We start from the raw sequence: 57,671 nt of genomic DNA on the forward strand, positions 1-57,671 counted from the left end.
TTCTGGGTCTACAAACAGATTTCAGCGTCTGGGTGCGACTGATGTTTGTTGCGGGGTGTCTCATTTCAATCGGTATCGGCGTTTGGGTTTCCAAGCCGGTTATGCAAGATACCGGCTCGGACAAAACGTGATAGGAATTCGAGGCAACGATTATGGCTAAGAGACTTGGTTGGGGTTTGATGATTCCAGGGCTGCTCGTAGTCCTATGGGTCCAGTTCGTCTCAAACCACTCGATCCCATGGTGGGCATGTATATCTATGGTCACCCTGGCAGCCTTTGGCGCTTCAGTGGGCTTGCTTACGAAACGTGAGCCAGGCAACCATTCAAACTGATTGGAATTCGCATGAGCAACGTGATTAGTGAGTTGAGAAGAGTTATCCGAGAGGATGGTGCTGCGATTATAGATGGGAAGATGTTTGACGATATTCAACAACAATGGATTCTCAGAGCCATGGGTGAAGATGTTTTGGCTCAGATCAAGGAAGACCTTGAGTTGGCAGACGCTAGAGCTGGAAGAGCCGAACGGCTACTTGAGTCAGAACGGAAAAGTTCGAGGGCAAGGGCGGACTGGCTCAGATCGGCCAAGTTGGACGCTGGTTACGACCCCAGCGTTTCCTTCGATGTGGTCTGGAGTGATGCCCTGCTGGCCCTAAAAGAAAAGCGAACGAAAACCTGAAACGTATGGGAAAACGGGTGAACATCATGACAACGACCTCACAAATGACGCTATGGCGCATGGGAGCTGTATGCGTGGGCGCGGCGATCAGCATCTACGCACTGGAAACGATAGACACACGGGCTGTACCCATTGCTCAGCTCACCATTATTGAATTCGTGCTTTTTTCGCTGTTTATGGTTGGGCAACTAGCAATGATGTGGGGGATGTTCTTTTCATCTGGCCCAAAGTCTCAGGTGATCGCAAACAGGCTGATGGATGCTGCACCTGCGCTACTAGGCAGTGTGATAGGTGGATCATACATCATATCGATAACCGGAACATTTGAGTATTTCCTGCTTCCCTTGGGGATCGTCGCCTTTGCTGTGATCAAGGTGTCGGTACGACATGCATGGCAAGCATTGCGCACCAGGGCCACCAATTAATTTATGGGAATTCGGAGTTTCTATGCGCAAGCAACGTAATTTATGGTTACTGGCGTTAAGATTTAACCTATTCGCCATGCTCTTTACTGTTGTAGGGTTCATTGGCTATGGGGAGCTGCAAGGAAATCACGCACAACCAGAAATGTTCCATGGGGCGCTCGGCTTTTTTCTGGCGATGACATTGCTTTGTGCCTCAACGATTGATGCGGTTCAGAGAAGTCAGCAGCGCTCTTGAGGGCCCAATGCTTAGATGGCAAAACGACCTATGAGTGACGACAAGAAGGTTCCGCATTTTTCGGATGAGTTGATGACCGAGGGCTCCCCTGGGTTAACCAGAGTTCTGAATATGGCCCGAGGCGGCCAACAATCGGAGTCGGACACCATGAAAGATGAAGATCTCAACGACCTGGTGCGAAGTGGGCGCAAGTACGGCGTGACTGCCACCTCCAGAGGTTGCAGCCTACCCGGTAACCGTCTGGAAGATTGAATGTCCCAAGTGTGGTGATGAGTTAACCGCCGAAGAGGATGAATGTAAATCGGGTGCCTCGTTCACGGCGGAATGCAGCTCCTGTGGCCACACATTCCCGGCGCGAGCCGTCTAAACGAACATTGGAAACCGCCCTGCTTGCAGTTTGCCGGGCCGCTAGCCCCACACTCTTTACTTTGCGTCCTTTGTAAATCGGTGATAAGCTTTACTTGTACTCCATAGTAAAGAGGTCTCGTATGCCAGTTGTCAGCCAAAAAAGACAGGTGACTCTTCCTGCTGAACAGTGCTCCATTGCAGGCATTCAGCCTGGCGATGAGTATGAGAGCTTTGTCAGTCGAAAGGGTGTTATTTCCATAGTTATTAAGCACAAAGGAGCTGCCAGTGGTCTGCTTAAAGGGATTCCAGTCAATGACCAGGTAAGCGATGAAGAATCTCTTGAGAGTGCTGTTAGCTGATGATTGCCGTTGATACAAATGTGGTACTCCGCTATCTGCTGCAAGATGAGGCGAAGCAGTCGGCACAGGCAAGCAGCCTGTTCCTGGGGTCAGAGAAAATCCTAATCACCGATGTGGTCTTAGTTGAGACTATCTGGACGCTTCGAGGCAAGCGGTATGCGCTCTCCAGAGAGGCGCTGGCGGAAGTGGTGCACAGCCTAACCGAAGAGCCGAATGTCGTGTGGGAAGATGGCCATGCAGTCTGGTGCGCCCTAGATGATTTTGTTAATGCCAAGCCCATAAAGGTGAATGGGAAAACCAAACGAGCCGATTTTTCCGATGCACTGATTCTGAACAAATCCCAGAGATACGGGATCAATAAAACGCTGTCAGTGTACCCACTGTATACCTTTGATAAAGCGGCACTGAAGATTGATGGGACTAAAGAGCCTAAATAGTAGCTATATAGGAATTCGATATGAGTAACGAAGTTGCGGTTGTTCGCTTCGATAATGGTGATGTTTTCTATACCGCCTACCATGGCACAAGCAGCGCCATCAACTACGTCCTAGTCTCTTCAGAAAAAGAAGTAATTGACGATCCCTTTCCCGATCCGGAATGGGATGCATGGGAATCCAAACCAGAGCCAAAAGAAAGTCTGGACGAATTCTATCGAAGACTCAACGAGGCTACGTACTCTGATGAAGAGTCAGTCGAAGTGTATACGCCTTATGCCGGTGGCATTCACTGGATAGCGAAAGCGTCAAGAGCGGCGATGAGAATAACAGGCGGATTCTCGGATGAGAGTAGTCAAGACGGCTGTCCAGATTGGGCAATCGGTCTGATTGAATCCAATGGATTGAGATTGTGAACTTCAAGTGATGGGAAACCAAACCGGTCCATGAGTTCAAAATTGCAGGAAGTGGTGTCCGGCGTCATTGCTGGGCGCGAACCAGCATACGCAGACAGTGACATCCTCTCCGTAGAGATGGCAAGGCTGATTGATTATGCGTTCGAAAACCGAGATGCACGGCCTGTCCATCCGGAGGAAGCCAAAGTTGGCCAGCTCGTAGCTGAAGCAGTTCGCATTCTTGGTTACGAGGCTGACGCAAACGTTGGTCGGGATCTCTGGGAGTTGGTTTCCGAAGACTCGCAAGCTCAATGGCTGGTGCCGCCTGAATCAATCGAAGGCGTGCATATCAGTTTGGTAAATGTCGCGAACAATATGGCCAAAGGCCAGTGCTACATTGAATTTACGTGATGGGAATCCGGGAGCTGAGCATGACAGGTGAAAAGAAAGTGATGGATGACGAAAACCAAGGCCAGAAACTGAACCCTGCGTTCCAGAAACACAACCTGCCTACGACAGATGAAGTGAAGGCATTGGACGGCAAGATATTCGCAATGCTCACCGAACGCGAAGCTCATGTGCTCGATTTCTTTCGAATGTATGGCCGAAAGCATGGCGTTGCCGTCCAAGTAAAAAATGAGGCAGATCCGGATGCACTGGCCCGAGCAACGAGCAAGTCTCAAGCCGATGAAATTCTGAAGAGCGCCAACAATCGCGTTCATGTGACCGTTCAGTAGATGGGAAATCGGCATGAGCACACTGACTAAGGTTTTTGTTATTGGCAGCATGTCGTCAGTCGGCCTGATTGTTGGAGGCATAATCGGCCTCGTGCAAGGTATCAATCCTGAATTGAATGCATGGCTACAAATATTAATTGGCGCATTTGCGTTAACCGGTATTTTGGCAATTATCGGCGGATCTGCTCTGCACAAGAAACGCATGACCGTCAAAAGTCGCGATGACACATAACATGGGAATTCGATTTTCTGCAATGACGACTGACTTATCGGCTTCCAGTTTTCATCTAAAAGCGGTGGATGAGGCGGGTTACCCAAACATGGACTTCGAAGAGTGGTATCGAAAAGGCATGGCATGTTTCCGGGTAAGGTTACCGCGAGAATTGGTACTTCAAGCCTTTCGCCATCTCGCCAAGGAATGGGAACGGCGAAACAAAATTGTAGCGATGTGGCACATCCGAGCTTTCGTGTATGGCCTCAGCGGCAGAGACGATCGCGGGCAACGCGGACGGCTGGTTCCTGAAGATTTCTCGTGGCCAATACGCCCTGATAGCTCCTGGCAGTGGATCGTCTGCGCTTATCCTGACGGCATGTGTGACGTCGACATGGTTCACTCAGTTAGTCGCCGTTTCTGGTCGGAGGACAATGGTTTTATCGATCTTCCAAGATTTGACTGTTCGTGGTTCAAAAACATGGGCTTCACGATCATGAGAATGAGTCCAACGATCAAGGTGTGCGAAGGCAAGACCGTCAGTCATCTATCATTGGTGAAGTAACGAAGGCAAGGAAAGCCGATCAAAAGCTACGCTCCCCCACTTTTCCTATCCACCATCCGTGGTAACCGTTGAGCCATGCTTTGTGGACACTCTGACGGGCGAATAAGCGACGAAACCAGCGTGGGAGTACGAACTGCTGGTATCCAAGTGGAAGACAAAATCCAAAGGGCTCTGAGCTGTTTTGACGGCAAGTTTCAGGTGATCAGCTGTTGTCATCTTATTAAACCCTCTTCGGGCAGGGCTCTTACCAACAAGCGCTTCAATCCCCATTTCCTCAGCTCCCTTCAGATGCTGAATCATCTGCTGAAACCACCTGCTCTTCGAGAGACGCGCCGGCAGCCTTGAGGCCGCTCACCAGTCTCTGGTCACCAAGGCGATTCGCCATGGAGAGAACCGTGTACCCTCCATCGTCTGGCTTATTTAGCTCAGAGTGGGTGCTGGCTGAAGCTATGGTCAAGACAAGATCTACATTGCTGTGCTGACCGTCAACAAGGCCGCTGATGGCTGTGTGTAAGGCTGTGCCGTCACTGAACTCCGGATGCGAGCCCGTTGGCGCGTTGGCCTGGAGGAGCAGCTCAGTGGCGTACTCCTTTCCATAGTAGCCGGCCACATGGAGGGCCCGACTTAGGTCCGCGCCAGCGTCGATCAACATCTGAGCGGCAACAAGATTGTTATTGAGGATTGCATGCTCAATGGGCGTCAAATCCTTGATTCGGGCATCCACATCCATGCCTGCAGCAATGATCATCTGTAGCAACGCTTTGTCATTGACGCGGTTGCCAAATTGGGAATTGCCGACCAGGTACTCAAGAACGTTGGATTCTTCATCAATGGTCAGTTTCGGATCCGCACCGCGGTCCAATAGCATTTCCGTGACGTTGACCAGGCCATAGAAAACCGCAACGTCCAACGCTCTTCTATCGTCCTTGCCAATTGCATTCGGGTCACCCCCATTCTCAAGCAGCACATCGAGGTATTCGGTGCGGTTGCCGACCACAAGGCAGTGGGCTAACGGTACGTAGTTGTCCATCGTCATGTAGCTGCCACGGACGTCGAGAACCACGCCTTCCCATGGGTTGTTCAGCTTGTCTTCAAACTCTTCAACGGTGATTGATCGATTTCGTACCTTGCCACACAAGTCACTGGCCCAGCGTTCACTCTTGCGCACGATTTCCCGAGCAAATGCCGGAAGGCTGGCCTCGGCAGCCCGGTCGGTCCTGGTACTCTCAAAGGCATGGTCATAGACAATCGAAAACGCGGTCTGCCCATTCTCGTTGGGCTCAAGCGGATCCATGCCGGCCTCAACCATTTTGACGACCGCATCGATATCGTTCCTGCTGGCAGCATCCGTGAGACTCTGCTGAGTGGCGCAGCCAGACATTAAAAAGGCGACCAAAAAGGCCGCCGTGGAAGAAAAGGCTTTATTCATGGATTACATCCTGGGTTTCGGACTGCTCGACAAATCAGGGGTGCTTTGGCGTACGGCCGGCGCCTGTTCCATGGCCGGGTCGCCTTTGGCATAGCCAGCATTAAGGGCAACGCTCTGATGGCGGCTCAATGCTTGCCCGGCCAGATCTTCCAGACTTGGCCCGAACGCCGGCTCAAAATCCACTGTGGTATCGTGCTCGATCGAGTCGCGCCACAGTGGCTCGCTGTGAATAATGGAGCTGAACTTGGCCAGAAAGTCATCCGGCGTCATGGATGACTGGTAGTGCGGCTTATCAATACATGCCAGTTCGCCAGATTCGTAAGCTTCCAGAAGTGCACGCTCATTCATGGGCTCAATGTCAGGAAGTAGGGTTTGAATCGGCTTCCCCTGCTTCATCTGCTGTGCATTACCCATGGCCCGGGAGAATGAAAGCTCCTGGGGCGCACTGACAAAGACGGTAAAGGTATTGATGCCTTCGCGCTCAGCCCAGTCCTGAAGGTTTGCTGTAGAAGACGGGTCATAAGTGGCCAGAACCGCAGCCTGGCCACGGGACATCGCATTCTCGATATCGAATCCCGAGTACCCAATTGCTTTCTCACTACCAACAGGGCGAATAGCCTGATAGTCAGACTTTGACTGGATATGATCGACCATCGGCTGAACCGGGGCGCCGGAGTGTCCGGTAACAATAATCAGGGATCGGGAATACTTCACAAGTGCCTCCTATAGCCTCCCATTACGATAAAACTTATTTTACAAATAATCAAGATCAGGAAGGCTTCTGAGCGGTTAAATTCTCCAGTGTTTCGATGATCCTGAAACCGAACTGAAGGCCCCGCTCCGGACCAATAATGCCGTTGATCATGTCGTCGGGATCATCGCAATCAAAGGCGCTGGCGATGGTGTCCGCCTCTTTGCGCGAGTAGATGCTATCAACCGATACGCCATACCGGTCAGCCAACTCAGCGCGAAGATTAAGCAGTGCCTGAACCAGATCGGGCTCCGGCTCGGCCGGCGTTTCTTTTGCCTGATTGGAATCGTGGAGGGATTGATAATTTTCCCGGAGCATCCGGTACCCGAGATCGGACAAGGCCAGCACTTTGTACTGAGGTTCCACGGTCATCCGCAGAAGTTTCTTGGTCAGCAGATCCTGAATCAGCGAACTGGCTTTCGTGGCACTGCCTTTACACACCCCAAACCCGGGATACAGGTGCAGCTTGGAGGCAAGTACTTTCGGATCCCTGACCCCATCAAGGGTGAGGGTTATCTTTGATCGACCAAAGCGTTGTTTCGTGGCATGGACCAAATGCAGGGCTGCCAGTTCAAGAGAGGAAATGCCATCGACCGGTTTTTGAGCTGTCAGGCAGTTATCGCAAACCCCGCATGCGGAAACATCGGTGTCTTCGTCGAAATACCGCACCAGGTTCACAGCCCGACACTCAACTGCTTCCAGATAGTCCTTCATCTTGCGAAGGCGCATGTCGGCCTTGGAATGCCGGGCCGAGACCATCCCGTAATCAAACTGGGCCTGTGGGTTGTAGTTCGCAATGCCGATCAGGCCCGGTCGAGGTCCCCGCTTCAGGCTCAGGATGTTCTGCTGCTCGAGGAAACGCAGGGATTGTTCTATCAGCGCTGCAGATGACCGGTACGGTGCCTTCTGAGAGTAATCGGCAGGATTGATAGGCATGGTCTTCTTGTCGTCTGGCCGGTTATGCAGTCGTGCCAGTACCCATGACATCAGCTCTTGGGAGGGGAAACGGCTCTCAAGCAAGATGCTCTGAACCATGGCGTCTTGCTTGGACCATAGCACAACGCAGTCGGAGTCCTTACCGTCACGCCCCGCCCTGCCCGCTTCCTGCATGTAGTCTTCGGGGGATGACGGGTAACCATAGTGAAGCACCATCCGGACATCGCGCTTGTTGATCCCCATCCCAAAGGCGTTGGTAGCGACAATGATCCGGGACTCGCCGTTCATCCAGCTTTCCTGATTGGCCTCCCGCTCACTGGCTTTCAGGCGCCCATGGTATTTGGTGACAGAGTATCCTTCGTCGACAAGCTTGCCCCAGATACGGTCTACGTCTTTCACGCTGATGCAGTAGACGATGCCGGCCCCTTCCTCCAGGCGTTTGAGGAATCGCGTGAGATGATGCCACCGGCCTGCAGGTGATGCGCAGTAGATGGCGCGGTACCGTAGGTTTGAGCGATGAAATCCTCCAAGGAATACCTGGGGGTGAAAGAGGTTCAGCCGATTGCGGATATCGGCCTGGATCTCCTCCGTAACCGAGGCAGACAATGCCATCCGCTGAATCTTGCGCTTCTTGATGCTGGCCAAGCGGTCGAGGGAGTGGCCTATCTGAGCGTAGGAGAATCGAAAATCAGACCCCCATTGGCTGATACAGTGCGCCTCATCGACAACCACCATGGCAATCTCGATCTTGCGCATCCAGAACAGGAACTTCTCCTGCGTCAGTCGCTCAGGGGCCAGGTACACCAGTTTGTACTGGCCAGCCTCAATTTCCTTCAGACGCTGGCTGTACTCACCCCCAGATAGCTGCGAATTCAGGAAGGTTGCAGAGACCGCGGTACCCTCAAGCTCATCCACCTGATCCTGCATCAGAGAGATAAGCGGGCTGACGACAAACGTAACGCCCTTTTTGAGCATGGCCGGGAGCTGGAAGCAAACGGTTTTACCCGACCCGGTAGGCCGGATAGCAAGGATATCCCGACCTTCTAGCGCGGCCTCGACGATTTCGCCCTGGCCGTCCCGAAAGTCGGGGTACCCAAAGTAATGCTGTAACGCATCCCGGGGAGTCATTCAGGGTTCCCGGGATTAAAACCCCGGGCTCCTGCGTTGTGGTTCGCTTACCTTCAGGTCCATTTCCGGCTCTTCAACCTCCGGTGCCTGGGTACTCTCGACGGTAACGCCTTTCGGGAACTCCATGCGCTGGCCACCAAGATCGATCGCACCGACCACTGAGTTTTTCTGGCTGTCGTAGACCACCACCCCGTCATGACCCATCTCGCGCATCATACCCACATCAACATCAAATTCGTTCATGAAGCTGTTTTCGACATGGACAACTGCCGGGTTGTCGAACTTGATATAGCCTGCGGTAAGATCTTTCGGGATGTCACTGCCCATGGTGATATCCGAGAGATACGCAATGGGCTTATCTGTTGGCTGCGCGTTATGAAGCCGGGCGCTAGAGAAAGCATTCCCCTCGTTCCGCTGGGCAAACAGGAAGCTGGCAGGTTGGTTCGGCCTCGGCGCCTGATTGGTGTCCCCGGCAATGGATACCTCTGCCTGCCACTTGCCATCAATGCTCATGGTAAGCGGGAACTCACTGACGGCCGGGTTCAACATCAGCGGAGAAGCAGCAGCCACATCTGCCAGATCCCTGAGGCTTCGTTCCAGGTAACGACCATGCTCCCCCATCAGAATTCCGGCATCCATCAAGTTGTCTGAATGCGTCAAGCTATCTCGAACCCAGTTGTGGATACGGTTAACCGACATCACCTGATTCTGGTACTTCGTCAGCGCCTCAGGCGACACTTGTTCCGGGCTGAGATTGGTCAGTGCAGAGCGCAGCTTATCCAGCTCAACAAGCATGTTCTGCCGGTTACTTTCAGGCACCTTCAGCAATGTCCGCGACATATTCACCATGTCCTGAACATTCACTTCAGGGTCATGCTGCGGGTTAACCTTAAGCATCGCTGCTACTCGCTCATGCCCGGATGCCTCAAGGGCCACCGCATCTGACAGCGCTCTGGTGACGCCCGGGATCATCTGGAGCGTGCCAATAGAGACTTCTGGCTTTGCCAATTGCCCATGGGGCTGACTCAAACCATCTACAGCAAGCTCCGCGAACTGATACCCGTAACGGTCCTTCAGGCCATTGATGGTTGCCAGGCGGTGAACATAGTCACGGGCTGCAGCCATTTCCGGTTGCTCCAACCGGTCACTTGGACTGAGCATGTCAGAATCCAGTTTCTTCAGCGATGCACCGCTCATAATCAGGCGCCGCATAATGACCTCGTATGCTTCGGCGTCCCGGCTGTAGTTTTCAATTGCTGAGCGGATGGGTGAGCGATCAGCCGCCGGGTGGCCATTGGGATCGGCACCTTTCATGATGGCGTCCCACAGAAGTTCCGGATCCCCATGGTCGACCGCAAACCCGACAACGGACGCATCACTGAACGTGGCAGGCGCCAGCCAACGCTTATCAATCCCAAAGCCGACCAGACGCTTCACAGTTATGTACGAAACATCCGGGCGGGCCGTATTGTTCATTGCCTCATTCAGAGGGTTCTTGGCATAACCATCTACGCCATAGTTGATATCAAGGCCTTGCTCTATCGATCGAACAATGCCATCGATCCAGCCGTGCTTGGCCATGATGCTCAACGGGGTTTGCCCGTTAGACGCCTGGCAATGGAGCTTAGAACCTCCAACCTCGTTGATGATCTCCATCATTAGCTGCTCTGCTTCAGGAGAACTGTTGTCGGCTAGCTGTAAAGCCGGAACGGTATTCTCGGGTAACGAGAAATGGCGGTCGCTCAGTGGCCGCTCCGCATCACCACCAAGAATTGCGGCAACATCGTACTCAGCCGGCGCCAGCTCTGCCTTTAGCATCCGATGAACTTCTAACGCTACTTGTGGGTCTCTCGATACGATGCGATTGAAGAAGGTCTCGCCATTGCGGCCGCGTGCCTCGAGCAGCGACTTCAGTTCCTCGCCCTGCATGTCGCTGGCGGTCATATCAAGATACTGCTTGAAGTCCCGGGCATTGAGGTCATTCCGGGAGGCAATTCCATGCAGAACTGTTTCCCCAAAACGATCTGCCCTGTCTCGATAAAGCTTGCTGGCGGTGACACCACGGTCCTCCATCCTATCCGCAAAGCTCTCAAGCGCCCTCACCATCGACATTGGAGCAGTCTTAATCGCCTGACGATAAATAGACTCTGCACCTGTCATTCGTGAAACCGGGGAATCAATAAATATCGGGGTGTCTGAATCAACCAGCTCCCGAATAGTCTCCCACTTCCCTTTGCTGGCGAGCTGCTCGCCGAACGTCTGACCATATACGTCTGTAACATTGATGTTTGCTTCGGGGTCGGCCGTGCATGCATGCAAAATCAAGTCAGCACGATCCGGGGCGACCCGGGCAAGCTCATGCAGAAACGCAAGATTCTCCCTCGAATCAGGGGAAGGCATATCAATGCGAGCGCCTGAGGTGATGGCCAACTGCAACTCCCGGGCAAAGTCCTGCAAAGACAATGCGGGGTTGTCCATCAGCTCGTCGAGTAATTTGCGCAAACTCTCGTTCATAACCTGCTCCTTTGCCTATCGGCTCATGCCCATGCCTTGGGATGGACCATTTCCCGGCTTCATTGTCTGCTTTACACCGTTTTCCTGTTCTGCCAGACGCTTGTTGAACTCCTGTGTAGCAGCAAGCGTGTAATTCCGGATCTTCGGTGCCATGTCCTTTGCGGAATCCTGCCCAACGAAAGACTCAATGGTCTTGGTCAGATTGTCTGCCAGGTAGCGTGCGTTTACCGCGCCCCGGCTGGCGGTCAGTTCTGCTTTCACAGCCTTTCGGGTAAAGCCTTCCACATCTCCGGTTGAGCGGAGAGTGTTGATCTCTTTTTCGTGTCTGGCCTGGAATTGCTGAAAGCGTGGCGCCGACCCAACTTTTGGGGTGAGCATGCCTGGAATTAAGCCACCACCAGTAAAGTGACTACCCGGCTTGCTGGCAGGGTTCGCGCTGGCAGTTGGGGCCGGAGTCTTCGAAGCGTTTTGCTGAACAGGCTCCGGATTAGGGCGCCCTTTTGTCGGATGACTTGGTGTAACCGTGGCCTGGGGGTGCTGTTTAAGCATTGCATCAACAAGCCGTTGCTCAGGCAGGTCGATCGCCTGAGCCGTTGCTTTGAGCATAACCTCCCGATAGATCCCGTGAGGCATTTTCGAGATGACGTTTGCCGCCTCGGAAGCAATTGAGGCTTTGGCCTCAGGAGTATCGTTTCCGTACCGGTTCGTCAGCTCAGTAATGACAAATCTCGACAGAGGCATGGCGTCCTCAAGTCGAGCCTGGTATGCATCCACCCCTTCAGCCCTGAGCAATGTGTCAGGATCCTGTCCCTCGGGGAAAAAGAGGAATTGCATGCGGATGCCATCGTTCAAATGCGGCAGGGACATCATCATTGCTTTCCATGCCGCCTGTCTGCCGGCCCTGTCACCGTCAAAACACATTACCGGATCGCTTGTTACTGTCAGCACCTTCGAAAGCTGGCCATCAGTGAAGGCCGTGCCAAGAGGTGCCACTGTGTTGTGAATTCCAAATTGAGCGTGAGCAATTACGTCTGTATAGCCCTCGACGATGTAAAGCTTCCCTGCTCTACGAGCAGCATTTTGAGCCTTATCGAAGTTATAGAGCTCATTGGACTTTCGGAAGACCAATGTCTCCGGGGAGTTGATGTATTTCGGTGCTGAGCTTTCATCATTAAGGCGCCGACCGCCAAAGCCTATTACTCGTCCTCTCTGATCATTAATCGGAAATATGATCCGATCATGGAACATGTCATGCTTGCGCCCGTTCTTCTCGCTAACCAGCCCGGCATCCTTCAGGACATCCGTACCATGCTTCTGGCTAAGGCGCTTCATGGTTATAGCCCACTCATTAGGAGCCACCCCAATACCGAACTCTTTGGCTACCTCGCCAGTAAAACCTCGTGTCTTCAAGTATTCCACTGCCCGGTCCCGATACTTCGGGTCTCGGAGAAATCCCTGGTAAAGATCTTTTGCGTCAGATAGCGCAGCGAAAATCTTTTGCTTGCGCTCCGCCTTCGGATCGAGATTTTCCTCATTGTCAAAGGGCGGCTCCATGCCAACTTCTTCGCACAATCTTTTGATGGCTTCAGGAAAGCTTACTTGATCAAAGGCTTTAACAAAGTTAATTGCATTAGAACCTTTGCCTCCGAAGCAGCCGCCAAAGCAGGTAAATATTTGCTTCTTGTCTGACACCACAAAGGATGGCGTATCTTCATCATGAAAAGGACACTGACATTTGTAGTTGGCGCCATCTTTCTTGAGCTTTCCGCCGAGCCGCGAATCGATGACTTTCACAATGTCAACGCGGTCAAGCAATTCAGAGATGAATGCGTCAGAAACAAGCTTTCCTTTTTTCGCCATGTCCGCCTCAAAGCATTTCGATATTTTATAAAACTTATTTTATAGTGTTGCCGGTCGGGTGGCAACTGCCAACTCCAAAATGTGAGTAAAAAATGATCGGAGATGTCTCGTATCAACAACTTGATTGATGTATCATATTGAAATATCTTTTTAGAAGGCTTTTGGCTAGAGGGTAAATTCATGAGTGCTGAGGTGTTAAAATTTGGCGTAACTGAGGAGCCAAATAAGGCGGTTCAACTCGACTGGTATAGCGAGGTCGAGCAAACGGCAAAGCAGGCAGGTGTCCCTCTTTTTGAGCACGTCATCTGCAGGCCAACCACAACCGTCAGGAGCCGTGACAAAAACGGCAGCATCAAGGTTGTCGGTTCTGACAGCACCTACACCACCCTGAAAGAATTTGTAGCAAGCATCTCTCTGCCGGGGCGGCAAGGCTTTGAGTGGACTGAGTGGGAATTCAAGGCCCGGGCCGCGGCAATCGCGAAGCAGTACAATATTTCGTCAGAGTTTCACCCGCAAGAAGTTATCGAGTTCTACGATGATGTTAAGAAGCAGCTCGATCGCGACCCAGCCGACGCCCAAGAGCTTTGGCATGTCCTCACCGCTACCAACAAAAATCGCAGCGACGCTCGCCTTGCTGATCTCAAAAAACAACTGGACGCACTTTCTGTAGAAAAGAGCGAGAAAGAAGCCAAGGCGTATGATCTAGGCCTGGAACTTGATCATCTTACTTGTCTTCTGGGTAGCATCCCTGACGACTTTAGTGAGCGGTTTGGCAATGCAGCCAACCTTGTATCCCTTTATGAAGAAGAAAGGGCCAAGGCTGAATCGCTCCAGACAGAGCTTAAGCAGACCTTTCTGGAGCTGAAGGCTAACGCTGACCTCATCAAGGATCTAAGGCGGGAAATCGCTTCAATCGAGCCATCGGACGTAAGTCACGATTATCGCGCTGAGCTTAACGCCGCTTTGGAAGAAGCTGAGCAGGCCCGAAAATTCCTGAAGAAAATACAAGATCGCAAGAACGATTCCCGGGTAACAATCGAGCAGAAAGAAAGGACGATAACGTTCCTTCGTGAGCTTAACAGGAAGCTCACAGTTGTTATCCGTGAAAAAAGCGCTGAGATCGACAACCTGAATCAATCGGTTGAGTCTGGCAAAAAACTGAACCGGAAACTTACCGGTAAGATTCGTCAAAATAAGGCAGAGCTAGTAACTGCAACGGGAACTGCTGCTGAAGAACGCGCAGCGAGGATCCGTCTGATGACCCAGTTGCAGCAGGCCCGTCGTGGCAAAATGTTCGCTTTAATCGGCTTGGCCTTGGTTGGCTCTTTCACCGCCTCAATGATTGCTTTCTTCTTAGCGTGGCAATAAACAGTGCTAGATATCTTCAAGCTCAGCCTTAAAGGCGCGAAACGGCTATTTGCTACTGCACTTGTTTTAGGTGTGATTGCCACCTATACGGCATACAAAGGTGAGAGCAAGGTTAAGAGTGTGGCTGCTCAGTCACTGCAAGAAGTTTTGGCGGACATGGAAGTCCAGGGGGCAACACCAGCAGGCCAAGAAATAATCGTGGCATATAACGCGGCCATTGAGGCGCCAACAGCAGAAAGCTTCGAAAGGCTTCATAGATTAATCCGAGCTGAGGCTGAATCGGGTAGTCAAACTGTCCGATTCCCGGGTAACTCTACGTTTGACAATCCAGAAGTCCAAACCATGTTTGCATATAACGCAAACCAACTCTCTTATGTGGAAAGTCCCATTGCCTCAGGTGCCGGGATATTTCTGCTGTGCCTGCTCATAACTTACCCACTGGTCGTGGCTTTCAAGGCGCTCGGAAAAGCATTTGTCTGGGGATTTCGAAGAATTAGTTCGGAAAACGCTTAGAATGTAAGTGGCTCCGCCTTCAACGTCGAATATTCTTGGGTTTTCGCTTTTTCTTTCGGAACAAGCTTCTCGAATCCATTATCTATCTTGAGCTCAAAATCAGAGCCTTCTGGGCAATACTTATGTACCGCAGCTTGCAAGCCAGTGATCCTGTGCTCCCTGTGGGAATCGTTAACGGCCGCCTCAAGCGTGTTCTCGTCGGTGAGCGTGAAAACATGCCCCTTTCCCCGGGTAACACCTGTGTAGTAAAGCTGGCGGGTCCACTTGTGTTTCTCAGACATGGGCAGAATCACGCAGGGGTACTCAGAACCCTGTGATTTATGGACAGTCAGGCAGTAGGCCAGCTTGGTCCTCTGGCTTAACGTGCGGCGATCGAGCTTCACATCCACGCCGTTAAATCTAACCGTTGCCTCTTTCTTTCGCACATCAATCATCTGGATGTAACCCGTGTCCCCATTGACTAAGTTCTTCTCAGGGGAGTTGGTCAGATAAATAATCTTATCTCCCGTGCGATACTCACCGCTCGAGCCAATCTTCATCGAGACTTTACCTGGTCCCATGGGATTAATGACTTCCTGGAGCATGACGTTTAACGATTCGGTTCCAAGCTCGCCTTTGTGCTGTGGGGCCAAGACCTGTATGTCGCTGTGTTTGTAACCGCAATTCTGAATAAGGTCATTGCGGATCAGCTGCCTCAGGGCTGTCTTCTTTTCAGCATCACTCTTCATTTGCCAGACATTCCACTGTTCCTTTTCATCAACGACATGTCGTTGTGAAATAGCAGGCATATCACCGTCGTTTATCTTGTGAGCATTTGTAGCTATGTCACCTGCGTTACGGAAAACTTGCCTAAGTCTGGTGCTGGGAATTAATCGGTTTTCAGAGTTGATTAAATCTTCGAGAACGTTGCCGGCTCCAACTGCAGGTAGCTGATCAGGGTCACCTACCAAAAGCAGTTTTGAGCCCGATGGAACAGCTTGCAATGCCTTGAGGAATATCTCGGCCTCCAGCATAGAACCTTCGTCAATGACGAACATATCAGCATTTACAGGGTTTTCTCTCCCTCTTTTAGGCTCCCCCGTGTGGGTCATCTGAAGTGTTTTATGAAGCGTTTTTGCAGGGAGCTTTGTCTGTTGCGTCATCCGAAGTGCTGCAAGACCTGAAGGTGCAGACAATGAAAAGCGGACTGGTGAGCCGTCACTCTTTCCGGCTTCTTTTACCATGGTAAGTATTTTATCGACTGTAGTGGTTTTACCGGTGCCAGGGCCGCCAGTAAGTATGCTGACGTTGGATTTAACCGCCATAAGTATCCCCTTCTCCTGATCTACGGCCTTTTCTTGGCCAGGCTTAGGGGGCGGTAGTTTCCAATCTTTTTGCGGGAGCACAGATTCGGCCGTTGCGATGCGGTGAAGCTCTTTGGCGATTTGTTCTTCAACCAGCGACCACTTTTTCTGCTGGACTACGTGATGGTCGCCAATCTGAATATGCGTGTAGTTGTCCGACACCTTAAGCGCTTCGAGAATGCTGTTCGCGTCCTGAAAAGCACCAATCTTGTTGGTAAGAGTGTCCTTTAGTTCCTTGAACGGGATGGCAGTAGAGCCACGATCAATTTTTTCTCTAAATGCGGAGTAGAGAGCGGCGTCAATGCGATCTCCTTTCTGAGATTCGAGAACTCCAAAATCCCTTGCGACTTGATCGCAAATACTGAACTCAAGGTTGAATAACTTGCCAGCCTTATATGGGTATCTGCGAATGTATTCCTCGGGGTCACAGGGGATTTTTCTCTCAAGAGAAATCGCCTCTTCACGCTTGATGCCCATATTGCGGACAAGCCAATTAATGGTCGTTATCCTCTGCCCTTCAGTGTTAATGGCATCACTCATCTGTTTGATGATTGCTTGCGGAAATCCCGAGATCGAAATCGCCTCAGGGTTACTAGCGAGCAGTCGGATAGCCGAGCAACGCCCTGATGGCATCTTCCCACCGTTCCCAGCCTTAATGAAGGCCATGGCCGTTCTTACGCTCGACAGATAAGGAATGCCACCGTCTAAAAGAAACTGAAGGGTGTCGTAAGCTGTGTTCGGGAATATGGCCTCAAAGGCCCTCACCCTCAACTCCAGTTGGTTTTGGCGGTTTTCGCGTGCGCTTCCTTTACCAAGAATTTTCATCCCTGGTTTCAAATCGCCGAAGGTGCCAGAGCAAACGAGTGACTCCGGGAGACTGCTATCGATTGTGCTGACATTCTTGAGTTTAATAAGAGCATGATTGCTCTTGTTGTCCTTCCATAGGAAAGACTCGATAACACCCGTAAAAGCAGTCTCGTTCTTGGCCATAATTACTCGTGGTATACAGGGCGACGCTCAAACCGGACATCATCGAACCCGCGATCATGAAAGGTATCAATAATGATTGGGTAGGTCATGTCCATAACTTGTTGCTTGTAGAGGCGAGGCACATCTTCCAGATGCCAGATGATTTCTCGAGACGGAGGTAGCCTTACAGTCTTGGTATCGGTGTCAATCTCTGGGATAGTAAGCATCGCAACCGAGTAACGATAGCGGCGCTCATCCCAGTTCCAAGTTTGCCCTTTCACCCTTACCCAAATGCCACCTGTCTCCTCAGAGAACTCTACTTCCGGGTCATACAAAGTTGTTTTGGTTTGCTGCCAATCAGAGAGTGGGAAAAGCTCTTTTACTTTAGAATCCAAGCTCTCAAGGAATACCACGGGTTGCCCCAAGGTCTCCACGCTATAGTCTTTCGAGGCGCAACCCGAAAAAAAAAGAAGGGTTGCGATAAATGGAATAAACAAAAATTTATGCGGCATGATCTGGCACCAAGACAACGTGGAAAAAGTAACTCGTCAAGCCAAATGATAAAATAAATATCAACCATTGAAAAGCAGTTATCCGAATAGCTTGATTGGTACAAACGAGTCATTGCCGAACCCATAGAATGCATCGGACTTGGCTCTCAGTCGGGACATCTGTTCCTCTGGGATATTCCAGAGGCGCTTCACGTCCGCAATTTTTTCTTTAGCAACTGGCAAAAGCATAATTGTCCCGATACTGGATCGCATTTCGTTTGTAAGTTGTTTGGGGTGCTGCAGGCCGCACAGGCTTCCCAGTCCGTACTTTCTCCCTTCAGTAAAGAAACGGTTAATAGGATCGAGCGGCGAATCTGCTAGAGCGGTAAAGAGCTTCACTTCGTCGAACCCAAACATCATGTCGGGGATTTTGGGATTTAGGTTTTTGCAGGTTCTAACTGCACTGTGAAAGGTTTTCTCCAGAAGCAAATAGAAAATCGGCTGCTGATCAGCCTGGTTCAATGAAGTCAGATCAAGAACGTTGATCGCTCCTCGTTTTGCTGAAATATTTTCGCCATCAAAAAGCCCGGAGATAATCGCCCCCTCGATCATATCGTGAATTGCCTCTAGTCTATTCAGACTGCCGCTGAGCGATGGTAGCTTCTCCCCTGTTTGCAGCTCTGCATCCAACATTTTTTCAAAGGCTTCCATAACTGAGGCCTTGTGGCCTTCAATTTCCTTCTCAAGCGCTTGTTGATCCTCAGTACTGCCAGCCTCATTCTTGATACGGAACGCGGCCCTTTGAGCTTTTTTTCGTGCCTCTTCAATTTCGTCAAAGATGTCTGTTCCGGACCTGGATTTTACGGCTTTGATCTCGTCATCAATCGTAATGAGAAGATCCCTCATGCTCGGAGGCTCAAGTCTCCAGGAGCGAGGATCCTCCATGACAATGCCCTTTCGTTCGTAGGTTCTAGTGATTAAGCGGCGCAGCTGGGTTTTCTGCCGCGAACCGATCGAAGGATTGAATAGCCTCAGCGTCTCGAGAACACCTATCACGGCATGGTGAAATCCGCCGTACTGGTCGTCTGAGTGAATCGCAAAAGGGTTAATGCCTGCTGTGCCAGGGCCATAGCCAAACTTTATTTCGTTGACCCTCACGCCTTTCATGTCGTGGTTAGAGGAGAACTCCGCGAAACTGTAGTCACCCTGAGTGTCAAGAATAAACTGGGTTACACCCTGTGAGGCGAACTCAATTGCCATTTTTCGAATTGTGAAAGTCTTGCCAACACCAGAGGTTCCTATCAGCGCGTGATGGAAATTCGACGCTTTCATCATCGAGTGCGTCAGTGGAGCTTGTGCACCGTCAAGCCGCCGGCCGATTTGAAAGGCAATATCACTGGGATCTTCCGGGCGCAGTGGCGTTACTGTTGAAGCGTTAGGTGTTGTCATCGTTAACCACATTATAAAACAAGTTTTACATATAGTACCTTGCGAATTTGCCTTTAGCAACAGGATTGATGACCGCGCCCTTTCTCAGACGTGAATTCCGCTTCACTTTTTGCAAAATTTGATGTCGTTGTCGTACCAATTTGCTATATTAAAAAGCGTGGTGAGACTAGGAAATTTTGGAATCTGACACAGCGTGATTTCAGTTTCTGTAGGAGTCTGAAGTGAAATGTTTTTTTGACCAGTCACCACTCAGGGTTAAGGTTCTGTCCCGGAGGGCACGATATGAAGACTGCAAGAAAACTTGAAATCGCGGAGCCAGTGCTCGGTGAAAAGCGTGAAAAGAGAGGCCCTACCGCCCTTTCTGAGCTTCATTTTAATCAGAGAAGCGAATTGGGTGCGGCCCGAGTAACCACTAAAGCCAGAAAAACTTTCAAGAAACGAAAAGACATTAATGATCTTGATAGTGCTCTTGCGTACATTGACGATCTCGAGCAGCAGTTATCTCTGGCTAAAGAGCAAGCCAAAGCCAGTGACGAAGCTAATAGAGAAATGGCTCAAAAACAAAAGCGCCTGCTTCGCACGATTGAAAGCATCTATGTTCGCTCGGCCGACGCTATTGAGAATATTGAGTGAGACTTGCCAACAGAACAAAAGAAGGGGCGCCTCGAGGCGCCCCTTCTTTTATTGTCCCTTTATTTAGCGCGGGCCAGCGTGCATTGTGTTCGAGGGTCCATCGGCAGTCGGAGCAGAGAAGACCTTTTTAATAGCTTCCACAACAGCTTTAACGGCCTGCATTGCCGATTCGATAGAAGCAGCAATGTTCTCCATCACCTTTTTCTCGCCTTTTCCTGGCTCCATGCCTTTAAAAACACTTTCCATCTTGTTTGATAGTGACTCAAGGCTCTTAGACATATCCGCCTTTTTTGCCAATTTTTGGCCTTGCTTTGAGCTGAGTGTGTCCGCAAAACCTGCTGCGGTCTTTTCAAAAACCTGAAGTTTCTTCTGCATTCTGTCAGCGTACTGCTTCTTCTCAAAGGCGCCTTTAGCAGACTTCATAGCTGATCGATCGGCCTGAATTGCGTCTAGTTGAGAACTTAGCCCGCTAACATTGCTCTTTAGGTCGGAGGTCATTTTCATCTGATTTTGCTTGTGTGTGTCATAGAAGCCTTTCAGATTCTTAACCCCGCCTACAAGCCCCTGGCCAAGAGCTTTTGATACGCCGTACCCCAACCCTGATCCAGCTTTAAATGCATTCACTGCACCACCGACCATGGCCGCCCCTACATTTGATTCAACGGGCGCTTGCTGGGGTTGCTCTTTACCTTTATTTCCAGGGCCATCCTTTTCGTTTTCTCTTTTCTTTTCTGCTTCCTTGGTCGGATCCTGAGTATCCTGAGGCTGTGAAGTAGGCTCATTTACCGGCGGATTTTCCTTGGCAAATTTAAGCATGACCGAAGGGCTAAATTTCGAGTAACCCTTAGCGTGCTCCTCCTCCAGTTTTTTGAGAAGAGGCTCGTCGTCTGCTACCTCATTTTTTAAGTAATTCTTGATAACTTCGTAATCAAGCTCGCTAACCCCGGATACTTGGGCTAATTCGTCCAAGTCTTTGAGCATCTTGAATACTGGGCGGTCACCGGCAATTTCATCAACTATCAACTGCTCTTCCGTTTTGGTTCCACCGAGATCGCTTGGCTCCCCAGGCGCCTTGTTTGTCGACTCTGCATCTTGTTCAGCCATAGGAGCCTCCTGACTTCCTGCTAGCGGTTCTGGAGATTCCTCCAAATCAGGCCCTTTGCGTGCCACTTCTTTGTACTTTTTTTGGATGTCCACCGACTCACCATATTCAGGTTTATCAGTGAGATACGATAGATCACTACCTTCGAAATCGTCCTCAAAAGCAGCTTTACGATCGTTCGAAGGTTCCGGAATGGGGCCCTCCTCATACATTTCTGGAGGTGGCCCTTCGATTGGAGGGGGCGCATCATTGACAGGTGGCTCAAACCCAAACATGGCGGGATCTATCCCGTCATCAGGTGCTGCCTGCTGCATCAAATCGTCATATTGAGCAAGCTCCGGATCGACTGGAGGAGCATTTGGAGCTTCAAAAGCCTGTTTGACGTTCGCATTTAGCTCAAGAGGGATGTCACTTATATCAACATCGATGTCCGGCATGTCCGCAATCTGCTGAACCCGAGCAACATCAAGCTCTCGCTGCTCTGCAAGCATCCGGTTAAGATCATCACTCAAAGTGACCGACAGTTGTGAGGCCAGATCCTTTATCTGATTAACCGGAATCGATTGAGCTCCCGGGAAATTCTGGTTAATAAAATTGATGTCAGACAGAGTAACGGCCATAGCTTCCACAACCTTTATAAAACTTGTTTTACAGTTTAAAGGTAATTCTTGTGATGGTCAAAGATCATTCAAGCGCTTTATCCCTGGCCAAGGCTGCAAGTTGCAGTAACTCGACTTGTCCCCGCCGGTATTCTTGGAGCAAGGCAGCTAGCCTGGCAGCTTTGTTTAAAGCCCAGCGCTGGAGCATGACCCTATCAACCATCATTTTTGGGTTATTAGTCATCTCCACACCGAAACGTTCTTCGTTTTCAGGAGATGCAGCTGCATCAAGAGCAGCCTCGATAGGCAACACTCCATCGCCAATAACCGCCGTTTGATCGTTATTAAACATAGAGCCTGCCAGGTTGGCGCTGCGTTTCGTTTGGTAGATACCCTCTTCTACCATCTGCTCTTGCCTGACATTAGTATTTCTAGGGCTGATTGCGCCATGCAAATACGATCGGCTAACACCGTTACCGATGAGCATCATCCTAAGGAAATCTACGCGCTCTTTTTTCGCCATGTCTTGCACTGCCGGCTCGTAGACTGCGGTTAGCCCTTCTTGGCTTTGGGACACATTAATGATTGCATCGTCGAGGACCGCCATACGCTGGCGTTCATAAGCACGAAGATCATTAACTATTCTCTGCCTTTCCAGTCCGAAGTCAGCACCGCTGTAATTTGCAAAGCTTAATATTTCCTCAAGAAATCGAGGGTTGCGGTCTGCCCTGGTGAAGGCCGACACTCGATTTGGGAGTTCACGCTGAATATCGCTGTTATTGGTTGTAGCAGATGCCGTTCTGGCGATTGAAACGTTAGAGCAGGCATCCAAGTATGGGGCGACTTTCGCGTCTGATTTCTTATTGTGAATGGCGCTAACAGCATCAGTTATTCTGGCTGAAGTGTTCGCCGCAATATTTTTGTCGCTGTTCTCTTGATTTTCCCTGAGATCGATACCTGTTTTTTGTTCGAGTCGACTTAAAACCTCTTGTCGTGCATCGTTGATCCGGGTCTTGATCTCATTCTGAATCATCTGCTGCACCTTCGCAGCGTCAATAATGGGTATGCCTGCGGCAAAGCCTACCGATGGCAGGACAAGAGCAATCGCGAAAAATAAAATGAAACTCTTCATGTTCAATGTCCTTACATGGACCAGGGCACCACTTCAGAGATCATGGCATCCGCAGCCTGGGCGGTAAGTGCAAATTCCTGGCTTACCAACTCATCAAGAGAATCAAGATCAATGTCTGCGTCATTTGTAAACGCCGGCAATTCTGCATGAAGGTTTCTTATGGCAGCTAACAAGGCATCAACATCTATTGGCTTTTCGATTTCAGAAAGCCACTTCTTGGCTTTCTCAGGCTCCGCAAGCATCTCATCAACATCAGAGATAAGGTTGTTTATGCAAAGACGCCATGCTCTCTGCGCTATGCCAATGAGTTGGTCCGCTATTCCGAGCTTTACTCCGTTAATGTCAGATTTTGAAAGGTGCTCGAACCGGCTCACTTCACTTTCAGCCACTTCAGCAATAAAATCCGCAGTTTGATTCACTAATTCTGCAACGGCTGACCCAAGCCCCATATCGTAGGCTTCAACATAGGCCCTGAATTCTGAAAGTGCTCCACGCACGTAGGATCGATCAAACACTATATTGGTTGGGTTGTAATATGTGCTACCCAATCTACTCCACGCATCGAGCGCAATATCTGTAACAACCGGCATAGTTCTTACAAATATTTCAAAACCGTCTGCCACCGTCAGGTTGTGTGAGCGTTCGGTGGAGTACGATTTGGCTCGGTCAGAGACCAGCGTCAAGACATAGCTGACAGCGATTTCTGCGTCCTGGCCGAGTGGCATCTGATCAACGGCTTTCCTGATTTTTAAAGCGGCTTTTAAAATTTCTGACTCAGCTGAGTGGATAAGCTGTTCAAGACTTTTTTCTTGATTAGCAGGGCGGACATCTTCAAATGTGTTGTCCGCTTCTTCAGCTGTTCGTGCAAGAACGTTCTTGGCTTGATCTAAGGAGATGCTGCCGCAAACAACGTCACTTGCGTAGCCTGCAAGAACAATCGCCAAGTCATGTCTTTGGCTGTTTTGTACCGCAGTTTTTTCTGCAATAACTGACCATAGATCATGGTAAACCTGATAGGCCTCTCCAAACTGGGCTTCAATGCTGTCACTTTCGGGGTCTACGCCGTGCAACAGGTTTCGCGAAACCCCCAGAGCAGTTGTTAGATCGAGACGTTTACTCATTGATTAACACCTATGGTCCAGTTGGTGTGCGCTCTGGCTGAGCATCCAGGGAAAGGTCTTGCCCCAAAGACAAAACAAGCTCGCGATTAGCGACCATCATCTGCCGAAAGCCAAAGGCTATGATCTCTGAGGGTGCTTCAAAGGCGACCTCTTCACGTTGATCGTTTTCAAAGTCAGCCCCAAAAAAATATCCTGGCACACCCTTCAGCCGAGCCACGTTCTCATTTACTGGCTCGCAGAGTTGCTTTACAGCCTCCCTGGCAATCAATAGCGCAAGACCGACCTCTGAACGAGCGTCGATAGACTCTATGGCCCGGTAACTGGAAGCTGCCTCGGCATCAGAGAACTCTTCAACAGGTTTCAATTGAAGACCATCTCCAGAAGTATTTGATTTGGCGTACCCACAATCCCAAAGCCTTGCACCATATTGCGTTACAGCTATACGATCACTAGCAAGCATGAGTGAAGATAAACCACCCTGCTCACCAACCACTGCATCGACAAAATCTAAAGTGTTATCACCATCAAGCTGAAGCTCGTAACTGGTTAAGCCCTCCAGCTCCATGGCCCTCCTGAAAATGCTAGCTGCTAACTGCGTTGTCTTGTCTTTCATATCGACCTTTGCCGAAACATGCGATAAAATAACTGAAGCGCCAAATCAAGGAGCATGACTGAATGATAAATCATTTTGTGGCAACCGGGCAAGATGAACTGCGAGAGGAGCTCTCCCTTCTCGTCCAGCTTTATCGGTCTTTCCTGAATTTTTCTCCGCGCCATGGAAGAGGAATAATGGGGAGGTACAAAAAGACATTCTTCCTCGATCGAGCCTTTTGCAATCAGCTTGGTTTTATGGCCGGAGAAGAGGAATTTATTATTGGTCTCCCGTCTCAGAAATATGACGTCGACGTTTACGAGTCTTTCAGCAAAGTACAGGCTTGCTCCGGATTTCTGGTGCACCCCCTTGAATACTTGTTTCTCGTCATGCACGCAGGGAACGAGGACACCAGGCACTCGAATACCATTGCTGTCGCACTCCCCTTCCCTCGGTCTTTGCACGACAAGTTGGCTCATATCGGTCGCGTAACCTTTGTCAAAATGAACGAGCAGAATGAATACCTTGGAAGTAGAGCAGAGACCGGCGATTCATTTGAAATAGAGGTACGCAAGGATAAGTCAATGTTTTGGGAGCGCCGATAAAGCGCTCCATCCCATCAACCCATTCCTCCCGGTCCACCCCGGCTGGGGCCCTTAGCCGAGGGGTCCGCGACCCCCTCATAATTTATCTCCTCAGGGTTGTGGTGAGTAACGTCATACCCATCAAGTCGAGGCCTGGCTTCATCGTTCATTAGGGCCGGCATTCTCTCCACCATGGTCAACACTGCCTGAGGATCTGCGGAAGATCGCGTTAAAACCATGCAGTTGTTGTGCGTGGCACTGAAGTCCATATCAGCGAACTTACCCTCTTTCATCAGCATTACATCGCCCTTCTGTACAAGCGTTGCAAGCAAGCCATCGGATGGCCCAAAGACTTTTATGTTTGTAAGCCCACCCGGCGAGAGATCCACTTCGACTTTGGTTTCAATGCCAGCTCTACCAGCATTTGAACTGATAGAAATAGATTTGCTTTCTTCATTCACAGAAACACGGTAGGGGATTTCCTCGCTGACCACTTCATCCATGTCTCCGTCCGTGAACCAGTTTTTATCCTCGTAACGAAGACTTCCCTCGAGCCGAGCATCTTGCGCCTGACGCACCGGTGAAACATCAAGATCATCAAGGTTTACTTCCATGCCTAACTGATCACGCAACTGGTCGACTACAGCATGCTTAACCATATCCTGAAGCTTGGCATCATCAATGCCTTTTAAACCCAGCTGGTTACGAATTTTGCCGAAATTAATGCTGATGTCTGCAGGTTGGTATTTGCTCATGATGGATGCTCCAGGCAATAATCAAAAAGGGTTGCGCGTCTCGTTATCGCTGCGCTTCGTGCTGATCTTTAAAATCTCAGGACGCTCTGCCGGTTCATTGCCGAGGTCATCTAACTCCAATGTTTTGCGAAGCTCAACAAGTGATTTCGACCTCCGCTCAATCATTCTAATGATCGGCTCGAGAACGCCGGCTTTTGAAAGGATTCGCAAAAAGAACTCCATATTCATGCCAGCTTTTTTGAGATTTTTGAGCTCGGACAGGTCCTCAACTTGCAGCTTGTCGACATAAGGCTTGCCTTTCTCATCAGTGCGGAACACCCCGTATACAGCTCTATCCCAGCTGGGCTGATTGCTACCAATCGATTTGATGAACTGAACTTTTGATCTGCGGGGAAGTGCACTTAGGAGCTGGAGAATTGCTTCTGCAATTCGCCACATAGGATCGTTAACCTCGGGAGGGTCTTTCAGCTCGCCGCCGCGACGAAGCTCATTATGGAGGTCTACGCAAACTGCCGCGGCATCACCTTGAAGGTCGACACCCTTTTCAACTGCTGAGTTGACCGCATCTGCAAAGAGTACCTCCGATACAGACTGGAGTCCTTGGGCTTTCGCCGCTTCCTCGGCTTTCTGAATGTGTACTTTTCGCTGGAGGTCGGCGCCACTGGCCTCAACCTGTACGGGCACAATGGCCGGCTTAGACTTTGTGTCCTTACCAACAGCGTAAAGGAGATAGCTCTGCTTCTGACTCATAATTCTTCCAGTTGAACGATCTGGAAAAATCATAATATAAAATAAGTTTTATGTAAAGACGTCAAAGCCCGAGCGTGCGATCAGAAAACTGCAGCTCTGCATTCGGACTGGGATCGGGGGTCAAGCTATTCTCGAATTTCGAGAGATCTAATTCTGCGAGTTTAAGCGCCTTCTCAATTTTTACTGCCATTTCAGGTTGAGGATCGAGGAGCGTTGCTTCAATGGCCCTTGCGATATTGGGCTCAAGCAAAGCCGGAGCCTCCAATTTGTGCTTGTGCAAAAATGCAACGCCCCTGGAACTCAGACGCCCATTCCTGTCGATCAGTGGTGAATAATTCTTGGAAAGCGCAGCCCATGAACTTGGGTGACCAATACCCTGCCCTGATAAGGTTAAGGCGATGGAGGTTTCCTTGTTGATCGGCAAAGAATGAGAGCGAGGAAGTACCCGTGGCGCCCCCTCCAAAATGTCTGTCGATAACGAGAAGGTTGAATATGGATAGCTGTATGTCTGCCCTCTGCACTCGGCAATTGTAGATGTATATGCTTTCCCGCCTTTAACGACTCGAACATTGGTTCGTGATTTCTGGTCACTCATTGCGAACAATGTCGCATTACATATAAAGCGATGAAGGGTTTGTGCTAACTCACTTCTCCTACCTAAAGCCCGACCTCTTCTGGGATGGGAATCAACGTATCGAGTGACATAGATTCCAGGATGAGGCGCCCTGTTTGACCAAGGCTTTTTTTGGCATTGATTCTCGAAACCTGATTCGTCGGCCAATATTTCGAGCGCATCGTGCGCTGAATTGTTGAGAGACATTGAGTCTGTTCTGAAATAAGAAATATCATCCGAGATGTAGAGCTCTTGTAGAGCTTCGAAGGTTTCGGTAGGGGTTGCGCCAAGCTCTGGGCCAAGAGCGTATAAGTGACGAAGCTTTGGTAGGTCTCCTGGTTTTTCGTGGTTGAAACTTACTTCATTATCGGACACATCAAAATACTGCTCCAAAAATGCTGCCTCACCGAAGTTCTCCTGATTATGAGTTAAGCTCGTTCGTTTAGTGGTGGGCAGTGGTGACCCGGCAGCAGAGCCCAAAAGAACTCCGGCGGTTCTGCTTAAAAACATTCCGTCATTACCGGAGAAACCAAGAAGGCGATCAAAAATTCGGCGAGTTAATGCTGGTGGTTCTGCAGATGAGACGATTCGGAGATTTTCCAGCGCAGAGGAAACCGATTTCGGCGTAAAGTCGAACATCTCAGCTCTGTAGGTTTTTCGATCACCCCGGATCTGCCCAATGGTCCACGCAATCAGGTCCCCCTCCTCATCCGGGTCCGTAGCCACCACCAAGTCGGCCGCCATCAGATCCTCTGAGATAGACTTGCAATGATCGGGATTAACCGCCTCGAATCTTTCGACGCCAAGTGACTTGGTAATTCCCATGTTGCTCGATGGAAGATCAAAAAGTCGCCCGTATGTCGCAATAACCTTGGCTTCTACCTGGTTCGCTCGAAGGGCCCGTTTGAGCGCTGGAGCTTTGTGCGGAGATTCGATGACGATAATCATCAGTCGAATATAGACCAATCATCGGAAGATTCGGTTGATGTCCCCTGCCCTCCATTAATTCCCGGCGTGGAGACGTTTTGCCTCGATTGATCAAGAGAGTTTCGTGCAGCATCGCCGGCACCACTTTTGAGGTCATCGGCCAACTGAGACCTTCCCTCTTCAGTCGCCAATTGACCGAGCGTATTGGTCAAATCGTTATTCAGTGTGCGATCGAAAGAAATGCCATTCTCCAAAGCATCAGATATTCCGCTCATGTCAACGCCTGTTTGTTCACCGAATTGTGCGAGGTCTTCGGGAGAGACGACCTCACCAATCGCACCTAAAGCACCCTCTAGACGCTCGTTAAGTCGACCTTCAAGATTTGAAACAACACCTTGAATGGTACGACAGGCGTCATTCCCGCTCGAAGAGTAACCGGAGCCAGTTTTCTTTGGCAGACCATCAAGCGAAAGGGAGATGTCACACCCTTCGTTTGGATTGGTGTAATGATAAGGACTGGCCTCTCTTTTAATTGAAAAGTCGAGATCTTCGCAGTCTTGCATAACGGCATTACGAGGCGCTTGTTGAGCCAAAACTTCTGCGTTAGAAACCAAGGCGGTAACAAGAAGGATGATCAAGCCTGGGTACCTTTTAGGCATACTCTGAAACCTCTTCTGCGGAACGAACAAATGAAGAAAGCTGGAAGCCAACCTTAACCATGAACTGCACCCTGTCCCGAACTACCTTGGCGCTGCTGACATCGCCATCCCTTGTAAGGCAAATGCGATTTGCAACCATGAAGCACGCAGTACCAGACCCAACCTCGTTCTCAGCGAGTGATCTTTGAAGACTATCCTTTTCAAGGAAGGCCAAGGCGGCAATGCATTCTCGGAACGGAACAGACGCGAGGCAACTTATTAAATCCCGAAAAACATCAGTTTGTTCTGGCGAAGGGGGTATCTGAACAACACCTGGAAGGGATGACTCAATGCTGTCGAAGAGCTCGGGAAGCTCATCCCTTTGGTATACCCACGTCTCTCTCTCTTCTGCTGAAGCGAGAACTTCCTGAATTTGCGGGCTGAAATCATTCCAAAACCGGGTGATGTCTGATTTTGATAAAGTCTTGGATGCCACAAGCCACCTTGTCTTCGAATTAGATTTAAATTATAATAACATTAGTTTCAACTCAGGACAAGCAAGGATTAATCGTGAGCTTCAGCAAGAATCTTGGCGATATGTTGTTTAAAGAAGGGTGGTCGCTTGGCCCTTTATCCGATTACGTTGGTCCAGAGACTGAAAACCGGTTGCTGGAATTCACTGGCTACGACGACAGCCAACAGCGAGAAGAGTTATGTCTTGACGGCCTTAAGCAGGCTCAAGTTATCTCCCAGAAAGAATATGTAGAGGCTTTAGTCAAGGGGATGGTGCCAAGTCAGGAGCACGCTGATCGAAGGATGCAGCCAGCACCACAAGTTGATGCAATTCTTCCCAATGGCAAGAAGGTTACATTAGGAGAAAAGGGCAATGAGCCGAAATTTACTGGTTAGTTTGGTCTTTGGTTTTTCGGTCTTAGCTTTCACTCCTGTCAAGCAGGCCGCTGCCGGCATACCTGTCATAGATGCCACTTCCGTTACTGTTGCCCTCCGTAAGTTGGTAACTGACGTCAAGTCATGGGCCCGTGATGAGGCTTTGAAGCGAGCAGGCATGGAAAACGATCTCCAAATTGCAAAGAACCAAGAAGCTACAGATACGAATATTGCAGCCAATACCATTATTAGAATCACAGATGCTCTTGAAGAAACTCATAACAAGGCCATGGACGCGCAAGTGACACCAAGCTTCATGGCGTGTAAGAACGTATCAGTATCTCGGGCAAGAGATAGCGCAGAAAGATCTTCAAGAGAAATCAGCTGGCAGGCGATGGCCGATTACTGGAATGACGAATTAAGACCGCCCGGAACGAGCCGCAGTGGTTACCGCCGGGAAAAGAACGCACAGATAACTGCAGAAATGGATGCCTTGAATCAAGAATTAAGCGGTACCGGAAAAGAGCAAGCGTTTTCAAGAGCCGATGTTTTTTTGCGCGTCGGGCCTTACAGCAATGACCTGGTGTATAGCGACGCAGAAGTTAGGTCAAGCGAACTGTTCGTTGATCTTTTGGTCGGACCCTATAGTGAACGCGCAGAGTTGCTTTTAGGTGATAAAACTCTTGAGGAGCTCACAGAAAAAGAAAGAATTCAGCTTGCTCAAGCAACCATTAGAAAAGGTGCTGTTCGGGCCATACTTGAAAAGATTAGAGCTGATTATTTACCAGACGATCAAGGCAACAGCATTGCACTTGCGCGGGAAGATTTCATCATCAACAGTCGTTTTGCGAACGACGAATGGCATAAGAAGATCACCTGCACGTCCCAGACAGGTGACCCTGGGAATTGCGCTAATGACTCCATCGTATTGAAAGAAATTGCAGTCATGATGGGGCAAGAGCTAGAGCTGGGAAATGAGCTCGTCAAGCAAAGGCGTTATTCGAATATGTTGTTGTCCTTATTGGCGACAGCCGACGATATCGAGGGTCAGTGAAGCTCATGATTCGAGTACAGATAGCAGTAGCACTGGCATTCCTTTGGGGATATCCGGAAATAGGCTTGGCGCAGCAGATTGACCCAAATTTGGGCGCCGCACATGCAATGAAGCAAGTCGGTGGGCTTGCCGCGCTTATATGGGCAGCATCAGCTCTCGGGGGGTTGCTGATGGTCGTAGGCTCTATCAACAGATGGATGAAAGCAGACACCTCAGAGCGGGAGACCATGGGTCCGGGTAAATTATTGACTGGAGTATCTATTGGTACGCTAGCAATCATGCTTCCTTTCGTTGTTGTGATTGGCGGAAATTCTTTCTTTGCGCCGGAAAACCCTGTCAGTTCAGTAGAATTTCAACGTATAGCTATCGATGGTACACTGGCTCAGGCGGAAACCCTAAGCATCCAGACAGGGCCAGGCAAGTATGTGCCAGCTGGCGCCTTGATAGCCTTCTACGGAATTCTGATCGCTATCGGCTTGATCTCTATTTATATGGGATTAAAAGATGCCTACATTTCCATTATGTTTGGAAATGATATGTACGGAACAAGCCTGCCATTTAAGACAGGGAAAATACTTGGACACTTTGTTTTTGGTTTAGGTCTTATATTTATCAACAAGACGCAATGCCTCTTGGTGCTTAGTTTTGGTGGCTCGCAGAGTATGTGTTGGTGAATTTACTTGATATATAAAAATTCTAGCTCAAATTGTGAACGGCAAGAATTAATTGATAATGGATAGTGATAAATGGATACGACTAAATCCGCGGTAAATTTCACTAACGATGGAAGGCATTCCGATTCCAAGGGAAAAAGAGCATTTGATTGCCCGCATGCAGAAGGAAGCCGCACAGCAATGATTTCGCTTCATGGCTTTTGGCATGGTGTAACGGAAAGTGATTGCCCCTTTTCCGCTGACAGCAATGAAGCCAATATTTGGCTTCAAGCCGTTTGGGTTAGGTGTGGCTGGCGCTGTGCTGATCTAGGTATTCCCATGGCGTCAGGTCTCCCAGTGAATCGTGGGGACGCTCATCGTTGTACTCCGTCATCCAGGATTCGGTCAGCTCTCGGACTTCGGTGAGGTTCCGGAAGACATACATATTCAGGATCTCATCACGGTAAGTCCGATTGAAGCGCTCAACATACGAGTTCTGAGTGGGTGTGCCTGGCTTGATAAACTCCAGCTCGATACCGTGGTGCTCAGCCCAATCTGCCAAGGCAATCGAGATGAATTCCGGTCCGTTATCCATGCGTAGTTTGGCCGGGTAGCCTCGCCAAGCAATGATGCGCTCAAGAACTCGTATGACCCTCGGTGCCGGCAGGTTCAGATCAACCTCAATAGCCAGTACCTCCCGGTTAAAATCATCTACCACGTTAAACGTCCGGAACCGGCGACCACAGAACAGGCTGTCGCTCATAAAATCCATGGACCAGCATCGATTAACGGTGGCTGGCACGCTTAATGGCTCCGGAGTTCGTGTTGGGAGTCGTTTCTTGCCCCGTCGTCGTTTATTCAGGTTGAGTGCACAATACAGCCGGTGGACCCGTTTGTGATTCCATCCATGGCCCCAGCGTCGCAGCACCTTGAACAGCTTGCTGAATCCGTAGGCGGGATAACGTTCAGTCGCGCTTTGAAGCGCTGCAATCACCGGTTCATCCCGGGAGGTGTCCGGCCGATACCGGTACACCGTGTCACTGATGCCAGCGATTCGGCAGGCCCTGCGGATGCTGACACCGTGAGCCTGCTTGAGGTAATCCACCAGTTCTCGTCGAACGGCTGGCTTTACAGCTAATGGAATGGTCCGCTCCCACCTTCCATAATTTTCGAAGGCACACAACCAAGGAGAGCAGCTATGTCAAACAACAAAAACGTTGCGACTTTCGGAATCGATCTGGCCAAATCACTTTTTCACGTCTGTGGTCTGGATGCTGACGGCAAACGAGTCGTCAGCAAGAAGCTCAGACGAACACAAATCGTGACGTTTTTTGCCAATCAACCACCCTGTGTCGTGGCGATGGAGGCCTGTGCAGGTGCTCACTGGCTTGGGCGCAAACTCAATGGATTGGGCTTCCAGGTTCGAATTCTACCCGCTCAGTATGTGAAGCCTTTCGTGCAGAATCAGAAAAATGACGCCAATGATGCGCTGGCAATTGCTGAAGCCAGTCAGCGGCCATCGGTTAAACCGGTACCGATCAAGACCCAATCTCAGCTACACCTCCAGGCTCTTCATCGAGTGCGCGACCGTTTGGTGAATCAGCGAACTCGTTTGATTAATCAGATACGTGGGTTCTTGTTAGAGGAAGGCATTATTTTGCGCACCGGTGTTGGCAACTTCAAAAGCCAACTTCCAGCAGTGTTAAGCGATCCGTCTGAGGAAATTTCGCCGGCAATGGCTGCTTTGATAAATGAACTTTGGGACGAACTGCTTGGTCTTGAAACGCGCCTCAAATCAATAAATTCCCAGATTGAAGCCTGGGCCTCTCAGGATCAGTCAGCCCGTCGACTCCAATCTGTGCCGGGCATCGGAGCGCTTTCTGCGACAGCTATCATCGCTGCAATTGGTAACGCGGCTCAATTCAATAAAGCCCGTGATTTCTCGGCCTGGCTGAGGTTAGTTCCAAAGCAGCATTCGACGGGAGGTAAAACCACCCTTGGTAGGATTAGTAAATCTGGTAACCCCTATATAAGACGCCTGCTGATACATGGTGCTCGCAGTTGCATGCTGCATCTAAACAGAGAAAAGGATCGTCTAGGGGCGTGGATCACCGACCTCGAAAGACGAATGCCGTTCAACAAGGTTGTTGTCGCCTTGGCCAATAAATTGGCTCGCATCGCGTGGGTAATTCTCACCCGACCAGCCGCCACTTACGAACAGGTTCAAGCAGCCAGACCAGCAAGCTGTTAAACAAATCACACCCATTCAGAGTTTTGCGATGGTATGAACAAGATGAACAAACAGTCGATCGGCATAGCGTAAATCCGGGACAAAAAGCGGGCTCAGAGCCCTTCGAAGCTATTTGGAAACGCTATGTGCGGATATTCATCATGGCCTTGGCGTCAAAAGCGCCTGACTCATGAGAGGCCGGATACATTTTTGCGAACTGTCACTGGTCATCGGTCGTGCCTTGCAAAAAGGGAGCGGACCATACATTTTTTTCGATCACATCCTTCAGCAGTTTGTGATCAAGGCTCAACTCAGCGTACATCTGCTTCAGGCGGCGGTTTTCCTCTTCCAACTCCTTCAGGCGCTTCACGTTAGAAGCCTCCATGCCGCCGTACTTCGACTTCCAGTTGTAGTAGGTCGCATCGGAGATGCCGTACTCCCGGCAGACTTCCTTGACCAGGCGACCGCCCTCGACCTCCTTCAGGATCTTGACGATCTGTGACTCGCTGTATCGTGATTTCTTCATGCTGCTCTCCGTTTGCCTCATTGTAGGTTGGAGAACTCTAATTACGCATGCACCGATTTTAGGGGATGGCTGCAAAAGCAGACGATAGAGCCAGTAGCCACAGGGACCGGCTTCATAGACAAACTGAAGCTGGCATCCAGGGTGTCGGGATTCGAACTGTCGAACCATCTTTCGGATGGCGTAGTGCTGGGTGCCGATAGCAACGAGGTAAGTGACCGGTTCCGTTCGAGAATCTGTGGCGTAGGCCACGGAGATGGAGTCTTTGTGCGTATCCAGGCCAATGAACACTGTGCTATGTTTTTCATGGTGCTGCCCCCCGATTTTACGCATGTGAACACGTAAATTATGGCTCTGGCTGAGGCTAACCCACGAGGTGGGGGCAGCCCCCTTAGTGGGGAGTCATAATGTCTATGGCAGAGACCGGTTCAACTGGAGCCTTGGAGCTAGATACTCAGTACACGGACCTAATGTGTACTGTCAGGTTATGTGGGTCCAAATCGTTGTGATGCTAAGAAAAGTGCGGCAGACAATGGTAATGGCCACTGGGTGAAGGACAACATCAACACCTACTTTTATTACGGAGTAGTTGCAGGGCGAGCTAGGAGAATACGCTTTGGATCTACCGCCCATAATGCGTTCATAACAAAGCAGAAAACACTAAAGGCATAATGGGAAAACGATGATGGACAATTTAGCAGGCCTTGGCCTGCTTTTTTGGGGAGATTTATCACCCTCCGAAGCAATCTACTGAATCAGTAAATGTTACAATAACAGATCCGTTTCGTATGAGGTCTGTTTTTTTAGTTTTGCAATTATTGGACCAAGTTGAGTACGTTCTTAGACTAAATGTTGGATTCGATGAGTCCGAAGCCATGGTGTACGCAGAGGAGGCCGTCGATTGAGCGCTACTGGCTTTGCTATAAGCAGAGTCAGCGCGACTGTAGGCCGAGTTAGCTCGGGATAAGGCTTGGTTTGCGAGACTGTATGCCTGGTCGGCACGGGATCTGGCACCGTTAGCTGTGGATTGCGCCGTCGAAGCAGCATTCTCAGCGTTATCAATACGGTTAACCAGCTGATTCATGGTGGTGACGTTGCTACTCACCTGATTTTGAATGTTAGTGATTTCATTCTGAATTTGTGAAAGGTCAACTGTCGGAGCGTTGAGTGTTGCCAGGTCAGCAAATGAGCCGCTTCTATACCCCTGTAAACTACCGTCAGTATTGGCGCCCGATGCATCAACACCGCCTGAGCGGTTCACTGAGAAACGCGGTTCAGCAACGACAAGAGTCGACGCTGAGAGAATAAAAGATGCTGAAAGGACAGCGAGAAACTTCTTCATTGGTTGCTCCTACATTTACTAACCTAAACTCAATTATCGTTGTGTGTCAGACAAATGAGAAGGAAAAACATCATACCCCACGTAACAACATGTTAACGTGAGGTGCAAGTCAAGCAGATTACGAGCACTTTGTTACTGCCATAACAGCAGCCAAGTCATCTGGTGGGACGATTGTGCCCTGGTCCTGAACAATGCCTTCCAAAACGATTCTCCACGATGCACCTGAATCAACCGCCAATGCCTGAAACGCTGCTATGTTATTCAGCTGGTTTGGCGTTGAACGATCAACACCTGCAAACCGAGAAACTGCGGTGTAGATGGTAGGGTTCAGTCCGGTCGGGCATGTAGGCTTCGGTATCAGCTGATCGTGATTGGCCATATAGACGTCAGTAACCGCCTGGTTAAGCGTTCGACCACGTTGCTTCGAATAGAAATCATCCGAAGCGATTTGACCGTTACCTGCCCCACCAATCAGATCGAGCACAGGCGCGTCTACGGCAACACCATTTGAGGCTTCAAGCAGAAGCTCACCGTCTGCCTGGTTTGCAATGCGCACGTTAAACGTGGTTTCGCTGCCATCTCGGATAAAGAAGATCTCGGAGCCAGATCCACCACGACCATTAAGCCTGATTGCAGTGCTACCAGCGCCATTATCAGCAAGAAGTGCGCTCTGCGTATTATTCGCAGCTTCAAGCCCGGTGGGAGTGCCGCCCCAGAACACATCGTTAGCATCTACAAGGTCATTGGTACCATCACCCATATCAAGGTCAGCCTGCATTGAATTCTGCCCGGTAATTGATAACCAGGGGTCAGAACCATCACTTGCATTATCAACAACAACAGTCATTGCGCCAGTCAGCGGGTCATATTGGTAATCAATGTAGAGGTCTAGTGTTGCATCGCTGATTTGTTTGGTTGAGGTATTGGCGTACCTGCCCTTTGCGATCCTCATTGCAGTACCGGAAAGGTCCGGACGATTCTCGCCACCATACTGAACGGGAGCGCCAGCCAGATTAATATTTGCAGTCACGAGGTTGTTTGCGGCTGCGTTACGAGTAACTACTGTTTGGTAAGCCAGTCCGTATTTAGGCGCCAGATCGGCCCGGAAGTTACACGAAAGGTATCCTTCACCTGGTGCTGTTGTGGCAGGGCCTCCACAGGTACTGTCGCGCAGCCAATCCACCCCGTTATAGGTCGTTGGTCCGACCGGTACCAGAGGGCCCTGGTCAAAGACGTAGGCGGTGACGGCGTTTGCCACGATGGCGATCTCGCCGCCAAGTTCTGACATCGCGTCTTTTTCACGGTAACGCTCAACTACATTGGCGATAAGCGTGAGTATGGTACCGCTGACCGCTAATACGATCAGCAGCTCCAGGATCGAGAAACCTCGTTGCATCTTTCTATCGTGGAAACCCATACTCACGGCAGTCCTCTTAGTTAGCGACGATGTTCAGGTCAACGGGATCAGTTGCGTTACATGCAGCCTGCACCGCAGTCGGATCGTACTCGTCTGACGGATCCGCCTTGATATTGGTGTTGGATGCGTTGGTACCCATTGTCACCGACTCTCGAGCGATGATCCGCACGATTTGCTGGCACGCTTCGCTGGTCAGATCTTCTGAAGTAAGAAGCAACTGCCGGTTGCCGGCGCCGGTGGGGCCGATATCAACAATACCGTTGAAGTTGTTACGAATCTCGGTACCGGCAATCCACTCGGGAGGTACCTGTCCAGAACCAATGAGCCAAGCAACATCAGCATTAGCGTAACTGGAAGCAAGGGAAAACCCTTCTTGCACTGTACCAATCATCTGCAGGTAGGTTGTGGCTTCTTCCTGTGCATCAACAGAGCCAAACAACCTTTCTTTGGCGAAATACAGGCCGCTGGCCAAAAGGCCAATTACAGCCAGAACAATGATCAATTCGATCAGTGAGAAGCCTTTTGCTTTTGAGATTGACTGCATTTGTTTCATGTTTACTACCTTTCGCTTTTATGAATCAAAGACTGAGTGTGTTTAGGGTTAGGCGCCCATGTTCATGTTTGAAATCATCGGGAGGACAACACCTCCGATACCGCTAACTATCCAAATAATGATTCCGGCGATGACAATTTTCATTGCCGTATTTGCAGCCTCAACTATCTTGTCGATTCGCTGCATTGCTGCATCCATGCTTCTTTTTGCTATCTTCTGAACCTGTGTTTCGAATTGATTACCTCGACCATAGACTCGCAGAAGCAACTTGCTCTCACGATCAAATAGGTCCGTAGCTACAGCCGCACCATCGGTCGCACCCTCCTTTACTGCCTGTTCCATTTCGTCAATATGATTCGCCAAGTAGGGTCCTGAGTATTCTTTAATCATGGGTAGAGCCTGACTCAGACGGATTTTCGACTCCATCATGGTGCCAAGTGTGAGAAGAAAGCTGTTGGAGGTGAATATCTGATAGAAATTCCAGGGAGGTAGGAATCGATTTAGATATTTGTCACGAATTGGGTTTGAAAGCCTCGTTAGCATGGCAAACGAGACAACGAAATAAACCACAACACCCAGTAGAATCGGTAAAGTGTAGATCTCAAGCCATTCACCCATGGCGATCAGGCTGGTTGTTCCAGCACCCCACTCATCTTCTGGAACCATTGTTGTGAAACCCGGAAGTACGCCCGTTGCGAAGCCGTAAAGAATTCCAAGGGCAGCACCAGCCATTGCAAGCGGCTTAAACAATGAAGACATTTTTGCTTTCAAGACGGCAGATTGCTGATTAAAAAACACAAGCCGCTCGAAGCCCTCGGCCAGTCTTCCAGTCTGTTCGGCTGACTCAAGAACAAAAAGATCGGTTTCTGGCACGACGCCCCGCAAAGCTTTAGCAATCTCATCACCTTCTTTTAGTTGCCTGGTCAGATACCGATAGAACTGACCACGCTTATCACGAGGATCACGGCCATATTCGATTGCAAGAGCCTCGGCCGTCCGGTAAGGCGTAAAGCCATCCTCAATGAAGGACCCGAGTTGAGAATAAATCTCTTGCTTCATATTGCCCTTCAGCTTCGGGTGAGACTTACGCCGAGCGGAGGACTTTGACAGGAATGGGAAAAATGTTGCTAAGTCCATCATGACCTCAAATGTAGAATTCTTCGTCATGATCAAGCCGCTTGAACTGGGCTTCGATCTCATTTGCACAGATGAAACCATCCTTCATCCGACGAATTGCTGACTCCTGGATCGTTATACCTCCGCTCTCCCGCCATGCCTGGTATGCAGCCAGATCATCACCCTGCTTAATGGCATTGAGGATTTTCATGTTTGGAAGGACCATCTCAGGAACCGACATCCGACCTTTAAAACCGGCGTTAACATCTGGCTTGCCATCATCAGCTTGATTCGAACACTTCGCACAACCGCTGGGATTAGCCACATAGACGGTATCAATCTGGTGTGAAACTGCCTTCTTTACTCGCTCAAACCGCTCCTTTGAGATCAAATCACGCTGGAAAGCATCCTTGACGTGGATGCGGCAATGCGTGCATACCTTCCGGGCCAGAGCCAGATGGAGCATCCCGGCAATAAACTCAGGTGCAGCAAGAGTAAGTCGCGAAATGCCAATGTCCTCAAGGCGAGCAATCTGGGCGAGTGCATTTGAAGCATGCAAAGTGGACCAGACGAAGTGACCTGTCTGGGTGGCTTCAACCGTTACCTTTGCGCTCTCTCTGTCACGAATTTCCCCGATCAGGATGCTATCTGGATCGCGACGAAGGGCTGAGACCAGGTGTGCCGCCATCTTCTCAGGCGAAGAAACTGATGTTTGCTTCGCGTTATAGATGCGATATTCAACCGGGTTCTCGACTGTGATGATGTTCTTCCCGGGGTTCCGGTATGCGTACCCACCGATGATGTTTTTGAGCATCGTGGATTTACCAGAGCCGGTCGTACCGGAGACGCACAAGAATCCGTAGGGATGCTCCATCATTCGAAGGATTAACGCTTCCTCGTCCTCGTAGAGCCCCAGCTTAGTGAGAGGCACGAAGCTACCCTCAGCATTTTCACCACCATCACTGAGGTCATCGAGAACACGCAGAACAACGTGAATGCCATCGCCTTCTACGTTGTCGTGAGCATAGCGGAGCTGGTAATTCTTACCCTTGATCGGGTGGATAATCGAAGCATCCTGAGGGATGCGGGAGTTAAAACCATCCTCAGTTGCCTGGGTGATCGTGTTGAATACTGAACGGATAAACTTGAAAGTTTGCTCGACTGAAATAGACCAGCTGAATTTGGTGATTTCTACGTTTCGAGAGTCAATCCGATATTCAACAGTGACCTTGCCCCGGGCAACCGTGATATGGATGTCCGAGACACCATTAGCGACTGCATCCTCGACAAGCGACTCAAACTGGACATGTTGATCACTTGGTGCCGCGCTTAGTTTGCGCCGGTGTTGTTCCTTTAATTGTGCGTGGAACTCCTGAAAGAGCGCATCCGGCAAAATAGCAATAGTAAAACTTCTACCTGAGGTTTTGACTTTACCCTCAGTAAACGCAAGATCTTCTACTTCCTCAGCGCTGATAGCATCAGATTTCAGAAGCCAAAGCGACCCGTTACTCGCCTGGAAGACAACCGCCTTATCGGCAACAGAATCTGAAATGATGTAGGGCCGCTTCTCATCGCCCGAGCTATTCTTTACATCCGAAACCCGAATCGAGAGCAACTTTTCGGGAGTCGCAATTTCTGCAAGAGAGGTGTACCGCTTGACGCCCGACCTTGTTGTTGACGCAACTTTCGGTGCTGATTTTTGTGCATCAACAGAGCGACCGCCAACGACAGACAGCGAGGGCTCAGGCTTCTTGCCTGCCCTTGTCTTAACAACAATGCGCTTCTTCGTTGGCCTGTCACTCATTTCAAATGCTCCGCTGGACATCGGCTTACATCATTCCATCGCTACCGTAGGTGTAGGATTCACCGTTCTTGGTAACTTGAATTGTGTTCTGGTTGATTGATTCGATAGTCCAACCCTGAATGCTGCTACCTTCCTTAACTTGAAACTCGCCCTGGGAAGCACCGTTGTCTCCCAGAACGACAACCCTTGCTCTTGTTGAGATCCCCTCACCTTTCAGGACATTAAGCAGCCTCATGTTGAGAGGTGGTTCGGTCGTAACCTGAGAACGAGGTGAAACAGTTGTCTCCGTTCTTTGGCCGGTTGTGGCACTGTTAGCCAGCAGTCTCTGATATCGCTGAAGCTCTTGCTTCATCTTCTCGATATCAGTGAGAGAGGTTTCCTTCTGTGAGCGCAACTCACGCAACTGAATCTGCATGCGAATAACTTCGTTTTCAGCTGAGAGACGCTCAGATTCCTGCGCCGCAAGCTCTGAGCGCAATTTTTCATCATTGATCCGCTGAGCCATCTCAATCTTCTCAGCAACGCTCAGTCTCGCCTGTGGCGACTGCTGTGCGAACAAAGAAGTACTGAAGGCAAAGGCGAAAATTGACGCCACTAAGGCTGCTTTACTGGAATGCATAGTGTCCTCGCATCGCAAATTCTTCGTTGTTTATGACAATCTCAGTTACCAGAACGCCTGGCATAGAAAGCTGATCTGCAGCCACTTCCAGTAGCCCCAGAGGTCCACTCACCGAAAGAGCGCCTTTTTGATACTCGGCAGTGAAAGTGGAACCGCGGAGAAATGAACTGTTATCGATCGTGACCTTCTCAAACGCTGAGAGCTCAACATTCAATTCCAAGGCAGGGCTTCTGAGGAATGCTGCCCTGTCAAGAAGTTGCGATCTCACAGCATCTGAGCCCGGTACAGAGAAGTCTTCTGGCAAGCTTTTGACGAAGGACACAGGCTTACGATAGAGCGCCTCCCTGCCCCCAAGATTGACCTGAACTCCCGTGCCGAGAGCAGACTCCAAACTGCTGGGGAGCCCATAACCCGGAGATTCAAATTTGAAAACGCACTCAGATGAAGATGCCCCGCAGTTAGCAGCAATGAAGGACCAGGACTCAACCGCAACCGGAACGTCTTGAGTCACCGTCATAACGCGATCGTACGCCTCCAAAGAGTCGACGTAACCGAAATCGCTTTGCATGGCCTGCTGGTAAGCATTGAGAGCATCGCGCCTAAGTTCGGACTCTGAAGGCCCCCTGGGAGTTACCCGCTCAGGTTCTGCCAGGAAGATTTGGTACATGAACCATGCGATCCCACCAAGTAACGCAAAAACGATAACCAGTTGAATCGCGGTTGCGGCCGTGGAGCTTCGGCTTTTTACCAGAACACCGACTTTCTTTGACGGCTTGCCCTCAAAGAAGTCGTCTACAGAGATCTCGAAAACCTCGACGTCACCGAATACCGGTTCACAACTGCCGATCAGTGCTTGGAGGTTCTTCTCCAACACCTCATCGCTACCAACCCAGTCACTCTCCACAAACGCAAGTGGGCGTGATTCGCGAACAGCACCAATCCAGCATTCACCATTGCCCAAGTCGAGTTTAAAGACGCCATTTACACCGGACTCTTCGCTATAGCCAACGCCCTGCTTTTTAGCCTCTTCGATAAGCCAAAGCATGAGCGAAGGCTGCTTGAGGATATCCCCTTGCTCAACTGAGTCAGCGCTTCGAAGAACTTGCTCACTTTCGGCATAGCCTGCGGCTAGGTAGCCAGCGTTTCCGCGCTTCTTGCTCCCTTTAGCGCCCTTCCCTTTCAGGTATACGACGCCCTCGAAGTCCATCGCCCGCTCTTTGGCGTCGATACCTTTCGTTGTCGAGCCCGCTAAGCTGGCCCATGTTAGACCAGCGACTGCGACATGACCGTTTATGTCGAGCAGTCGAATCATGCGCGAGGCTCTCCTACAGAGTTGCCAAGCAGAACCGGAGTGATCATGATCACAGCCATCTCACGGTTGGCATTGTCGCGGCGACTTCCGCCAAAGAGCTTGAAGTTGGGCCAGAAGGAGCCGGAATCCTTGTACTCGTCGTTCTTAACGTGGAGCCCGGTAAGAACGAGCGTGGAACCACTACGCATGATTGCCTGGTTGATGATTTTCCGGCGCGTAATGTCCGGCTGCTGAACACTCGCTTCGTTAATCTGGCGCTCAAACAGCGATACCAAGTCAGTGATGTTGATGCTGTAGTGAACCAGAATCCGGTCATCAGCGAGGATCTTGGGTGTAACCTGCATATTCAAGCCAGTTACAACCTTGTCCTGCTCGATCTCTGTATCAATCCCACCAGAGAGATCTGAGCGGGAAGTGGTTACAGAAGAGATGTAGTTGGTGATTCTCGCGGTTTCCAGGGGCACCGTGCGGTTGTTGGTAGTGATGTTGGTAGCCCTGGTGACAATCGCTACGTTTTCTTTAAGGGCTACATTGTCATAGTTGATGTTCGAACCAGCCCAGTTGCCCATCAGGTAGGCGCCGTTAAAGTTGATGCCTGCGATGTCACCAATGGGATCTGAAATTTTCTGAATCTGAGCCGAGGACTCCATGCCGGTGTACAGAAGATCGAGCGAAAACTCGAACTCTTCATTATCCACATCGGATATAGAGTAAATGCGGACGTTCAGGGCCACCTGGCGCGTCAGATCTTCGTTAACGCGCTCAACTTCGCGGGAAATAGCATCGATGACGTCCTTGGTGTCCGTGACGGTAAATGAGCTGGTTGAAGGCGACCGGGTAATCACGCCAGCATCCGACATCAAACCAGCCATCAGGTCCATTACATCGCTGTATACGTTCTTGGCAATTTCACTGTTAACACTTTCAGTGCCGCCTGTCTCTTGGCTCGACTCGCCTGACTCAGTGGTTGTTTCCAGGCGCTCATCAATGATGTTGAGAGCAAAAGATTTAGTGACGTAGCGATGGAAAATCACAACACCATCATCAACCCGCCATGCGATATTGAAGCGACTGGAAACGAGGTTCAGAAGATCCTCAACAGTACCATCAACGTCGAATGTGATGCGCTCGCGGCCGGTTCCCATCAACTCGACATCTTCGCTCCAGCGAGAAGCCATAATGGGAGCACCATTCTGGTCCAGTTGCGGTGCAGATCCGCTCGGCAGAGGACGAATGACATCTTCCGCAACACGGGTCTGGAGACCCGTCACTTCGGTCACAAGCTTCGCAATCTCCTGAATGCTCATCGGAGAAAATGAAGAGTAAGTCAGGCTGCGCTCCAGTTCCTCAGGCACCGGATCGCTTAGCTCAACTTCAGAGGGAGAACCCAGCCAATAGCGGTCGACTTCACGGAAAGCTTCTCGATGGCGATGGGCGCCGGCGTTATCAATTGCAACCTCTGCCTCGACTGCAGATCGCTTGGCATTGTCCTGCGCACTTTGCTGACGACTATCCTCAACGCCCAGGCTGGAGCAGCCCACCAGAAAGGTAGCTGCAAGGGCTGCAATAAAAGGAAACTGCTTCATCATTTGATACCCCGGATTCTCAGAACTCGGTTTTTGCTGTTCACTTCCGCGCCGATCGGATACCCGGCATCTGAAAGCGCATACATCAACTCGCGAGCTGCTTCTTTAAAGGTTCCGACGAACTGAGCCGGGGCTGCCATGGTGTAATCTGATGGATAATCCCAATCGATATACCATTCAGCACGCTCAGCCCATGACTGGAGATTTTCACGAACGGTGAGGTCCTGGCTGATGTACCAGATTTTGTCGCCGGCCTTCATCTGGCCGATGTTGCGATCTGCCGCTGGAACACCTGCCTCGCGGGCCGCACGAAGCCCTTCGACATCCGCATCAGCAGCGGACAGCAAGCGGGCATAACCCGGATCTCGGGAAACACCCACAACCTTGCTTTCTTCGTTCACTGCAATTGAAACGTCGTTGCGCTTTGAGATGTCGCGAAGAATGTCCTGCCAGTCACCCTTAGTGGCCCAAACAGCTGGCTCACGCGGGCTGACACTGCCATCAAAGTTCACAGCCCACTCTTCATCTGGCAAAACAGCCTGAACAGCCTGGCGCATCGGTACACCGGCGCCACGACTCATTTCATCGCTGGACTCGGAGGACTCAACACTCAACCGGTCACTACCGGTCATAGGAATATTCTTGTCTTGAGTCTCAGACTGGTTCTTTGGGAGAAAGGTTTGGACACGCTTAGAGTCCATTTCGATGTACATCGGCTCCTCAGTAAACTCAACGGAACCGTCAGCATCCAGCGGGGATATATAGACGCCGGCGTGAGCGGTCCCGAAGGCCGAAATCAAAACCAGCGACAAGCTGCGTGCGGTGTTGTTCATTTGTCTCACCAGAAAAATTGATTTAACAACTAAATGCTACTTTTACTTCAACTAATAGTCAATGTTTATGTGCGTTCTTGGTCGGGCAGTGTAACCCCCCGCCCAACGGCGCAATTTGCGGCGGTAGTAGCCAAAGAACGAATAGCCTTTTGAGTCTGTGTATTTCAGAAAAAGGACCCAAACAAGCATCGCTACAACGCTTACCCACCCCAAGAACCAAGGAAGGAAAAAGCACAGAACAATGGGAGTCATTGCGGAGAAAGGCAGTCCCAAGAACAGCCTTTTCTTGCGGGAGTGAGCAACGTAGCTATCGATGTCGTCCATCAGTTTTCCCGCCCTTACAAAAATGCTCGATACGGGCGTGCTACGCGCTCATATTGCTTTTCAGTGATCTTCCCCTCTTCCAGTCGCTTTCTTGCCGACTTTTCAAAGGTGACACCTTCCTCGCAGAGAACTTTCATCATCTCTGATGTGATGTTCTTAGCGGTTGCCAGTCGCTCCCGGATCTCAGAAGTCATGATCACATATTCACGGATTGCACAGCGCTTACCGTCGACTGTGGGCAGGAGGTCCTGGGCGAGGAAAAGCTGACCAAGGTCAAACAGGTCACCTTGAATAACTGCCTTCTGGGAGTCATCGAAAGGCGTAATCAGGCGCCGGGCAGCCATAGCAACATTGTTGGCGTGGGTTGTGGTTACAACGCCCTGCCCTGTGTTGGCGGCCATCAAAGCAAGCTCAATTTCGTCACGAGTCCGGATCTCACCTACCAACGAGTGCGTAGGTGTCTGGCGAAGGCTATCCATGAGGCCCTGAACAAAGCTGTCGCACTCACGGCCGATTTCACGCTGAAGACACAGACTGGAGGGGTAAGCCAGGGGATAGACGAATTCGATCGGGTTTTCCCAGGTCAGCATATTCATGTTCGCATCAGGCTGAGACAGCTTGTGATGCAGAAGCGCTGCTAGGGTTGTACTTTTACCGGTACCGGTCGCACCGATAACAATGATCAGGCCTTTGCGGAAATTCATGAACTGTTCAACGATCTCAGGTTCGATATCGAGATCTTCAACAGAAGGTATCGTCCCTGGAATCGTACGCAGAGTAATCCGGTAGCCGATGGTGTCACTGATCCTTGCGGGTACAGCGCTTCCCCGGAAGCGAATGTATTTCCCTCTTCCGATTTGCACCGGGTAGGAAAACTCTTTCTTCTTGCCCCCCATCAAAACGGCATCTGACCCCCGGCCGGCGACTTCCGTTAAAACCGTATCCATTTCATGCTGAGATAGCGGCCTCGGAATCAGCACTTTTTTACGTCCATGCAGATCCATTGAGGGCTCAACGTCCGTGGTGAAGAAAATATCGCTAGCGCCAAGCTCATGAGCATGACGAAGCATCGTCTGTACCTGATCGCCCGTAGAAACATTCGGTATCTGCTCAGGAACAAAAAGCTCAGGATCAAAACGGGGGCCAGTATCACTTAGACTCACGGTATACCTCGTAATCCAGTTCTTCGATTGGAATCTCTCGGAAACTTTCTCGCGGGTCGAGAACATCCGCTCTCCACCGCTCATGTTCAGTGTTGAATTGAGCTGGGGCTGTTATCTGGTAGGTGGTCTTATCAATAGCAAGACGATCACCTCCCCCGGTGACCATCTGGTTCTGAACAGCGATGTAGTCAGGATCAATCAACTCCTGCTCGAGCAATCGCAAATAGCGAACCATTCCTACAAAATCACGGCGAAACCGAGAAATCCTCAACTGAATTTCCTGATCTGCCTGGCTAAGCCCCCTCTTCCATCCGCGCAGGACGTGCGTGGACCAAATTTCGCGTTCCCGTTCATCGTCAGCGGATGGCAGGATTGATCGAGCCGGGTTGTTGGCTTCAAGGTTTGTTGTAGTCAGCAGATAGTCGCGCCATGTTGGAGGCACTGTCGTTAATCGGGTATTTTTCAGAATCTTGTAGTGCGTCCCCGTTACGGTAAGAAACGAGTCATCACCTTCAATGTAATTCCGCGCCTCCTGGATAACCGCTGGCAGTCGATACAAACGAACTTCGTTGTCATAGTCGCCGGGAACCAGTTCCATCAGTTGCCGGAAGTCGAAGTTTTCGTCGTAGCGATCCTCCTGCTCCATCAGCAAGTCATGGTATTCATTCATCCTATGCGCGTAGCCTTTCTGAACACCGACAGCTTCAGCTGCCTGCCTCATAGCCCGCAAGCGTAAGTCAGCCGAAGCATCATCTGAGGACTTCTCGTCAGACATGTAATCGCTCGAAAGATTGACAAGATCATTCAGCGAATTTGGCGCGTCTATCCGCTCAAGATTGCTTGCACTCGCACCTTGAGCAGCCAGGAAAGCCGCGCAAATCGAAGTAAACAGCAACCGACGCATCACTCGTTTATCTCCCTGTTGTACACACAGCGAACAAGCTTGCTTAAAGGGTAAATTTCCATGGTGAATGCCGAGCCAGTCTGACGACCAAGATCCATGACTGCTGAGTACAATGGCTCGTCACGAATATTGATCCTTACCCAAATAGGCCGGCGCGGAATCGGCCCCTCAACTGTGCTCTCATATTCAACGGCATCAGCGAGCAACGTGCAGACTTCGTGGGCATCTTTCGGAGGCACGCTCATTGAGGCGTGCTGCTTGAACTCAGGAGGTACTCGCTCGTCCTGGGCCTGGAGGATCCGTTGCTGTTTTTCCTCTTCTGTCAGCCGCTTCTTTCTTTCTTCATCTCTGAGCTTCGCCAACAATCGCAGTTCATCGACGATCTCAACTTCAACACGATCCATTGATTCCTGAAGGTTCGAGGATGCAACTGACGCCTGCGCAACAGGCTCATTGGATGCACAACCTGTAAGGGTAAGAACTCCGGATATGGCCAGAGCTGCGCCAATCAACATGCGATTCATTCAATTTCCTCCGAAATAGAGAGCCGCCAGGAGTCCGGCTCCATCAAGATTTTCTTTGCAAGAATTTGGTGCCAGCGCTTAGTCGCTTCTGGATCTTTAAACGTGGCTTGAACATATCTGGTGAACTTATGATGGAAGTCGCCAATACTGCCTCCAGGGAAGTTTTCCCCAAGGATTCGGCATGCTTCCCAGAATCCAACTTTGTCTTCCAGCGCATCCCTCAGGTCGAGATCTGAGTTTGTGCTTGAAAAAGCCCAAAGCTCCATCGGGCCTTTAACATCGCGACAAACCTGCCATGTGGAGTTTTCTTTTTTCTTGGCAAAATGCAGCATCGTCCCGGGCCCGCGCTGCTCTTTCAGGGCGTACTCTTTGATGTCGTCTGAGAATTTGTATCGGTCCTGCCTACTGTTCATCTCAGGACGGTCATTGGCAGACATAAAGAACGTGTTGGTAGCAATCTCTCGCTGCTCCTCAGTGACGTGATAGTCGTACTGGGTGGCAAGAGAGATGATCAGATTGTTCTTTCGCCCTTTGCGCCGTGCGCTGATGATGCGGTTATCAAGCGATGGGATGCTGTTGAACTGATGATACTCATCAAGGATCAGGTGACGCTTTGTGTTGAAATTCGCCTTCAACCGCTCAAGGTGGTACGACTTCACTGCGGGGTCATCTGAAAAGACCGGCGATTTAACAACCTCAGGTGTTTGGAAGAACTCTCGCGCACCCGCCACCATCGCAAGCATAAACATCGTCGCTGACTGTTTACGGCCTGTCGCATCATCCGTAGAAACGACGTCCGCAAGGTTGACCACCAGCAAGTCGGTTTCAGTCAGATCAATGTTCGTCGGCGCATTCAGAAGCACGACATTGCTAATTGTTGATTCGGTGAAAATACGGATGTATTCGAGGAGCGGCACCGAGCCAATGGTTACGTCCGCAAATTTCCGTTTGAGGTCATCATCTTTCGCAATGATGGTGTTGATATCCCGCAGTAGTGGCACCGCTTGGCGCGTCGCACGGTTAGCAAGTCGATATTCGCCGGCGTACAGTAGAGCATCCGCTATCTCCCACCACAGCGGTTGCTCATCAAGCTTGATATCCCCTTCATCTAGTCGAGCATCGATTTCAGCATCCTGATGCCTTTTATAAACCGCTGGGTCACCCTTGCCTCCTGATCGGTCTGACCGGAGCTCGTACATCTTATTGATCAGGTCTGGGATGATTAGCTCAAGGTACTTTGAGTCAGCTCCATCCTCCGTAGCGAAGATGATTCCAAGCAGACTGATAAGGTCTTGCTTCTCCTGGTCCGTTGGGTAGCGATTGCAGGTCATCGTGTCAAATGGGTTAATGAAGGTCTTCCCGTCATTCCGCATTGTGAAGTAATGAGCCCGGTGAGCCCGCTCAGGGCCCAAAATTGATTTAAACAGTTTAACGAGGCCGACACCTGCATGACCGACGTCAAGGAACACCTGCTTGGGAAGTTGCTTGTTCTCTTCACTCAGTAGCAGAGCTAGCGTTGAACCAAAAAGACCTACAGATTTACCCGACCCTGGGGGTGCGAACCAATTGTTATTCCAAGTTGTTTGAAATGGCGCACCCATCATGAACGGCATTGGCTTGTAATCAGTTGAAAACAAGGGCATGGCACCACTTTTAAAAAATGATGCAGGCCTGTCGATCGGGAGATAAGCCAAGGCGTCTTTGAGACGAATTGCGGACGGTATGCTTACAGGCTTCCGCGCCATTCCGGGGATGCCCTCAATCCAAAGCCGCACAGGGTCGTCAAGAAATTCGACTGGTCTCAGGCCACACCAGGAGCTAACAGCCGAAGAAAGCTCCTCTTTTCGAGTTAGACATAGGTCCTTACTCTTTGCCCATGTTGATAGAGTGAGATGTCCCTTTAGCGCGTTTGCCTCGTTACCAACGAGGTAATCCCGTAAAATTGTCGCTGCCGAGGCCTGCTCACCATTAGCCTTATTGAACATCTTCGCGAGCATCGCCATCCGGTGGCTACTGTTCAGGAAAGTTCTAACCTGGTCCTTCCCTGTCTGGAAGGTGAAACTTGCCGCAAAAGGCATTCTTCGCTCAATTCTACTTACGAGCTCCGTGAAGGGTTGAGGCCTGTCGGACCAAGTTTCAATTTGGATGGGTGCGATGTACCTGTTGTGGCACTTAACCAGAGATTCCTCATCATCAAGCTCTTTAGGCCTTTCTGTCCAAAACTGGAATGCGATTGGCGGTTGTGAGAGTGGGGTAGGGTCAGAGGGATTCTCTTTTGACACCTGAAGCCGTGGTGGAACAGCTTTTTTGCTCTGGGTTTGCCTCAACTGAAAACGATCGTCGTAGCGGCCCGTGATAAAAGTATTGATTGCTCTAGCTAGTTGATGAACAGTCATCGGCTCCGCAACGCAAACGTCGGCAAAAGCAGCAGCCAGGTTTTTAACAAAGGATGAGTGCTTTGCGAGAAGCCTTTTGTACCCCCTCCGAGGGTCCTGACCCATCACAACAAAAGGTGTTAATTCCCTCTCTTTGATAGCACGATCCTGGTCAGCCTTCGAAAAGGCAGCCAAGGATGTCTTCACAACCACATAGCAAGCTTCAAAGGGAACGCGCTTTTGCCGCCAAATGCTCTCTCTCTCCTTCAATATTGGCTCAATGTTGAGAGAGAGCCGATTTGCTACAAACCTGAGCTCATCAACCTGTTTTTTCGCAACGTAGGCACCGCCTTCCTCGGGATCCTGTATGAAGACAATTTGGATCTGATGGCCTGGAGACTTAAATGAAGCATTGAGGCGATCGTTTAGCTTTTGGACCGCCTTGGGATGCTCGCTCTCTCCGAGGTGTGTTTTTGCACCATCCAGAGAGATTGCTGAACAGTAGTATCCGTCAGCTGTTACGAAGGTGTGGTCGTTCTCGACCGCCTGCAGATCGCAAAGGTCATAGGCGGTAAGAGAGAGTGTTTTCGCGAAGAACTGTTTGAGTCCAGACATTAAAAAGTAAGACCATCGTCACTCTCATCGCTGTCTTCGGTGTCTGGGGTTACAGTTTCAGGTACGTCCTGAATGTGTTTTATCACCAGCGCCTCAAAAGAGGCTAATCGGCGGTCTTCGGGAAGATCGAGTAGGGCGTCTAATTCCAGCTGAACCCTTGATGGGTTTTCGCCTTTAAGAGCCGCTCCTGTAACAAACATCCTAAGCCAATCCGACTCGAGACAGTCGATGAAATCAGTTAAACCAAGGAGACCATCAACAATGTCGTCACGATAATATAACTTCGGCTTAAAGGCAACCTGACTAGGTGATAAAGGTTGATTTAGTAGTGAGAATGGCGGGAGAAGTCCTAGCGATAATGCCAACTCGGACGCCTTAGCATGCTCAGCAGATCTAAGGAATACATTCACACGCCCAGTACCGTAACTACCAACAATGAACCCATGGCGTGCAAACTGGTCAGCAGCCCTACCAAGGACTATGCGCTCAGCACACCGAAGGTATGCCGTCCAGGGTGAGGGCTTGTTGGCATCCTTATTGGAGGCAATTGCGAGAGAGTAAATTTCATTGGCCACACTTCTGCCGGCACTAAACTCATCAGGCATATCAGGGTGGGGAAGGGGCTCTTCATATTTGTCACAGACCCACCCTCCTCGTACATCAACGATCGAATAGCTGGACATTTCGGCAACTTCTTCAATACACGCGAAATGTCTGCTTGTCCGGTCACCCACGCCAAAACTTTTATGATTGGCAAACCTCCTATCTATTTCCCTCACGTCTATATCAAGGAAAAAAGTTTTTTTATCAGCCAGTTCCAACATCTTATTAAACGACTCTTCGGAAGAAGGGTCGTTTGCACTTCTGCCATTGGCTGAGCCAATCCGAAGAACTCCCGCTTTAATTGTAATTGGCTGCCACCCCTTAGAAGAGGGGAGTCGCCTAGACATGAGGAATGAGGCTAGAGCACTTCTCGGTACAACGAATGAATGGATTTTCGAACCAGCGGGTATCCTTGAGGCGCTAGCTCGGCCCTGGTTGTACTGAATGCTCTGAGCTACCGCAGTGTTGATTTCAAGGTTACCCATGAGCGGCTCAGTAATTGAGTCAGGAACGACAATCTCAGAAAGGGCGTTTCGAATCCCAATCCTTGCGTCTCGTGGTTCAACCGGGTTTCGATCCTGGATAACAAAAAGAGCGCGATTTAAAACGGCAAAGAGGTATTCAGCTGCCTCAGAAAGATCTCCCTCAAGACCCCACTCACGGATTAGGTAGCCAAGATCGATACGAAAAAAATTAGAACTCCGCAAATGACGAAGCTGCCCATACCCACCTTGGATGAAGTCGTATGGCCTGATGTTCGTGACCCACAGCACATCTGTAGAAAGCTCGTGCGTTCCACCAATCTCGGTTGATTCGCCATCTTCACATGCATAACCATCGGAAGGACGCTTTGGGTCGGCGAAAAGTGCAATCCCTATCTTGCTCACTCTATGCTCCAGAAAATGTGGAATTTCTTGCAATTTTTTTGACGATTAGATCGATGCCAAAAGACGACAAAGGGAGTGCGAAAAACATGAAATTTTTACCAGTTTTCAAATGCTCCGAATCCATGAAAAGTCCCCTAGGGGCGAATTTTTGGCCGATCTCCTAATAATTTTTATAAATAATTATATTTATTTATAAATAATATATAATTTATATATCGTGCTTGAACCGTAACGGCAGTTTAACCGTGAAAATCAGGCTTGTCAAACCTTGATTTTGAGTGCTATCTGCTGGGGCTTTGATGTGCGATTTTAACGGTTAAAATTGGGCTCAGAATGGGTGGTCTGAATGCGGAAGTATGATGGTGATCACAGTGGAGGGCAACAGGTTACACAGACTAAAAAGAGGGCGCGATTGTGAATGGTAGTGGTGGAATGGTTAGGAAATTGTTGCACCTCAATCAAAAAAGTGCAGAATGTGTAAACAAGTTTTTCGCTACCAATGCAACAGGAAGGTAATATGGACACCCAAGCAAAAATCATCGTGGTTGGGAACAAGAAAGGGGGAGCGGGTAAAACGACCTTTTCGATTCACGCAGCAGGGACACTTCACCGGTATGGTAAGAAGGTGCTGCTTATCGAGCAAGATACTCAAGGCTCGATTTCAGATGCTCACCGACTCAGGATAAAGTTCGTTGGAACTCCTTCATTTGATTATCACTTCCAGACAAAAAGGCTCGATCGTGATGAAGTGATGAAGCTGGCGGAAGGGTATGATTTTGTGGTTGTGGACTCACCGCCAGGAACGGCAAAAGATCCAAATGATAGTCGCCCCGATGATGACATAGTGCCTGGATCAACCAAGGCCGCGATTAGACCTGAGACTCTCTATTCGTTCACAGCAGCAGACCTGATTGTAATCCCTACGAAAATGAACAGGACTGACATGCACTCTGTGGCGAACTACCTAAACATCTGCGCAACCCATCTTGGGATTCTGCACAAGGCTAACGTCAGTCCGGCGAGACACGCTGTAGTCATTCCAAATGAGCTTGATCCGAAGTGGGGGTATAGCAAAGAGCGAAATATAATCATGCGCTCTGTTGAGAAGTGCGATAAAAACCGTGGGCTAGTAACGCTCGCGAATACTCCAATTATTAAGTATCGACGTTACTCTGATCTGCAATGGGATGGTAAAACAGCTGCCGACCTTGGGGAGGACAGAGCCCGATACCTGTTCGAAAAGACACTCTTTGAGGACGTCTTGCCGAAAGTCGGATTTAGCGACCCTAGAACTAAAGCCGAGAAGAAGCGAGCAAACGAATACTTTAAACAGACAGTTATGAAGATTTACGGAGGTGAAGATGTCTGCGTTGCATAAGAGCGTTGCGGATGATGTGGTTGACAGTTTTGACTCTGATGAGACTGTGGAGCAGGAAGCTGAATTCGAAAAGCTTTCCGAGATACTTGCAATCAAGGAAACCTATATCAAGGAAGAGCGTCTGTTCACCTTGGATCCAAGCTTGATCCATCCAGACCCTGATCAGCCAAGAAAGCACTTCGAAGAAGAAGAAGTTAAAGCGCTTGCCTCGTCAATGGATGAGCTTAAGCAGCACACCCCGATTAAAGTGTACTTCAGTGAAAAAAATCAGCAGATTCAAATTTGGTTCGGTGAGACTCGCTGGCGTGCCAAGAGAGACTACTGCCAAGACAAAGGTGTTCTTTGCCTGTTGGTAAAAGAGCCGGATGAAAAAACGAAGTACGACAACCAGGTTGACGAAAACCTGCAACGTTCTTCTTTTACCGTTGCAGAGGTTCTCGACATTACAGAAAACTACTTCGATCGCTATACCGAAGAAGGTCACGAGGATGTGGTGAACCGTGTTGCTGAACGATTGAAGCGACCGGCTTCTGAGATAAGCCGAAGGCTGACCATTATCTCAGCGATGAAGACGAATGATGAATTAATCGGTTACAGCCTGAGGGATGTAGTCGTTAATAGGAAATTGGAGAACATGTCCGCTCTGTACTTCCTGGCATCAGCGCTTTCTGCAGATTCAACGGAAAGAAAGAAGGGGCCTGCAAGGGATTTGGTTTTGCAAGCTCTTAAAGGCGAAGGAGCTGTTACCAAGGCTGCGGCCGAACAGGCATATAAGCAAGCTACCGGCAAGGCCAAGCTTTCCTATAAGTGGGAACCAAAATATCTTGAAGTTGCCAGCAAGAAGCAAAGCAATCAGTCCCCATCTGAAGAAGCAGCAACTAATGAATCCAAAGTTGGAGCCGACTCCGTTAATTCTACACCAGACAATGAAAGGTCTGTTGATGGGTCAGCGAGTGAGGGCCAGCACCCTCCTGTGGCCAGCAAACCCAAAGCACCAGGGCGGGTTCTGAAGAGTCTTTCCGTTGATGTGCTTGAAGACTCAGAGTATCTGAAGCTCACAGCAAACACCGGGTACATAACGAAAGATCAGGCTCTGCAGCTTGCAGAAAATCTGCGCATTGCAGCAGAAAGCATGTCCTAAAAGATACTGGGAACCATAGGGGGTGCATGAAAATGCATCCCCTTTTTTTGTCGCTAAAAGTGGGTAAACAAGATACAATCAACTCTATGTCAAGTTGTCTGCCAACCATTATTGAAGTAATAGTCTGATGGAAGATGAAAGCTGGATCGATACCGCGAGAACACTATTTGAACCCGCTCCGCAGAGTGTGGCAGAAACCCTTTTAGCTAAAGTTTTTGGAAACTGGGTTTTTTCAGAAAACGCCGAGCGTGGAGTAGCTGAGGGGCCATTGGTTTTCGGTAATTTCATGGGGATGGATGAGGTCGCCCTGTTAACCACTATCTTAGGCTTTAGTGGAATACTTGCTGCTGCATTCGGTCTCATCATCTCCAGCTATACCTTCTTAATGCAAATGGTAAAAAATGCATGGACAGGTTCCTTTGCTGCTGACGGGATAAATTCAATATTCTGGCCTGCACGAACAGTTGCAGCGCTAGCTTTGATCATTCCAGTGGTATCAATTGGCTCCGGCGATCGACAAACACAGGTTGCAACATCACAGTTAATGATGATGGAGATCGCTAAGGCAGGTTCTGCGTTCGGTGATAGCGTGTCTACGGCTTACGTAAGAAATGCATTTTCCTTTCCTCTGAATAATACACGACCGCCTGAAACGCCAATTGCAGTTTTTAACGTTTTCAAAATCGCAAGTTGCTCGATTATAGCTGCAGAAAAAGAGGGTGAAGATAGGCCAGAACATGCTCAAATTGTAACGGCGGTGAAAAGGGATGGCACAACTGTGTCATACATTCCCAGCAAGTATGTTGACAATGACGGAGTTAATAAACTTCAGAGCAGCGTTAACGTTCTCAATGATGGCCGGAAAAACTTTGTTGCAACCAATAGTGTGGAGAGCGCAATTTCCTCAGCATTTTCTCAAGAAAACGTATCCTCCCTAGTGTTTGGTAATAATGGGATTTGCGGATCGATCTCATTCAGAACAGCCTCGGCGCCGGTTGATTCAGGCGGAAGAGGGGAAAGCACAAGAGATCTGCTCGAACTTGCCCAATCAAGGGCAGTTGCGGCATACAAGGAGCCCTATAGGGCGCTGACGCTCAAGCTGTTCACTGAAGTCGAAACCATTGTTGATACAGGTCGACTCGAGGAAATTATTGAAGAAGAGCACGGTTCTGACGCCGCTGGCAGTCCCGAGGCAAAATTCCTTTTTGAACTGATCGCTGCCTTTAATACCCAGCTTTACACCTCCGTTGCAGATAGCATTAATGGCATACAAGACCAACTGGGTGGTTCGATGTTTGAACCAGTAATTGATGGCGGGTGGGCAGCATTAGGAGCTCTTTATAGCGTGATTCCAAGGGTTTCAAATATTGCCATGTCAAATATTACTGACGCTCAAGGTATCGTCTCCGCGTCAGAAAGTAAGTTCCCCTGTTTTGAGGAGTATTTCGGTTTATCCGAGAATTGTGAGGCTCAGAGCTTCATGGATGCATTTTCTGGAATTGTTCTGACGCAAACAAAACAATACCGCGCAAGTTTTCAAGGGGAAACGCCCACTATAGGTGTACTGGACTACTGTTCCATCGATCAGTGCAACCTTATGGATGCGAGGAAAAGTTTTGCAAGTACATATTCTCAAACAATTTTGCGGTCAATGGCCGGCGCTGGAAATTATCTCAGTACTGCGGGAGGGCAAGGCGGTACAAACGCAGTTGGTGTTTCTGGGGATGAAATGAATCGCCCAGGAGTAAGTGCCGGATTCCTGCAAGGAAGGGGAGAAGATGGATTTACCGACGCAATAAACGACGATTGGAGAGACTGGAGAGAATCAAGAGATCCAAATCCTATAAACACTATTTCATCGATTGGAACATCATTGATTGGCCTTGGGGCATTGTATCAGTCAATAACTGCTCCTCTCGAATTGGCTGCATCCGCGTCTGATGCTGCTAGCAACAGTGCCGCTAATCCTTTGACGTCCCCATTAGCAATCGCCGCTGCTGTCTTAGCGAAATCAATAAAAATGGTTGTTGGTTTCCTAGAAACAGCAAGTTTGATGATGATCGCAGGCGGGTTTTACCTTTCTTATATACTTCCAATGATTCCCTTTATCATATTCACGATGCAAGTAGTTGGATGGCTCGCTACAACCATCGAGGGGATGTTTGCAGTAAGCTTTGCTGTGGCGCTACTCACTAATAGCGATGGTGACGGTGCGATAAACACTGGATTCTTAAAAGCAGTAAGCTTAACAGCCGCAATTTTTCTTAAGCCATTCTTTATAGTTGTAGGCGTAGCAACAGCTAATGCGATCGCCGCACCCTCGTTTGCGTATTTCAATGTTCAGTATTGGAGGGCCTGGGATGTTGATAACCAGCTTGGAGGATCGTTGAGCAATCCCGTGTTTGAGATGTCAGCTCAACTGATACTTTACATGCTTGCAGCTACTATTTTGATCAGGTTCATTTACTCAGTGCAACATATTATTCCTGACTCAATGAACAACTGGGTCGCGGGTGGAATTGTTAATCCGTTCGGCGTAGGAGATGCAGCAGATCAGGTGAATAGTAATGTTCGCGAAGGAAGTACTCGTCTGACATCTACAGCGATTGAAGCAGCAGCACCTAAAGACAGGAGAAGGTAATGACAAAGGAAAAGGGGCCAGTGAAAAAATTTCTGTCAGTTACCTTAGGGCCCACCGCCCTCATCAAACAGTCTTTCGGATCGCAGACCGGAAACACTGTAAAAACACAGTATCAAAGCTGGAAATCTGCAAATGATCTTGATCTCAAGCATGTCATATCCAATAGGGCTGGTTTTGATTTCGAAAAAAAGTGTTACGACAACAGACGCACACCAGGAGACGTAAAATCCGCTTACAGGAATGTTGCTATAATCCAAGGCGTTCTATGGATAGGAATAGCGGTTACTACAGCCGGCGCACTGGCAAAAACCGGGACCTTACTTTCGGTCATATTTACATTAATGGCAATGGCTGCCCTTCCTGTGATGCTATTGAGTGCAACACATCATCAAATCTGTATTCGAGAAAAGGTTTTCCTGTCGCCCATGGAACTTTTCCGACGACTGATGAGAGGTCCCGGGATACTTTTTCCTTCATCATTGCCAGAAGGATGGAAGCTTTATACACGCTCTAGGGCTGAATTGGAGGGTCTAAGGGGTGGGCAAAAATTAAAATTGAAAGTAAAAAGAAAGGGGCTCTAGGCCCCTTTCATTGGTCTGTTGTC

The 57,671-nt window shown here is 49.8% G+C and carries 54 protein-coding genes and 2 pseudogenes; 23 read left to right on the forward strand and 33 right to left on the reverse strand.

The features are described from left to right. Positions 1-343: 343 nt before the first annotated feature. The 11 genes from AC13E3_RS12665 (at position 344) to AC13E3_RS12715 (ending at position 4,385) form a co-directional block, all read left to right on the forward strand. Positions 344-676, forward strand: coding sequence for a hypothetical protein (locus AC13E3_RS12665; protein ID WP_482902082.1), 333 nt, complete (start codon positions 344-346; stop codon positions 674-676). 26 nt (positions 677-702) lie between these two features. Further along, positions 703-1,101, forward strand: a complete 399-nt coding sequence (locus AC13E3_RS12670; RefSeq protein ID WP_482902083.1) for a hypothetical protein — start codon at positions 703-705, stop codon at positions 1,099-1,101. 22 nt (positions 1,102-1,123) lie between these two features. Then, positions 1,124-1,336 carry a hypothetical protein gene (locus tag AC13E3_RS12675; RefSeq protein ID WP_482902084.1) on the forward strand — a complete coding sequence of 71 codons (213 nt, stop codon included), beginning with the start codon at positions 1,124-1,126 and terminating at the stop codon, positions 1,334-1,336. Between the two features lie 15 nt (positions 1,337-1,351). Continuing rightward, positions 1,352-1,588, forward strand: a complete 237-nt coding sequence (locus AC13E3_RS12680) for a hypothetical protein (protein WP_482902085.1) — start codon at positions 1,352-1,354, stop codon at positions 1,586-1,588. A gap of 236 nt (positions 1,589-1,824) precedes the next feature. Then, complete coding sequence (locus AC13E3_RS12685) at positions 1,825-2,043, forward strand: AbrB family transcriptional regulator (protein ID WP_248185122.1); 219 nt, start codon at positions 1,825-1,827, stop codon at positions 2,041-2,043. Then, positions 2,043-2,480: a PIN domain-containing protein gene (locus tag AC13E3_RS12690; RefSeq protein WP_153637272.1), complete on the forward strand. Its 438-nt coding sequence runs from the start codon at positions 2,043-2,045 to the stop codon at positions 2,478-2,480. Before AC13E3_RS12685 ends, AC13E3_RS12690 begins: the two co-directional genes overlap by 1 nt. A gap of 20 nt (positions 2,481-2,500) precedes the next feature. Continuing rightward, entirely contained in the window at positions 2,501-2,893 is a 393-nt protein-coding gene (locus AC13E3_RS12695) for a hypothetical protein (RefSeq protein WP_482902086.1), read from the forward strand. Positions 2,894-2,923: 30 nt separating this feature from the next. Then, complete coding sequence (locus tag AC13E3_RS12700; RefSeq protein WP_136630272.1) at positions 2,924-3,283, forward strand: hypothetical protein; 360 nt, start codon at positions 2,924-2,926, stop codon at positions 3,281-3,283. A 20-nt stretch (positions 3,284-3,303) separates the two neighbouring features. Further along, the gene (locus AC13E3_RS12705) at positions 3,304-3,609 is read left to right on the forward strand and encodes a hypothetical protein (protein ID WP_227549471.1); all 306 of its coding nucleotides are present in this window, start codon (positions 3,304-3,306) and stop codon (positions 3,607-3,609) included. 13 nt (positions 3,610-3,622) lie between these two features. Continuing rightward, positions 3,623-3,841 (forward strand): hypothetical protein, encoded by a 219-nt coding sequence (locus AC13E3_RS12710; RefSeq protein ID WP_136630273.1) that lies wholly within the window; start codon positions 3,623-3,625, stop codon positions 3,839-3,841. A gap of 1 nt (position 3,842) precedes the next feature. After that, the gene (locus AC13E3_RS12715; protein ID WP_482902087.1) at positions 3,843-4,385 is read left to right on the forward strand and encodes a hypothetical protein; all 543 of its coding nucleotides are present in this window, start codon (positions 3,843-3,845) and stop codon (positions 4,383-4,385) included. A gap of 274 nt (positions 4,386-4,659) precedes the next feature. Here the strand turns inward: AC13E3_RS12715 and AC13E3_RS12720 are convergent, their stop codons facing one another. The 5 genes from AC13E3_RS12720 to dnaG are packed head-to-tail and all read right to left on the reverse strand — an operon-like array spanning position 4,660 to position 13,003. Further along, on the reverse strand, positions 4,660-5,814 hold the full coding sequence (locus AC13E3_RS12720) for an ankyrin repeat domain-containing protein (protein ID WP_482902088.1): 1,155 nt from the start codon (positions 5,812-5,814) through the stop codon (positions 4,660-4,662). A 3-nt stretch (positions 5,815-5,817) separates the two neighbouring features. Then, positions 5,818-6,528, reverse strand: coding sequence for a hypothetical protein (locus tag AC13E3_RS12725; RefSeq protein ID WP_482902089.1), 711 nt, complete (start codon positions 6,526-6,528; stop codon positions 5,818-5,820). Between the two features lie 55 nt (positions 6,529-6,583). Continuing rightward, on the reverse strand, positions 6,584-8,629 hold the full coding sequence (locus AC13E3_RS12730) for a RecQ family ATP-dependent DNA helicase (RefSeq protein ID WP_482902090.1): 2,046 nt from the start codon (positions 8,627-8,629) through the stop codon (positions 6,584-6,586). A 15-nt stretch (positions 8,630-8,644) separates the two neighbouring features. Then, on the reverse strand, positions 8,645-11,143 hold the full coding sequence (locus AC13E3_RS12735) for a hypothetical protein (RefSeq protein WP_482902091.1): 2,499 nt from the start codon (positions 11,141-11,143) through the stop codon (positions 8,645-8,647). 15 nt (positions 11,144-11,158) lie between these two features. Beyond that, positions 11,159-13,003 carry a DNA primase gene (dnaG, locus tag AC13E3_RS12740; protein WP_153637275.1) on the reverse strand — a complete coding sequence of 615 codons (1,845 nt, stop codon included), beginning with the start codon at positions 13,001-13,003 and terminating at the stop codon, positions 11,159-11,161. 180 nt (positions 13,004-13,183) lie between these two features. On the opposite strand from dnaG, the gene AC13E3_RS12745 reads away from it, so the two are divergent. Both AC13E3_RS12745 and AC13E3_RS12750 read left to right on the forward strand, forming a co-directional pair. Beyond that, positions 13,184-14,371, forward strand: a complete 1,188-nt coding sequence (locus AC13E3_RS12745) for a coiled-coil domain-containing protein (protein WP_136629478.1) — start codon at positions 13,184-13,186, stop codon at positions 14,369-14,371. 3 nt (positions 14,372-14,374) lie between these two features. After that, positions 14,375-14,884, forward strand: a complete 510-nt coding sequence (locus AC13E3_RS12750; RefSeq protein ID WP_136629479.1) for a hypothetical protein — start codon at positions 14,375-14,377, stop codon at positions 14,882-14,884. Here the strand turns inward: AC13E3_RS12750 and AC13E3_RS12755 are convergent. The 3 genes from AC13E3_RS12755 to AC13E3_RS12765 form a co-directional block, all read right to left on the reverse strand. Then, positions 14,881-17,217, reverse strand: coding sequence for an AAA family ATPase (locus tag AC13E3_RS12755; RefSeq protein ID WP_482902092.1), 2,337 nt, complete (start codon positions 17,215-17,217; stop codon positions 14,881-14,883). The two genes, AC13E3_RS12750 and AC13E3_RS12755, sit on opposite strands and share 4 nt — an antisense overlap. 2 nt (positions 17,218-17,219) lie before the next feature. Further along, positions 17,220-17,708, reverse strand: coding sequence for a hypothetical protein (locus AC13E3_RS12760; protein WP_136629903.1), 489 nt, complete (start codon positions 17,706-17,708; stop codon positions 17,220-17,222). Between the two features lie 78 nt (positions 17,709-17,786). Beyond that, the gene (locus AC13E3_RS12765; protein WP_169054549.1) at positions 17,787-19,136 is read right to left on the reverse strand and encodes a helicase HerA-like domain-containing protein; all 1,350 of its coding nucleotides are present in this window, start codon (positions 19,134-19,136) and stop codon (positions 17,787-17,789) included. 282 nt (positions 19,137-19,418) lie between these two features. Between AC13E3_RS12765 and AC13E3_RS12770 the strand changes: the two genes are divergently transcribed. Continuing rightward, positions 19,419-19,769, forward strand: a complete 351-nt coding sequence (locus tag AC13E3_RS12770; RefSeq protein WP_136631886.1) for a hypothetical protein — start codon at positions 19,419-19,421, stop codon at positions 19,767-19,769. A 63-nt stretch (positions 19,770-19,832) separates the two neighbouring features. On the opposite strand, the gene AC13E3_RS12775 is transcribed toward AC13E3_RS12770, so the two are convergent. The 4 genes from AC13E3_RS12775 to AC13E3_RS12790 form a co-directional block, all read right to left on the reverse strand. After that, positions 19,833-21,491 carry a hypothetical protein gene (locus tag AC13E3_RS12775; RefSeq protein WP_153637277.1) on the reverse strand — a complete coding sequence of 553 codons (1,659 nt, stop codon included), beginning with the start codon at positions 21,489-21,491 and terminating at the stop codon, positions 19,833-19,835. A 64-nt stretch (positions 21,492-21,555) separates the two neighbouring features. Continuing rightward, positions 21,556-22,602: a hypothetical protein gene (locus AC13E3_RS12780; RefSeq protein WP_136630203.1), complete on the reverse strand. Its 1,047-nt coding sequence runs from the start codon at positions 22,600-22,602 to the stop codon at positions 21,556-21,558. Between the two features lie 11 nt (positions 22,603-22,613). Then, the gene (locus tag AC13E3_RS12785; protein WP_136630204.1) at positions 22,614-23,723 is read right to left on the reverse strand and encodes a hypothetical protein; all 1,110 of its coding nucleotides are present in this window, start codon (positions 23,721-23,723) and stop codon (positions 22,614-22,616) included. A 10-nt stretch (positions 23,724-23,733) separates the two neighbouring features. Continuing rightward, a complete protein-coding gene (locus AC13E3_RS12790) occupies positions 23,734-24,336 on the reverse strand; it encodes a hypothetical protein (RefSeq protein ID WP_136630205.1) in 603 nt (200 codons plus the stop codon). Between the two features lie 62 nt (positions 24,337-24,398). On the opposite strand from AC13E3_RS12790, the gene AC13E3_RS12795 reads away from it, so the two are divergent. After that, positions 24,399-24,920 carry a hypothetical protein gene (locus AC13E3_RS12795; protein ID WP_136630206.1) on the forward strand — a complete coding sequence of 174 codons (522 nt, stop codon included), beginning with the start codon at positions 24,399-24,401 and terminating at the stop codon, positions 24,918-24,920. A 14-nt stretch (positions 24,921-24,934) separates the two neighbouring features. Here AC13E3_RS12795 and AC13E3_RS12800 read toward each other — a convergent pair whose 3' ends face one another. The 5 genes from AC13E3_RS12800 to AC13E3_RS12820 form a co-directional block, all read right to left on the reverse strand. Continuing rightward, complete coding sequence (locus AC13E3_RS12800) at positions 24,935-25,654, reverse strand: hypothetical protein (protein ID WP_136630207.1); 720 nt, start codon at positions 25,652-25,654, stop codon at positions 24,935-24,937. Between the two features lie 21 nt (positions 25,655-25,675). After that, positions 25,676-26,404: a hypothetical protein gene (locus AC13E3_RS12805; RefSeq protein WP_136630208.1), complete on the reverse strand. Its 729-nt coding sequence runs from the start codon at positions 26,402-26,404 to the stop codon at positions 25,676-25,678. Positions 26,405-26,465: 61 nt separating this feature from the next. Continuing rightward, positions 26,466-27,965, reverse strand: a complete 1,500-nt coding sequence (locus AC13E3_RS12810; RefSeq protein WP_136630209.1) for a DNA topoisomerase — start codon at positions 27,963-27,965, stop codon at positions 26,466-26,468. Next, on the reverse strand, positions 27,965-28,582 hold the full coding sequence (locus AC13E3_RS12815; RefSeq protein WP_136630210.1) for a hypothetical protein: 618 nt from the start codon (positions 28,580-28,582) through the stop codon (positions 27,965-27,967). Before AC13E3_RS12815 ends, AC13E3_RS12810 begins: the two co-directional genes overlap by 1 nt. Positions 28,583-28,595: 13 nt before the next feature. Further along, positions 28,596-29,078, reverse strand: coding sequence for a type 2 periplasmic-binding domain-containing protein (locus AC13E3_RS12820; protein ID WP_136630211.1), 483 nt, complete (start codon positions 29,076-29,078; stop codon positions 28,596-28,598). A 74-nt stretch (positions 29,079-29,152) separates the two neighbouring features. On the opposite strand from AC13E3_RS12820, the gene AC13E3_RS12825 reads away from it, so the two are divergent. From AC13E3_RS12825 to AC13E3_RS12835, 3 genes are read left to right on the forward strand one after another with little or no spacing between them, the layout of a single operon-like run. After that, complete coding sequence (locus AC13E3_RS12825) at positions 29,153-29,491, forward strand: hypothetical protein (RefSeq protein WP_136630212.1); 339 nt, start codon at positions 29,153-29,155, stop codon at positions 29,489-29,491. Beyond that, positions 29,469-30,524 carry a hypothetical protein gene (locus tag AC13E3_RS12830; protein ID WP_136630213.1) on the forward strand — a complete coding sequence of 352 codons (1,056 nt, stop codon included), beginning with the start codon at positions 29,469-29,471 and terminating at the stop codon, positions 30,522-30,524. Before AC13E3_RS12825 ends, AC13E3_RS12830 begins: the two co-directional genes overlap by 23 nt. Continuing rightward, positions 30,521-31,198 carry a hypothetical protein gene (locus tag AC13E3_RS12835; protein WP_153637278.1) on the forward strand — a complete coding sequence of 226 codons (678 nt, stop codon included), beginning with the start codon at positions 30,521-30,523 and terminating at the stop codon, positions 31,196-31,198. The genes AC13E3_RS12830 and AC13E3_RS12835 overlap by 4 nt, the downstream gene beginning before the upstream one ends. A 280-nt stretch (positions 31,199-31,478) precedes the next feature. On the opposite strand, the pseudogene AC13E3_RS12840 reads toward AC13E3_RS12835, so the two are convergent. Then, a pseudogene (locus AC13E3_RS12840) lies at positions 31,479-32,312 on the reverse strand (IS3 family transposase); the annotation flags it as partial. A gap of 63 nt (positions 32,313-32,375) precedes the next feature. Here AC13E3_RS12840 and AC13E3_RS12845 point away from each other — a divergent pair. Then, a complete protein-coding gene (locus AC13E3_RS12845; protein WP_482902093.1) occupies positions 32,376-33,428 on the forward strand; it encodes an IS110 family RNA-guided transposase in 1,053 nt (350 codons plus the stop codon). A 247-nt stretch (positions 33,429-33,675) separates the two neighbouring features. Here the strand turns inward: AC13E3_RS12845 and AC13E3_RS12850 are convergent. The 15 genes and pseudogenes from AC13E3_RS12850 to AC13E3_RS12920 form a co-directional block, all read right to left on the reverse strand. Next, positions 33,676-33,933: pseudogene (locus AC13E3_RS12850) on the reverse strand (transposase); the annotation flags it as partial. 727 nt (positions 33,934-34,660) lie between these two features. Beyond that, complete coding sequence (locus AC13E3_RS12855; protein WP_153637279.1) at positions 34,661-35,272, reverse strand: alanine-zipper protein; 612 nt, start codon at positions 35,270-35,272, stop codon at positions 34,661-34,663. Positions 35,273-35,390: 118 nt separating this feature from the next. Then, positions 35,391-36,689, reverse strand: a complete 1,299-nt coding sequence (locus tag AC13E3_RS12860; protein ID WP_194839003.1) for a type II secretion system protein — start codon at positions 36,687-36,689, stop codon at positions 35,391-35,393. Positions 36,690-36,705: 16 nt separating this feature from the next. Then, the gene (locus AC13E3_RS12865) at positions 36,706-37,242 is read right to left on the reverse strand and encodes a prepilin-type N-terminal cleavage/methylation domain-containing protein (protein ID WP_136629901.1); all 537 of its coding nucleotides are present in this window, start codon (positions 37,240-37,242) and stop codon (positions 36,706-36,708) included. 48 nt (positions 37,243-37,290) lie between these two features. Then, complete coding sequence (locus AC13E3_RS12870; RefSeq protein ID WP_169054494.1) at positions 37,291-38,409, reverse strand: type II secretion system F family protein; 1,119 nt, start codon at positions 38,407-38,409, stop codon at positions 37,291-37,293. After that, positions 38,387-40,162, reverse strand: a complete 1,776-nt coding sequence (locus tag AC13E3_RS12875) for a GspE/PulE family protein (RefSeq protein ID WP_169054493.1) — start codon at positions 40,160-40,162, stop codon at positions 38,387-38,389. The genes AC13E3_RS12870 and AC13E3_RS12875 overlap by 23 nt, the downstream gene beginning before the upstream one ends. Before the next feature lie 25 nt (positions 40,163-40,187). Then, positions 40,188-40,781 carry an HlyD family secretion protein gene (locus AC13E3_RS12880; RefSeq protein ID WP_136629897.1) on the reverse strand — a complete coding sequence of 198 codons (594 nt, stop codon included), beginning with the start codon at positions 40,779-40,781 and terminating at the stop codon, positions 40,188-40,190. After that, positions 40,768-42,093 carry a type IV pilus inner membrane component PilO gene (locus tag AC13E3_RS12885; protein ID WP_136629896.1) on the reverse strand — a complete coding sequence of 442 codons (1,326 nt, stop codon included), beginning with the start codon at positions 42,091-42,093 and terminating at the stop codon, positions 40,768-40,770. The genes AC13E3_RS12880 and AC13E3_RS12885 overlap by 14 nt, the downstream gene beginning before the upstream one ends. Beyond that, entirely contained in the window at positions 42,090-43,682 is a 1,593-nt protein-coding gene (locus AC13E3_RS12890; protein ID WP_136629895.1) for a hypothetical protein, read from the reverse strand. The genes AC13E3_RS12885 and AC13E3_RS12890 overlap by 4 nt, the downstream gene beginning before the upstream one ends. Next, a complete protein-coding gene (locus AC13E3_RS12895) occupies positions 43,679-44,512 on the reverse strand; it encodes a toxin co-regulated pilus biosynthesis Q family protein (protein WP_136629894.1) in 834 nt (277 codons plus the stop codon). The genes AC13E3_RS12890 and AC13E3_RS12895 overlap by 4 nt, the downstream gene beginning before the upstream one ends. Before the next feature lie 338 nt (positions 44,513-44,850). After that, positions 44,851-46,065 (reverse strand): type IV pilus twitching motility protein PilT, encoded by a 1,215-nt coding sequence (locus AC13E3_RS12900; RefSeq protein ID WP_169054492.1) that lies wholly within the window; start codon positions 46,063-46,065, stop codon positions 44,851-44,853. Next, positions 45,986-46,903 (reverse strand): type IV secretory system conjugative DNA transfer family protein, encoded by a 918-nt coding sequence (locus tag AC13E3_RS12905; RefSeq protein WP_227549472.1) that lies wholly within the window; start codon positions 46,901-46,903, stop codon positions 45,986-45,988. The genes AC13E3_RS12900 and AC13E3_RS12905 overlap by 80 nt, the downstream gene beginning before the upstream one ends. After that, positions 46,903-47,427, reverse strand: coding sequence for a DotD/TraH family lipoprotein (locus AC13E3_RS12910; protein WP_482902094.1), 525 nt, complete (start codon positions 47,425-47,427; stop codon positions 46,903-46,905). Before AC13E3_RS12910 ends, AC13E3_RS12905 begins: the two co-directional genes overlap by 1 nt. Next, positions 47,424-50,417: a hypothetical protein gene (locus AC13E3_RS12915; protein ID WP_153637281.1), complete on the reverse strand. Its 2,994-nt coding sequence runs from the start codon at positions 50,415-50,417 to the stop codon at positions 47,424-47,426. The genes AC13E3_RS12910 and AC13E3_RS12915 overlap by 4 nt, the downstream gene beginning before the upstream one ends. Next, a complete protein-coding gene (locus AC13E3_RS12920; RefSeq protein ID WP_136630094.1) occupies positions 50,417-51,907 on the reverse strand; it encodes a hypothetical protein in 1,491 nt (496 codons plus the stop codon). Before AC13E3_RS12920 ends, AC13E3_RS12915 begins: the two co-directional genes overlap by 1 nt. Positions 51,908-52,424: 517 nt before the next feature. Here AC13E3_RS12920 and AC13E3_RS12925 point away from each other — a divergent pair. From AC13E3_RS12925 to AC13E3_RS12940, 4 genes are all read left to right on the forward strand, one after another. Continuing rightward, entirely contained in the window at positions 52,425-53,285 is an 861-nt protein-coding gene (locus AC13E3_RS12925; RefSeq protein ID WP_482902095.1) for an AAA family ATPase, read from the forward strand. Further along, entirely contained in the window at positions 53,269-54,426 is a 1,158-nt protein-coding gene (locus tag AC13E3_RS12930) for a ParB/RepB/Spo0J family partition protein (RefSeq protein ID WP_482902096.1), read from the forward strand. The genes AC13E3_RS12925 and AC13E3_RS12930 overlap by 17 nt, the downstream gene beginning before the upstream one ends. 127 nt (positions 54,427-54,553) lie before the next feature. Continuing rightward, positions 54,554-57,067 (forward strand): DotA/TraY family protein, encoded by a 2,514-nt coding sequence (locus tag AC13E3_RS12935; protein ID WP_482902097.1) that lies wholly within the window; start codon positions 54,554-54,556, stop codon positions 57,065-57,067. Beyond that, entirely contained in the window at positions 57,067-57,648 is a 582-nt protein-coding gene (locus AC13E3_RS12940; protein ID WP_482902098.1) for a hypothetical protein, read from the forward strand. The genes AC13E3_RS12935 and AC13E3_RS12940 overlap by 1 nt, the downstream gene beginning before the upstream one ends. The last annotated feature ends 23 nt before the right edge of the window (positions 57,649-57,671 follow it).

The organism is Marinobacter sp. L-80 (assembly GCF_056859395.1).

Excerpts from the sequence above, each read along its gene's own strand:
- AC13E3_RS12665 (WP_482902082.1), top strand. The coding sequence starts at position 344 with ATGAGCAACGTGATTAGTGAGTTGAGAAGAGTTATCCGAGAGGATGGT.
- AC13E3_RS12670 (WP_482902083.1), top strand. The coding sequence starts at position 703 with ATGACAACGACCTCACAAATGACGCTATGGCGCATGGGAGCTGTATGC.
- AC13E3_RS12675 (WP_482902084.1), top strand. The coding sequence starts at position 1,124 with ATGCGCAAGCAACGTAATTTATGGTTACTGGCGTTAAGATTTAACCTA.
- AC13E3_RS12680 (WP_482902085.1), top strand. The coding sequence starts at position 1,352 with ATGGCAAAACGACCTATGAGTGACGACAAGAAGGTTCCGCATTTTTCG.
- AC13E3_RS12685 (WP_248185122.1), top strand. The coding sequence starts at position 1,825 with ATGCCAGTTGTCAGCCAAAAAAGACAGGTGACTCTTCCTGCTGAACAG.
- AC13E3_RS12690 (WP_153637272.1), top strand. The coding sequence starts at position 2,043 with ATGATTGCCGTTGATACAAATGTGGTACTCCGCTATCTGCTGCAAGAT.
- AC13E3_RS12695 (WP_482902086.1), top strand. The coding sequence starts at position 2,501 with ATGAGTAACGAAGTTGCGGTTGTTCGCTTCGATAATGGTGATGTTTTC.
- AC13E3_RS12700 (WP_136630272.1), top strand. The coding sequence starts at position 2,924 with ATGAGTTCAAAATTGCAGGAAGTGGTGTCCGGCGTCATTGCTGGGCGC.
- AC13E3_RS12705 (WP_227549471.1), top strand. The coding sequence starts at position 3,304 with ATGACAGGTGAAAAGAAAGTGATGGATGACGAAAACCAAGGCCAGAAA.
- AC13E3_RS12710 (WP_136630273.1), top strand. The coding sequence starts at position 3,623 with ATGAGCACACTGACTAAGGTTTTTGTTATTGGCAGCATGTCGTCAGTC.
- AC13E3_RS12715 (WP_482902087.1), top strand. The coding sequence starts at position 3,843 with ATGGGAATTCGATTTTCTGCAATGACGACTGACTTATCGGCTTCCAGT.
- AC13E3_RS12720 (WP_482902088.1), bottom strand. The coding sequence starts at position 5,814 with ATGAATAAAGCCTTTTCTTCCACGGCGGCCTTTTTGGTCGCCTTTTTA.
- AC13E3_RS12730 (WP_482902090.1), bottom strand. The coding sequence starts at position 8,629 with ATGACTCCCCGGGATGCGTTACAGCATTACTTTGGGTACCCCGACTTT.
- AC13E3_RS12735 (WP_482902091.1), bottom strand. The coding sequence starts at position 11,143 with ATGAACGAGAGTTTGCGCAAATTACTCGACGAGCTGATGGACAACCCC.
- dnaG (WP_153637275.1), bottom strand. The coding sequence starts at position 13,003 with ATGGCGAAAAAAGGAAAGCTTGTTTCTGACGCATTCATCTCTGAATTG.
- AC13E3_RS12745 (WP_136629478.1), top strand. The coding sequence starts at position 13,184 with ATGAGTGCTGAGGTGTTAAAATTTGGCGTAACTGAGGAGCCAAATAAG.
- AC13E3_RS12755 (WP_482902092.1), bottom strand. The coding sequence starts at position 17,217 with ATGGCCAAGAACGAGACTGCTTTTACGGGTGTTATCGAGTCTTTCCTA.
- AC13E3_RS12760 (WP_136629903.1), bottom strand. The coding sequence starts at position 17,708 with ATGCCGCATAAATTTTTGTTTATTCCATTTATCGCAACCCTTCTTTTT.
- AC13E3_RS12765 (WP_169054549.1), bottom strand. The coding sequence starts at position 19,136 with ATGACAACACCTAACGCTTCAACAGTAACGCCACTGCGCCCGGAAGAT.
- AC13E3_RS12770 (WP_136631886.1), top strand. The coding sequence starts at position 19,419 with ATGAAGACTGCAAGAAAACTTGAAATCGCGGAGCCAGTGCTCGGTGAA.
- AC13E3_RS12775 (WP_153637277.1), bottom strand. The coding sequence starts at position 21,491 with ATGGCCGTTACTCTGTCTGACATCAATTTTATTAACCAGAATTTCCCG.
- AC13E3_RS12780 (WP_136630203.1), bottom strand. The coding sequence starts at position 22,602 with ATGAAGAGTTTCATTTTATTTTTCGCGATTGCTCTTGTCCTGCCATCG.
- AC13E3_RS12785 (WP_136630204.1), bottom strand. The coding sequence starts at position 23,723 with ATGAGTAAACGTCTCGATCTAACAACTGCTCTGGGGGTTTCGCGAAAC.
- AC13E3_RS12790 (WP_136630205.1), bottom strand. The coding sequence starts at position 24,336 with ATGAAAGACAAGACAACGCAGTTAGCAGCTAGCATTTTCAGGAGGGCC.
- AC13E3_RS12795 (WP_136630206.1), top strand. The coding sequence starts at position 24,399 with ATGATAAATCATTTTGTGGCAACCGGGCAAGATGAACTGCGAGAGGAG.
- AC13E3_RS12800 (WP_136630207.1), bottom strand. The coding sequence starts at position 25,654 with ATGAGCAAATACCAACCTGCAGACATCAGCATTAATTTCGGCAAAATT.
- AC13E3_RS12805 (WP_136630208.1), bottom strand. The coding sequence starts at position 26,404 with ATGAGTCAGAAGCAGAGCTATCTCCTTTACGCTGTTGGTAAGGACACA.
- AC13E3_RS12810 (WP_136630209.1), bottom strand. The coding sequence starts at position 27,965 with ATGATTATCGTCATCGAATCTCCGCACAAAGCTCCAGCGCTCAAACGG.
- AC13E3_RS12830 (WP_136630213.1), top strand. The coding sequence starts at position 29,469 with ATGAGCCGAAATTTACTGGTTAGTTTGGTCTTTGGTTTTTCGGTCTTA.
- AC13E3_RS12845 (WP_482902093.1), top strand. The coding sequence starts at position 32,376 with ATGTCAAACAACAAAAACGTTGCGACTTTCGGAATCGATCTGGCCAAA.
- AC13E3_RS12855 (WP_153637279.1), bottom strand. The coding sequence starts at position 35,272 with ATGAAGAAGTTTCTCGCTGTCCTTTCAGCATCTTTTATTCTCTCAGCG.
- AC13E3_RS12860 (WP_194839003.1), bottom strand. The coding sequence starts at position 36,689 with ATGGGTTTCCACGATAGAAAGATGCAACGAGGTTTCTCGATCCTGGAG.
- AC13E3_RS12865 (WP_136629901.1), bottom strand. The coding sequence starts at position 37,242 with ATGAAACAAATGCAGTCAATCTCAAAAGCAAAAGGCTTCTCACTGATC.
- AC13E3_RS12870 (WP_169054494.1), bottom strand. The coding sequence starts at position 38,409 with ATGACGAAGAATTCTACATTTGAGGTCATGATGGACTTAGCAACATTT.
- AC13E3_RS12875 (WP_169054493.1), bottom strand. The coding sequence starts at position 40,162 with ATGAGTGACAGGCCAACGAAGAAGCGCATTGTTGTTAAGACAAGGGCA.
- AC13E3_RS12880 (WP_136629897.1), bottom strand. The coding sequence starts at position 40,781 with ATGCATTCCAGTAAAGCAGCCTTAGTGGCGTCAATTTTCGCCTTTGCC.
- AC13E3_RS12885 (WP_136629896.1), bottom strand. The coding sequence starts at position 42,093 with ATGATTCGACTGCTCGACATAAACGGTCATGTCGCAGTCGCTGGTCTA.
- AC13E3_RS12890 (WP_136629895.1), bottom strand. The coding sequence starts at position 43,682 with ATGATGAAGCAGTTTCCTTTTATTGCAGCCCTTGCAGCTACCTTTCTG.
- AC13E3_RS12895 (WP_136629894.1), bottom strand. The coding sequence starts at position 44,512 with ATGAACAACACCGCACGCAGCTTGTCGCTGGTTTTGATTTCGGCCTTC.
- AC13E3_RS12900 (WP_169054492.1), bottom strand. The coding sequence starts at position 46,065 with ATGTTCTCGACCCGCGAGAAAGTTTCCGAGAGATTCCAATCGAAGAAC.
- AC13E3_RS12905 (WP_227549472.1), bottom strand. The coding sequence starts at position 46,903 with ATGCGTCGGTTGCTGTTTACTTCGATTTGCGCGGCTTTCCTGGCTGCT.
- AC13E3_RS12910 (WP_482902094.1), bottom strand. The coding sequence starts at position 47,427 with ATGAATCGCATGTTGATTGGCGCAGCTCTGGCCATATCCGGAGTTCTT.
- AC13E3_RS12915 (WP_153637281.1), bottom strand. The coding sequence starts at position 50,417 with ATGTCTGGACTCAAACAGTTCTTCGCGAAAACACTCTCTCTTACCGCC.
- AC13E3_RS12925 (WP_482902095.1), top strand. The coding sequence starts at position 52,425 with ATGGACACCCAAGCAAAAATCATCGTGGTTGGGAACAAGAAAGGGGGA.
- AC13E3_RS12930 (WP_482902096.1), top strand. The coding sequence starts at position 53,269 with ATGTCTGCGTTGCATAAGAGCGTTGCGGATGATGTGGTTGACAGTTTT.
- AC13E3_RS12935 (WP_482902097.1), top strand. The coding sequence starts at position 54,554 with ATGGAAGATGAAAGCTGGATCGATACCGCGAGAACACTATTTGAACCC.
- AC13E3_RS12940 (WP_482902098.1), top strand. The coding sequence starts at position 57,067 with ATGACAAAGGAAAAGGGGCCAGTGAAAAAATTTCTGTCAGTTACCTTA.